The sequence below is a fragment of the Kitasatospora sp. NPDC089797 genome, from assembly GCF_040684795.1.
GTDB lineage: Bacteria > Actinomycetota > Actinomycetes > Streptomycetales > Streptomycetaceae > Kitasatospora.
Genome location: NZ_JBFBGS010000045.1, coordinates 1 through 57,671, shown reverse-complemented (window position 1 = coordinate 57,671; position 57,671 = coordinate 1). Strand labels below are relative to the sequence as shown.

The window sequence follows — 57,671 nt, the reverse complement described above, 5'->3', positions numbered from 1 at the left end:
TCATCCGGATTCAGGCCCTCCAGCGCATCGTCCCGGAATCCGGCGCCGCACTCCAGCGCTGGCACAGCGACCACGTCGCCTCCCAAGCGCCGACCGTTGCCGTCGACGTCACCAAGTCGCTGCTGTCCACCGCGACCCTGGCCACCAGCCAGCGGGAGGCGTACCTGGCCATCACGATGGCCGCCGCCCGAGCCGCGGGCCCCATCAAGGCCGCAGGCGGCGGCGACGCCGGGGCCGCCGCCGTCCTGGTCCGCACCCTTCGGGCCATGACATCTTCGATCGCCTCCGCGGACCTCCAGGTCGAGAGCTGGCTCAACCCCCGGGAGCTGGCCGAGGTCATGCGGACCGCGTTCGACCCCGACTCCACCCGGGTACTCGCCGAGCGCCGGGCAGCGGCCACCGCTGCCGTCCTGCGCGGTGACGAGGCTCCCTTCGAGGCAGGAGTGGCCCCGGCGGCTGCCGGGCCGTCCGCCGCCGACAGCTGGCGCGGCAGGTACGAGCACGACGGCGCGGTGTCGGTCACCTACTCCGTCCACAGCTGGCCGAAGAACAAGGTGTACTCCACCGCCCTCGCGCCGCTGTTGGGCGAAGGCAAGTACCGCCGGTCGCTGAACATCCACTACGAGCCCCGCAGTCCGCGCGCCGCCGAACGCGAGATCATGCAGGAGCGCACCGCCCGCGAGGTCGCCGTCAGCATGCGGCACAAGACCGGCCAGATCATCCCGGAGCACGAGAAGCAGGCACTGCGCCGCGCCGAGGCCCAGGACCAGGAGCGCGCCGCCGGCCACGGCATGGTCCGCTACACCGCCTACTGCACCGTCACCGTCACCAACCCCGCAGACCTCGAAGACGCGTGCAGCGAGCTGCTGGCCGACGCCAACAGCGGCAGCATCGAGCTCCAGCGCATGTGGCTCACCCAGGACATCGGATTCGCCGTCGGCGCGCTCCCGGTCGGCATGGGCCTGCCCAAGAAGCGGGCGGTGTGATGTTTCGTCGCCGACCCACCACCGACCTGCCCACCCTCGACCTCACCGACGTGCTCGGCCGCCCGGCGCCCGTGGCGCCGAAGCCCGCAGTACGGAAGGCACCGAAGCAGCGCCGCGAACCCGTCGCGCCCCGTCGCGGCTACGCCCGGCCCTTCGCCGGGCGAGCACCGAGGATGCCCGAGGTCCCGGTCTTCCGCGGCAGCACCGGCCAGGTCCAGGGGCTGTACCCCTGGCTCTACGGCGCTTCCATGCCGGCGGCCGGCGCCTACATCGGCGTCGACTGCCTGTCCGGCGGCGCCTTCGCCTGCCACCCCATCGAGTGGCTCCACCGGGGGCTGATCACCAACCCGAACCTGCTGATCACCGGCGTTCCCGGTACCGGCAAGAGCGCGACGATCAAGGCCCTGGTGACCCGCCTGGCCGCCTACGGCGTGCGGTCGTTCGTGCTGGGCGACATCAAGAACGAGTACGCCGGGCTGGCCCGAGCCTTCGGCGTCGAGCCGGTCGAACTCGGCCCCGGGCTTCGCCACAGGTTGAACCCGCTGGACGCCGGCCCGCTCGGCAGCAACCTGCCCACCGACCCGGAGGAACTGCGCGAGCGCTTGGAGGAGGTCCACCGCCGCCGGATCACCCTGCTCTCCTCCCTGCTGGTCATGCGGCTGGGCCGAAACCTCACGCCGACCGAGGAAGCCGCGCTCTCCCTCGCCATCCAGCACGCTTCCGGCCAGGCCACTGGCGCCAGCCACCTGGCCGACCCGACGATCCCGCAGGTCTGGGCCCTGCTGCGTGACCCGCTGCCCGAGATGGCCCAGGACTTGCGCGTCCGCGGCACCGACGTGACCGAACTGCGGGAGATGATCCGCCCGGCCGCCGACGCCCTCGGCAACATGGTCAGGGGCTCCCTCAGCGGCCTGTTCGACGGGCCCACCACGGTCCGGCCCGACTTCGCTGCGCCGATCCAGACCGTCGACCTGTCCCGGATCGACGGCCGCGGCGACGAGACCGTGGCCATGACCCTCGCCTGCGTCAGTTCATGGGGCCAAGCCGCAATCGACGAGCCGGGTGGGCCCGTGCGCCTGGTCGTGCGCGACGAGCTGTGGCGCGCGATGCGCGTGCCGGCCATGATCCGCAAGCTCGATTCAGACCTCCGGCTCTCCCGGGCCCAGGGCACCATCCAGGTCTTGAGTACGCATAGGTTGAGCGATTTCGAGGCGGTCGGGGCCCAGGGCAGCGAAGAGGTCAGCATCGCCCGGAACCTGATCTCCAGCTGCGACGTGCGGATCTGCCTGCGCCAGGACACCGCACCCTTGGCCATGACGCGCGACGTGATCGGCCTGACCGACACCGAGTGCGCGCACATCGCGTCTTGGAGCGGTGAACAGATCGGTCGCGCGATCTGGAAGATCGGCAGGAACTCCAGCCACGTGGTGCAGACGATCTTGAGTCCGGTCGAACGCCAGTTGTACTACACCAACGAGAAGATGGCTGTGTGAGATGGCCTCCGCCTCGAACGCCACGGTCGCGCGGCGGCCGGTGCTGGACGGCCCCGCGGACTACCTGATCGTCCTGCTGATCATCGTGGCGGTCACCGTCGCCGTGGGGACCTGGGCCACCGGCCAGGTCGCCGGGCTGATCACCCACGCCGCCTGGCCAGCGGTCCCGTTCGGCGACGCGTTCAGCGTCGCCAAGCAGATCCCGCACCACCTGGACGACCCCAAGACGGCCTGGCCCGAGCCGGTCCGCCGCGACCTGCCCGGCCCGGCCGGCTTCGCCGTCGCCGCCGCGATCGTCGCCAGCACGATGGTCGCCGCAGGCGCCTTCGCCCTGCGCCGTCTCCGGCGGAGCCGTTCGGTGCGCGGCTTCGCCTCCGTCTCCCAGCTGTCGAAGACCCTGTCCGCCGCCGCGGTGGTCAAGCGCGGGCCCATCGTCCGGCCCTCGCTCAAGGGCCACCGGATCACCGCCGCCGACGCCGCCGTGCAGCTCGGCCGCACCCTGGCGGGCATGCTGCTCTGGGTCTGCATCGAGAACTCCGTGCTGATGCTGGCCGCCCCGCGCCAGGGCAAGACCAGCCAGGTGATCATCCCCTGGATTCGTGCGTGGCGCGGACCCATGCTCATCACCAGTGTCCGAGCCGACGTTCTCGACGCGACTGCGCTGATCCGACGCGGCCTTGGCCCGACCCTGGCGATGCTGCCGACCGGCATGGTCGAGTGGCCCGACCAGGTGCAGTGGTCGCCCACCAGCGGCTGCGAGGACTTCGGCAAGGCCATGCAGAGAGCCGACCTCATGGTCAAGATCGGCAAGAGCGAGACCACCGACTCCAGCGGCGCGGGCTTCTTCGGCGCCACCGCGACCTCCCTGCTCGCCGGTTGGCTGCACGCCGCAGCGATCACCGGCCGCAGCATGGAGGACGTCCTGCGCTGGGGCTTCAACGCCCATCTCGAAGAACCGATCAAGCTGCTCGCCGAGTCCCGCCGCGCGGAACCCGGCGTCGCCGAGATGCTCGACGGCCTCTACCGCAACCCCGGTGACACCCGGGCGAACCTCTTCGCCACCGTGCAGACCGCGCTGACGCCCCTCTTCTCGCCGCTGGCCCGAGCCACCTTCGTCCCCAAGGCCGGCAAGGGCATCGACATCGAGGACTGGCTGCGCAGCAACGGCACCATCTACCTCCTGGTCGACAAGGAAGACGCCACCGCGCTCGCCCCCCTGATCTCCGCCTTCGTCTCCGAGGTCTTCGGCACCGCCAAGCGCCTCGCCGACCGCTCGCCCGGCGGCCGACTCGACCCGCCGATGGGCGCGCTTCTGGACGAGGTCGCCAACGTCACCCCGCTGCCGAACCTGCCCGACCTGATGTCCTTCGCCGGCGGCTCGGGCATCTTCACCGTCGCCGTCTTCCAGAACATGGCACAGGCCCGCAAGGTCTGGGGCCGCGAAGGGGCCGAGATGCTCTGGGGAAGCTCCACCGTCAAGATCGCCCTCGGCGGCCTCGGCGGCGACGAACTCGAAGAGTTCTCGAAGCTCGCGGGCATCTTCCGAGAGTCCCTGACGACCTACCAGAGCGGCGCGCAGGGCACCACGATGCAGACCACCCTCCAGGACCGCAAGACCGTCACCCCGGACGAGATCCGAACCCTCGACGAGGAGAAGCGCGAAGCCCTGGTCATCCACGCCACCACCCCCATCACCAAGGTCCGCATGCAGCGCCACTACGAGGGCCCCGACCGCAAGCTCTACGAAGAGAGCAACGACTGGTCGAAGCGGTACCGGGCGGGCGACGTCGACGTCATCAAGGAGGCTGCATGACCGCTCGACCAGTGTGGAGCGGGTACCAGGCCGTGGCACAGACCGATGCCGACCGGCGGTGGGAGTCCCGGTTCGACCAGCGGCACCGCCGCAGCCTGCTCCGCCGCCCAGAGACCCCGACCAACTGCAGCCTGCGGTGGAGCGGACCGGTACGCGGAATCGACGGTGCTCTCTACCACGCGGGCGAGGACCACACGGGCGCCCCGGTGATCTCCGTGTTCAGTCCCGGCTACCAGGAGGTCGTTCCCGCCTCGTGGGCGACGGACGACTGGGCCGAGCACCGGGCGCTCACCGATGGGAAGTTCGTGGCCCTCAGCGACTGGCGCCGGGCACGCGCGGACTACGAGGACCTGGTGCTCGCCTACCTCATCCAGCGACCGCGCGAGCTGAACGACCTCGGCAAGTGGGTACCGGTGGACACCTTCACCACCCACGTCCGCTACGGCATCTTCGAGGCCATGCTCGCGCTGCACACCGACGCGGAACCAGTCACCCCCGCCGCCGTCGAGCAGCGCGTACGCCGGAGCACCGAAGACCTGTCGCCCCGTCTTGCGCAACTGATCGCCGACACCATGGACACCCCCGCCTACCTCCGGCGGCTCATGCTCACCCCGAGCACGTCGATCGAAGCGCTCGACGCAGCCGTGTATCTCGTGATGGCCGACTGGAAGGCCGAATCGACCTCCAGCCGTACGGACACGAGGCACCAGTACATCGGGCTCCCAAGCGATCCCGCCGAGGCCAGCCCGCACCAACCAACCCAGTTCCAGGACCAGCCATGACCGAGCCCGCGATCACGCCGATCGGAAGGGTCAAGCACCGCCCGCACGCCCGCATCCGCCGCTCTCGCGGGCACGGCGCCACCCCCGGACCCGTCACCGGCACCAAGCCGGCCGCCACCGCGGCGAGCCCCCGCACCCGGTTGGTCGAGTGGCACACGATGACCGGACCCGAGCGCATCGCGGCCTGGGGCGGCCTCTGTGACTGGGTGACCTGGCTCCACGACCGCTACGAGCTGGCCGTCGAATCCAGGCTGCCGCGCTGCTGGGCCGAACACCCCGGCCTAATCGAAGAGTTGTGGGCCCTCAAGGTCTGGCGGGAGGAAATATACGGTGCCGCCCCAGACCAGCAGGTTGGCCAGGCTGCTCGCTACTGGCACACCGAACTGCGCACCGTGGTGGCCAACGCGACCGCCGTCTACGCCACCGCATGCCGAACAGGCCACCGTGGCCAGGAGTTCCCGGCCGCCGAGGACCGGGAGCTCCAGAAGCGCTGGACCGACGCGGACCCCTGGGCCGGCATCCCCAGCCGACTGCTGGCCGCCCACGCCGACACCGCCGAAGCCGGTAGCCCGGACCGTCTCACCGCAGCCCAGATGGACGACGCCCGGGCCCGCGGCCTCGCCAAGCCGATTAGCCCCGGCATCCCCGAGTACGTGAAGTTCACCGACGCCTGGTGGGCCGTCGACATCGACGGCGACTGGCTGCGCGTCGTCAACCCGGAGCTGCTGGAGCGGCTCGATGACGCCGCCGCCCGGATGGCCGCGGCCGACAACGCCGCCCGCCGCTACCGGGAAGCCACCACTGGACCGAAGTCGAGGACCACCCGATGACCCACCCCGACCTCGTCCTTCGTGCCGAACAAGCCGTCATCGGTGCCGCACTTCGCGACCGCCAGCGCCTGGACGACATCGCCTACCTCACCCCCGACCGCATGGCCCACCCCACCCACCGCGCCGTCCTGACCGCGCTGATCGACTCGCGGACCAGCAGCCCGACCACCCCGACCGCCCAGCTGCCGGAGCTGGTCGCCCAGCGAACCGCCATCCCCGGGGTCACCGCCGACTACCTGCGCCGTCTGGCCGACGCCGCGCCGCTGCCCCGAGCCATCGCGAGTTACGCCCGCATGGTCCAGGAGGCGGCCGTCCGCCGCGACCTCGCACAGCACGTCGACCGACTGCGGACAGCCACCCCGGGCCTACGTGGACCGGACCCGGTGCTCGACCGCCTCGCCCAGGCGATGCGGCACACCGAACACGCCGCCCCCGTGGCCAAGTACAACGAGCCCACCCCGGCGCCGTACGAGCCCCGGGCGAGGCCGGCGGGGGAGGGGGAGGTCCGAGTCGAGACCCGCCTTGAGCGCCAGGATGCCGTACTGGCGGACCTGCTCCAACACCCAGAGCAGGTCCGGGAGGTGAGTACCTGGCTTTATCCCGAGGTGTTCGAGGAAGGCCCACGCCGCGAGGTCTACGAGGCGATCGTGGTCGTGGCGGAGCGCGGCGAACCGGTCGACCAGCTGACCGTCGAGTGGGAGGTCTACCAGCAGGACCCCCAGGCGTACGAGGTGACCGTGGAGGTTCGCGTCGAGCAGCGTGAGGAGCGCCCCGACTACCTCGCCCGCCTGGCCGCCACCGCGGTCGTCGTCGGTGCCGCCATCGAGCTGTCGGGGGAGATGATGGCGGAGGACATCCGGACGAAGCTCGCCACGGACTTCGCCGCCATCGACCTCACTCCCCAGGCCGCCGGAGCGGAGCCGAAGGTGGACCTCGACGTCAGGACCATCACGTCGGCAGCCCAAGTGGAACCAGCGTTCCTACTCCAACCGCCACCGATCCAGCAGGCCCCCAACATTCAGCCGAACATCCGGCCGTGAGGGGGAACAAGATGACCAACTCCGACGCGGGCATGATGGCCGACCTCAGCCACGCCGTCATGGACGCCGCCCTCTCGGACGGCGACGCCCAGTTCCTCAGCGAGACGATCAGGGACTTCGCTCGCTACCGGGAGTCCTGGTGGATCTTCGACCGGGCAGGCTGGTGGGAGGTCACCAGAGCGGACGTCGCCGCCGGACTAGACCTCATGCAGGCAAACATGAGACTTGCCGACCAGGCCGTTCGCCGAAGTGGTGACAGCATGTGAGGGCCTTCGCCCCACTCTGGTCAACGTCTACGGCCAGGCGGGACCGTCCGTGATCCGTGGCCGCAGCACAGCCTGCATACCGAGCAGGAGCGGTTCACCCCGACCGCCTTGATGCGCCGCGCCGCAGAGCTCTACCGCCAGCACCAGGCGGACTGCGTCGTCATCGAGGCGAACAACGGCGGCGACTACCTGCCGGCACTGCTGATGGAGGTTGACCCGACCGTCAACTGGCGGATCGTGCACGCAACTCGCGGCAAGCGCGCCCGGTCCGCGCCGGTGGCCCAGGTGTATGAGCAAGCACGGGCGCACCACGTCGGACCGGTCCGGCTCTTCGCGGAGTTGGAGGAGCAGCAGACCACCTTCGTGGGCCTCGGTGAGACGGAGGACTCGCCCGACCTGTTGGACTCGTCGGTCTGGGCGGTGTGGGACCTCCTCCTCGACCCGGCCATGCCGCCGCCACGGAAGGCCGACGACCAGCGGCTGAGCTGGCGCCGGTGAATCACGATGCGCCCCGGTCCGGTCGGCGGATACCCTGCCGTCCAGCAGGGACGAGCGACAGGTGGGGAACATGCGCATCACGGCTCCGGAGGGGATGCCGCGCCCGGAGGGCGACGACGGATTCGAGCTGCTGGAAACGGTATGGGCCTGGTTCTCCCACGACGGGCGGTGGCCTACTTACGACGACCTCGACCGCTCCCTATATCAGAGGGGTATAGATACGGCGAAGGCGATCCAACAGCTGCCTCCTGACCTGGTATGGGGTATTGACGCAAGGGTGCGAGTCACGCCGCAGGACGAGCAGCTGGTGCAGCTCACCGCCGCCGGGCTGGCGAACTGTGCTGAGGCCGCTTCCGTGCTCAGGATCATGCTCCTGCTTCTCCAACAGGCCATCGAGGTTGAGCGGGACTGGTGGCCAACAGGGGAGTGGGGGAAACAGCGGCCCAGCATCGACTTCGAGACCTTTGCGGCTGGACGGGATCCAAATCACCTCGACCGGCGCACACTCGGGCTTGCCGCGCAGGTCGCGTTCTCCGAGCCGTGGGCGACCAGTATCTCTAGCGGTGCCCAACCGGGCCGTTGGGGCGACCCAGACTCGTCCTCGTCCGAGCGGGCGCGGGAAGACTACTGGGAGCTGTCATTCGACAAGCGGGTCAGGAAGTTCGCGGGGATTGCCCGCAACGACCTGTCCGGGTACTGGAAGCTGCGTCAGCAGCTCATCGGCCGCCCGGAGGCCCTGACGGTCGAGGAAGCCGTCGGTACCGCAGCAGTTGAGCCCGAACCCGAGCCGCTGCCCGTACTCGCCCTCAACTGCGCCCTGCACTCGGAGATCGCGGCGGTCTCTGCGGGCCTGATGGAGAAGGGCGAGTACGCCTTCGCGGTGCTGGCTGCTTATAAGGCGGTCGAGCACCGGGTCCAACAGCTGACCGGCCTGACGAGCAACGGCCACAACCTGATGGGTGCGGCGCTGAGTCCCCCGAACGTGAGGATCACCGTCACGCGGTCAACGGACGCAAACCTGGAGAGCGAGCAGCGCGGCATGGCCGCGATATTCAGCGGCGTGATGCAGGCACTCCGGAACCCCCGCGCCCACGGCCCAAACAAGGCCGACGAGCTTGCCGAGGCGGCAGAGACCCTGGTGCTCGCCAGCTGGCTGATGCGACGCCTTGACATCGCCGAGGCGGCCCAAGCGGCGGCCGGCACCCCTGCTGCGCCGTAACACCGGGCCGGGTGGCCGCCCGCTGGTAGCTTCGGGTCCATGAAGCTGAGGGGACGGTTCGTAGCCGCAGCCGTGGCAGGGGTGCTGGCTGCTGGCGGGGGCGCGGCGTGGCTGCTCTGGCCGGAGAGCGAACCGGCGGCGGCCACGCCGGAGCCGGGCGCACCGGTGTGGGGCCTCCTCCTCGACTCGACCATGCCGACACCGCAGAAGGCCGACGACCAGCGGCTGCCCAAACACCTAGGTCGAGTGGCCAGCAGGGCTACAGAGACGCCTTCCGAACCTCGACAGCCTGGCCTTGGCGCAGGATGAAGGCAGGGTCGGTATCGGCGGGGTAGCCCCTCAAAGGGCGCAGCCGGAGTCCGGCGTCCGTGATCGTCTTGACTACCTGGATCGTTAGCGCGTCTCCGAGGCGGTGGTCTGCGTTGACGACTCCCGGGATGGCGACGGTTACGAGCCGGTCTGAGTTCTCAAGCTCGATGTACCTGGCCAGATCACCGAACGGCGTGACGGCGCTGTTCAACGCCTCCGCGGCTTCCTGGAAGGCCAGTTCGGCTTTGAGTATCTCCAGGACGATCGGTCGGCTGAACGCGCGCCGAGCCCGCCGTGCGATCTCGTTGGCACTGGTGCCGTCGAGGAAGTCCTTCACCATGGCTCGGGCGACGCCTCGGTTGGCCTGCGCCAGCCTCTTCAGCGCGGCGGAGGTCCTGTCTGGCATGTTGAGTCCCCCTTCATAGTTCTCCAAAGGAGCTTGCTGATAAGGATTTTGATCGACTGCCTGATCAATAGATTGATCGGCGAAGTGCTGGTGGCCTGCGAGGATGCTTTAGTGCATTGGGCCGCGTCATCGCCAGCGCATGCACGAAAACTTGAGAGTATTGGTCATGTCCCCGGACTTGTCGCTAACGTAGTCCGTATCGTCCACTGCGGTCGTTTGATCGGGAGTGGATCGGGGCGACCCGCGAGGGGCCGCCCCGTGCCCGCTGGGTAGGCGGAGGCCGAGGTCACCAGTGGTAGTGGGCCGTGATGGTTGCCAGGGCAGCTGCGAACTGCGCCAGGCGGACCAGGTACACGAACCCCTGGTTGCCTCGGTCGGACCACGGTGGCGTTCGTAGCTTCCTGATCACGGCAGTCGTGATCGCCTTGAACTTGGCCATGTGCTTCTCACCCCCTCTCGTTTTCGTGACTGTGCAAACGGAGAGGTGAGGTGACTGACCGTCACCGCAGTCGCGAGGCTAGGTCGATCCACGGTCAAGTGTTGCCGTTTTGACGATTCCTGTGGAAAGCCGATATCCGGTGTGGGAGCATGCGTTGCCCTGAGCATCCGTCAACTTCGCCGGTGATTGGAAGCCGCCTCGCTGGTAGCGTCGGGATCGTGAAGCTAAGGGGGCGGTTCGTGGCCGCAGCAGTAGCAGGGGTGCTGGCCGTGGGCGGCGGCGCAGCGTGGCTGCTCTGGCCGGAGAGCGAACCGGCGGCGGCCACGCCAGCACCGGGCACACCGGCGTGGGACCGTTGGCAGCAGGAGTCCACGGCGGCCGGCCGCCTCGCCCAACTGGCCATCGTCCAGCGGGGCGAGGTTCGGTCCCGTGCGCTGTGCGCGGCCGAGTGGTCGAAGCTCCGCGGCAACCAGCAGCGCGCGTTGGACCAGAACGCCTTCGAAGTCGGCTGCGTCTTCTCCGCGCCGCAGCCGCAGCCGTAGCCGTCGACCGGACGGCGGCCGGTAGTCTGGCAGCGGCGTGGGGCCGACTGCCTGGAGAGCACTGTGGGCCTGCGCTCGATCTTGATCGATGGCTGGAGCTGGCTGAACTTCAAGGCCGTAATGAACGAGCCCCACCGGCCGGGGCGAGCGGTGTTCCCCGAACTGGCGGCGACGTGGCTGCCGGAGGACGATCTGCGGCGCCTGACCGCGTACAAGGCCTTGGCTGCTTACGACTCGAACCAGGCCGGGCAGATGGCCGCCGCGACCGGCGACGATGACGCTCTGGAGCGCCGGGAGTTGGGCGACCCGTCGAAGTTGGTGGAAACGGCGCTCGGGTACCTGCTGGGCTCGGAGCAGCACGTGGTGGTGGCTGGCGCCGAGCGCGCGGACGACGACGATCCGCCCGCGGGTGCCGTCGAAGCAGCGGCGGTTCAGGCGCGTCTGCGGCAATGGGCGGAGGACGAGTTGTTCGCTCTGCGGATGCAGCAGGCGGAGCGTACGGCGGTGCTCAGCGGCGACGCGGTGTACGTGCTGGCGTGGGAGGGGGACAAGTTCCTTCCTACGCTGCGCACTTACGACCCGGGGTTCTACTTCCCGCAGTGGGATGACGATCAGGACAACGAGTTCCCGACGCGTGTCCATCTCGCGTGGGAGTTGCCCGAGGACCCCGTGTTCGGTCTGAAGGCGCGGCTTCGGAGGATCACGTGGGAGCTCGGGTCGATCGAGGCCGGCACGTCGCGCACCGGCGCGCTGGAGCCCGCTGCCGGTGACCGGCTGGACACTGTGGGGCGGCCGGTGCGCACCTACCCATGGGATCCCCAGCGCGCGTCTGGGGTGACGTGCTACCTGTCCGACGGCGAGTGGCTGCTGGAAGACCTCCGGCGCGGGAACACGGTGGACCGGCTCGACTGCTCGAAGGCGCGGTGGCGTACCCGGTCCGACGGCCAGATTCTCGACCGGCTGGATCTCCGCATCGACTTCATCCCGCTGGTGCACCTGACCAACACGATCCCGCACGGCGGCGACAGGTGGGGCCAGTCGATCCTGGCGAAGGTGTTGCAGGGCCTCGACGAACTGGCGGCCACGGATTCCGACTCGGCATCCGCGAGCGCCACGACCGGCACTCCGATCATCGGGCTCGCTGGGGCGCAGCTGCCCTGGGACCGCGCCACCGGCCAGCCGGTTCCGGTCCAGGTCAGGGCAGGAGCAGTGTGGCAGCTCGGCGAGAGCGGTCGGATGGACGCCCTCGACACGTCCCCGCAGTTGGCCGAGCTGCGGGCCCGTAGCGAGCACCTGATGGACCGGATCGCCTCGGCGTCGCGGATCACGGCCGCCGGCCTCGGCACGCTCGACCCTTCGAGTGTCCCGTCGGGCTACAACCTCCAGTTGGCGCTCGGGCCGCTCGACTCGCTCGTCTCCTCTATGCGCCTGGCCCGCGCGCACAAGTACCGGTTGTTGCTGAAGTTCGTGCAGCGCCTGTTCCAGGCAGGTCAGGCCGATGGCTGGCCGGCGGGGGAGACGTCGTCCGCTCGGATCGCCTGGGGGCCGCACACCCCGACCGACCGCGTGGGCGTCCTGGACGAGGTGGTCAAGGGGTACACCAACGGGGTGCTCTCCCTGGAGACGGCGGTCCGGATGCTGATGGACGCTGGGTACCCCGTTGAGGATGCGGCCGAAGAGGTCAAGCGAATCCAGACCCGGGCGTTCGACGCGGCTGCCCGACTCGCTGACGCGACCGGCGACAACTCGGAGGTCAGGAATTACCTGGGGCTACTGGAGGCCGGGCGGGAGATCCCGGTGGTGCCGCTGCCTGTGGTGGAGCCCGAAGCACCAGCCTCAGGTGGAGCGGACAGTGGCGTCGCACCGAGGGCAGATCAGCCGTGACCAACGAGGCGGGAACCAGCGTGACCCGGGCCCCGGTGGCTGCCACGGCTCGATGGTCATCCCGGAGGTGTCCAGGCCGCACGCAGTGACGGGGCCGGGGTCGCGGGGGGTGTCGGGGTCGCTCGGGGCCGCGTGGACGGCCCGGACGGTCTGCTGGTCGTCCGGCTGTTCTCCTGCGCCGATGACGCGGACGGTCAGTGGTTCGTCGAATTCGAGGAGGACGATCACGCTCATAGCCTCAGCGTGGGTGTGGGCTCGTTGCTTGGCACGCCAGAGCTGCCGGTCGCTGCCGAAGCTTGCCGCTCCTTGCCGAAGCCTGCCGCATCGCGCTATGGTCCTGCCAGTGGTCGGTACGGTCTGCGAAAGGGGGGACATGTCGGACAACCTGGAAGTGCCCAGTTGGCGTGATCCGACGCTTGGGACGATGAAGCGAGTCGCCCTGTGGCTGTTCTCGGAGATCGGCGAAGGCAACAGCTTCACGATGGAAAGCCTCCTCAGCGCCTTTCCGAATCAGCAAGGCTCGCGCCGTATGCGTGATCTTCGGACCTTCGACTGGGAGATCGAACCGCTCGACCGCCTGGACAGAAGCTCCTACCTCCTTAGGCGTGTCGGCCGTCGCGTCTGGGAGCCCGGAGTCACCCGCCCGGCGCGTGGGGCGCTGACGAGCAGCCAGAGGATCGCCATCCTCAGCCGTGACGGCTACAAGTGCACCACATGCGGCATCGGCCCAGGGGAGTCGTACCCATCGTCGGACGACCGTGGGCCTGCGATTCTGCACGTCGCGCGAATGAAAACGCGGACCGCGAAGGGCCTCATCGAGGAGGTCCTGCGGACTCAGTGCGCCGCCTGCAACGTCGCAGAACGCACGGGTCAGCTGATTCCTCAAGACTCGCAGGGCGCACGTGAGGCGGTGGCAGCACTGTCTGCTGGCCAGCGTGTGCAGTTGCTGGTCTGGATCATGAACGATTCGCGCACGCGGTCGGAAGTCGAGAAGGTTTGGGACCTTTACCGCGTACTTCCTGCGGACGCGAAGCAAGAACTTGCAGCGCATGTCGGCCAGCTCGTGGAGGCCGAAGTCGCCACTGAATGAACACCCTAGGCTCCGCCAGCCCCTCACCATGCTTCCCGGCAACAGTTCCGGGGCTGGCGGCCGTCACATCCCTCATCGAGAAAGGTGACAGGTCCATCATGACCTACCTTCCCCGCAGGCTGTCCATGCCGGCTCCGCAGCTCCCGCCGCAGATGCTGGTCGTCGTTGTGCTTGCGGCTGGAGTCAGCCCGCAGCGTCTTACCGAGCTCGTAGTGGCTGCGACGACTCTGATGGGCGCGTTTGCCTGGCAGTCCCGGGGCCGCCGGGCCTAGCTGGCGGGTGACGTAGTTACGTTCCGTGAAGGCGGCCGCGCTGATCTCAGCGCGGCCGCTTGCTGAACAGGGCAGGCTGCGGATGTGGCTTCTCGCTCGTGTTCACGCTGATCACTAGTCCGTGCCCTCGGCTCCATGGCCGCCCCGACGCTTGGGGAGACCGTGGAGCCGAGGCTTCGGTCTTACCAGGGCTAGGCCGTGTATCGGAAGTGCCTGCCGCTCGCGGGTACGGGTGGCAGTTGTCGCCCGTACCCGCCGGTCCTGAGGTCGGCTACTGGAGCGGATCGCTGCCCCAACCCCCGCTGTCCCAGGTGCTGATGTAGTGCTCCTTGGATGCCTCGAAGTTGGCGATCACGTCAAGGATCGCAGCGTTTGCAGTCAGCCGGTACATGACGAAACGGTCCACCGAGAGCTCCTTCTTGAGGTCCGTTTCACTGACCAACCTCTCACCGGGGCGAACCTTGTCGACATTCAGCACGGTCAGCCCGAAACTCTTGAGTGTCTCCGTGTATGCGGTGCCTGCCTCGTCGATCGTCTTCTTCACCGTTTTGGCGAATTCCTTCAGGCGCTCCTCTTTGGAAGAAATGGGCCCTGTGCTCGTCACAGCATGCGAGGAAGACACGACCAGCTTTTCCTTGGCGTAGACAGCGCATGTTGTGTAGGAGGGGCCGATAATGCCCAGGAAGGCCCCCCGCGAGCCGGTGAAGGGCGCATCCGAGCGGAAGATGGTCAGCTGGCTCTCGGACCGGACCATCACCTTCACATCGGCGCCCCACGGTTCCTTGACCAGGTCCCTCCATGCCGCACGGTCGCGGTCGTAGCCCCTGTCGGGCAACACCACGACGACCAGGGCCACCGTTGCCTGCTGAGCTGCGGTCAGCTTGCCGACGTGGGCGAGGAGCAGCTTCAGGGCCTGAAGATCGGCGATCACCCCGGCCTGGACGCAGTGCCGTGCCGGCTCTTTCACGCGGTTGAACTCATGGAAGAGAGACCCCTCAGGTACAGGGTGCGCCTCTAGCCCTGTGACCAACTCGCCGTCGGGACCATGGTTGATCACGGCCTCCTGCCTGAAAAGCGTCTGCCCATTCAGCCTGACGAGCAGATCATCGCCGGTCAGCATCAAGGCCACCATGTCATTCGTACTCATGCGTCTCATCTCCCGCAGTGCGCAAGGGCCACCTGACGAGGGGACCTTACCTGAAGTTGCGCATCAGTTACTGTGGGCTATCGGGATTGGCTGGGGTGGACCGGCAGTGTGACCGGATCGCGGCCGTCTCGTGGATCGGCGAACAACGATCATCCAGCCGCCCACATCCATCCCCGCACGCCACCCTGGGGATCCGTCGATCCCGGCTGTGGCCGTCAAGGAGGGTGCCTGATCGTCGCTGGCGCGACAGGTCACAGCCACTCATCGACGGTCGCCACGAGGACGGTCGCTTCGTAGCGAACTGCCAGCTTGTCGAATCGCATAGCGACGGCGCGGTGCCTCTTGAGGCGGTTGATCCCGCACTCGACCGCGTGACGCTCGCGGTAGTCGGCTCTGTCGAAGCGCGGGGGCCGGCCTCCGCGCGAGCCGAGCTTCTGCCGGTTGCGCATCTGGTCGGCTCTCTCTGGGATGGTGCAACGGATCCCCCGACGGCGCAGGTAGGCGCGGTTCTTCCGGGAGGCGTAAGCCTTGTCCGCCCGCACGCGATTGGGGCGAACTCGTGGCCGGCCCGGTCCGATGCGGGGCACGCGGACCTTCTCCAGCACGGGCTCGAACTGCGGCGAGTCACCGCACTGCCCCGCTGTCACCAGGATCGACATGGGCTTCTGGCCCTGCTCGACGGCTAGGTGCAGCTTGGTGGTGAAGCCGCCACGCGAGCGTCCCAGTCCGTGATCATCAGGCTCGATGAAGACCCCGCCCGGTGGTTCCTTCTGCAGGTCACCCCGCTTGCGGGCCCCGGCCGCATGCTGATGGGCGCGACACACCGTGGAGTCAACGCTCAGGTCCCAAACGATCATGCCCTTCGCGTCGGCCAGCGACTGGAGCCGGGTGAAGATGTGGTGCCAGGTGCCATCCCGTTGCCACCGACGGAACAGGTCGTAGATCCGGCCCCATGGCCCGTACTCGACGGGCACGTCCCGCCACGGCACCCCGGTTCGCACACGGAACCGTATGCCGTCGATCAACTGCCGCCGAGGCCAGACGGGGGGCCGCCCCGCTCTCGTGCCCTTCGGCAACAACGACTCCAGTACCGCCCACTGCTCGTCTGTGAGATCTCCCCGCCCCATGGACTGAGATCATCCACAGCCCAAGATCTATTTTCGACACACGGCCTAGCCCCGTCTGCCCCGACTACGGCAGCCGGTCAGCTCCAGGTGAGTTGAGCGTGCCCCGCTTGACCGGCACCGTCGAACAGCGAGGCCGCGCTCCCGACGCTGCCAGAGGTTCCGTTCTGAGCACTATTGATCCCGTCCGCGCCGTCTCCGCCGTACCCACGCGTCAGAATGTCGGTTGGGAACACCCGGACTGAAGCACCGGCTCCCCCACTGCCGACGCCATCAGCTCCAGCGCCTGAGCTACCTCCGGGGGTGAGGTAGTCCACGGCGCCGCCCATGCCGCCAACGGTTCCACGGCCGTCATGGCCGCGTACTCCCGCCCCGGTGCTCCCACCGGGTTCGCCAGATTCGCTGGTTCCCTGGGCGATCCCGCTACACGCTCCTGTGCCCCCGGCACCGCCCGCAGCGCCAGTTCCGCTGGCACCACCCGTGCCCGCCGCCCCAACGTCGCCACCAGTACCTCCCGCCCCGCCGTGACCGCCAGCGCCGCCCAGACCCCCACCGGCCCGGATGACTGTGTCTCCTCCCGATGCTGTCAGCGTGCTGTCCCCGCCGTTCCCGCCGGCAGCGCCGTTGGCTCCCATGGCCCCATTGCCACCGTGAACACCCGAGCCGGTAGCCCCAAGGCCTCCCGTGCCGCCATCGGCGCCAAGCCCGCGGGCTCCTGGGGAGCCGACGGTGAGCGTCAGCGTGCTGCCGGGGGTAACAGCCATCGTGCACCGTGTGTGGGCGCCGCCGCCGCCCCCTCCGCCGCTGCTCCCGCTTCCCCCACCCCCGCCGCCGCCTCCCGTCCTACTGCCTACAGCTCCGCCACCGCCGCCACCACCTTGGCCTCCGGCGCCCGCGCCGCCGCCGCCGGCGCCCCACAGGTCGGCAACAAGCCTCGTGGTACCGGCCGGAACGGTGATGGTGTAGGTGCCAGTCGAGTAGCTATCGACTGTTGCGGCGGCTGCGCTGTGAGCTGTGAACAGCGAAGCACTGACGGTGGAGGCCAGTACGGCCAGGGCCGCTGCCAATCGTCCAAGTCGTTCAGGGGCCTGGGCTGCCGGGCTGGCACAGTTATGCCGTGAGCGGTCAGCGTTCATGGTTTTCACCTCTGTGAGATAGGTCGAGGGTTCATGCAATCCGAGCGGGAGTCATGGAGTCCGTAGGCCGGAGGCTGAAACAGGGTGGTTGAGTCGATCGCAGTGCGCGTCCAACATCACATGGGCGTCACACAAGGGCTACGGCGGCTGCTGCATTCGGAGTGGCACCCTGCCACTGCGCCAAACAGCAATGCTCCTGGAACAGTTGGGCGTGGGAACGCCCACGAGTGATCGACTTGAGCTCTAACGCTGGATGGTGGCCTACACTGATCATCAGCGCGGGGGCGCTGCTCCGGAGGTTCACCGTGACCGCCCCCCCTGCCCTCTCAGCCCGAGGGCGACCCGACCAGCCAGCCGCCGGCCCCGGCCGCGCCGGACTCCGGCAGCACGCTGATCACCCAGGACACCCTGACCCGTCTCCTCGCCCGCGAGAAGAGTCAAGGCGAGCGCGGCGCCGTCAAGCGGCTCGTGGCCGACCTGGGCTTCGCGGACAGCGCGGCCCTCTCCGCGTGGGTCGAGGCGCAGCGCGCCGCCGAGCAGGCCTCGCTGTCCGAGGTCGAGCGCCGCGAGCAGGCCGCCGAGCAGCGCGAGCGAGCAGCGGCCGAGCGTGAGGCGGAGGCGTTCACCCGCCTGCGGGCCGCAGCCCGGCAGACCGCGCTCGCCCGGCTGGGCGCCCACGGCGACGACCTCGCCGACGCCGAGCGGCTCCTCGACGCTCCCGACGACGCCGACGAGCAGGCCGTCGCGGCGGCCGCCGCCTCCCTCAAGGAACGCCGCCCCGAGCTGTTCGGCACCACCGCGCCCGCCACGCCGCCGCCCGCGCCGGGCGGCTCCCCGGCCGGCGGCCCGCCGCCGCGCGGCCAGGCCCCCGCCGCACCCGGCTCGGCCGGCCTGGACATGGCCCGCCGCCGCGGCTTCCTGCCCACCAGCTGACAGCCACCTGACCCTGCAGCAACCCGGGACCCGCGGGGACCACGCCCCCTCTTGCCCGTGGACAGCGCCACCGCGCGGTGAGTGCCCGAAGCCCGCCGCCCGCCCGACCCCCGAGGAGGGGCCGCCTTGACCGTTCAGCCGATCTCCACGTCGGCGTCGTACACCGCCGACCGCAGCTGGCTCGGCTCGCTGCACGGCATCGACTCCACCGAGACCGTCACCCTCGACATCACCCGGTTCACCGCCGGCACGCACTACCTGGCGTCCACCGACCCCATCCAGCCGTACAGCCGCGTCCTGTCCGGCGTCCCCGTCGCCCGGATCACCGCCTCCGGCCTCTACGGCCCCTACGACCCGGCCGCCACCGACGGCCGCCAGCAGCTGGCCGGCCTGGTCTTCGCCGACGCCGTGTTCGCGCCTGGGCAGACCAAGGTCGCCGCCGCGATGCTGTGGCACGGCGTCGTGCGCGCCGCGAAGGTCCCCGGCGGCATCGACCCTACCAAGATCCTTCCGAGCAGCACCGGCCCGCTGATCCGCTTCGTCTGAAAGGAGGTTGACCTGTGACCATCCAGGACCTGCTGACCGGTGTCAGCACCACCGACCTGACCGCGTTCGCCCGATCGATCCCCACCCCGGCCGACTTCCTGCTCACCCAGAACATCCTGCCCACCGTCGTCGCCCACGACGTGAAGTGGCGCATCCGCCAGACCGGCCGCTACGTCAACACCGCCAAGTTCCGCGCCTACGACAGCTCGGTGCCGTTCGCCGAGCGTCAGGCCTGGCAGAACACCCGCGAGGGCATGCTCCCCGCCCTGGGCCAGAAGCTGATCGTTGGAGAACAGGAGCAGCTGCTCCTGGAGCAGTCCCGCGGCGCCAACCAGGACCGCCTGATCGAGCTGCTCTACGACGACGTCGAGCGACACGTCGAGGCCATCCGTAGCCGACTGGAACTCGCCGCCGGCGACGTCCTCCTCGACGGCCGCTTCACCCTCGCCAACGAGAACGGCCTCACCACCGAGATCGACTTCGGCGTGCCCAGCGCCAACATGCCCACCGCGCCCAAGCCCTGGTCCGACCCGGCCTCCGACCCGATCACCGACGAGCTCGGCTGGATCCAGTACCTCGACGACTTGGGCCTGCCCGAGCCGGAGATGGTCCTCACCTCCCGCCGCGCCCTGTCCTACCTCGGCAAGAACGCGGCGTACCGGGCCGCCTACTACGGCTCCGTCAACCCCTCGACCACGCCGACCGCCACGCTCACCCCGCAGCAGGTCAACGTCGTACGCGGCAACTACAACCTGCCGCCCGTCACCATCTACAAGGCCCAGGTGCGCGTCGACGGCACCCCGACCCGGGTCCTGCCGGACGACCGGTGGATCCTCCTGCCCCCGGACCGCCAGAAGTGGGCCGAGACCATGTACGGGACGACCGCCGAATCCCTGATCCTGTCCCGCGGCACCAACCCCGAGATCGACAAGACCGACGCCCCCGGCATCATCATCACCCGAGGCGCCCAGGACGACCCGCCCCAGCTCTGGACCAAGGGCGCCGCCGTCGGCATGCCGATCATCCACACCCCGGACGCCCACATCGTCGCGAAGGTCCTGTGATGCCGATGCCGCGCCGGCTCGCCACCGCCATCCACATCGACCACCCCACCACCGGGGAACGGCTCCTCCTCCAGCCCGGCGACGAACCCGACCTCGAGGTCGCCGAACTCATCACCCACCCCGACGCCTGGGAACCCGACGACGCCGAGCAGTACGACGACGAAGACGACGGCCCCGAGGACGAGCCCGCTCCCCGTCGCCGAACCAAGGCCACCATCACCGAGTAACCCCGGCCGGCACGGCCAAGGCCCGGCACCAACACCCAGGTGCCGGGCCTCACCACACCCCGAAGGACAAACCGATGGACGAAGCAGCCAAGGCCTGGCTCCTCGCACAGCTCGGCCCCGCCACCGACCCCGCCGACCTCCACGCCCGCTACCAGCGCCTCCACACCGCCCGCGCCGTCGCCCTGGAAGTCCTCGCCGAACGCCGCGCCCGCCTCCTCACCGACCCGCTACGCCTCGTGGTCGACGGCGTGGTGACCATGGACAACACCGCCAACCTGACCGGCATCGAACGGCAACTCGCCCAGCTCCAGGACATCCTGGGGCCGGACGAAGTCGGACCCGGCGACGACGGACTTCCCCACCTCGTCACCGGCTACCTGCGCCCTGCCCGCCGCATCCGGTAGCCGAACCACCACGTGCCGGCATGTGTAGGTGGCCACCTCCTGGAGTTCAGCCCGGGAGGTGGCCACAGTGAGCGAGTGCTTGCATCGTCAGAGCCGTGTGACTGGCGCCACGGGGCCCGCCTGATGAGGGAGTTGGCCGACGCTTGCTACCCCGGCCGCAGACTCGTCCTCGCTCGTGTTCAGCTGCGCACCAAGGAGGTCCACTTCTGGGCGGGGCTGTTGTTGCAGTCGTACAGCTCGAGTCGGGCGCTGTTGGTCACGGTGCCGCCGGGGAGGTCGATGCAGCGGCCGGATGCGGGGTTGTAGAGGCTGCCGTCGGGCCGGGGGGTGAAGGTCTGCTGCGGTGCGCCGTTGCCGCAGTCCCAGATCTGCAGGAGGGTGCCGTTGGCGGTGCCGCGGTCGGTGGCGTCGAGGCAGTGGCCGAGGACGCGGAGGCTGCCGTCGGGTGCGAAGGTCCACTTCTGGGCGTTGCTGCCGTTGCAGTCGTACAGCTGAGCGGCGGTGCCGTTGGCGTTGGCACCGCCGGCGATGTCCATGCACTTGCCGGTCTGGGCGGTGTAGGTGACGGGGCTGTTCTCGGCGTAGACGCTCAGGGCGTTGACCCAGCCGTTGGTCCAGGTGAAGTAGGGGTCGGTGGTGGTGGAGTGGCCCGTGAAGGTCTGGATGACGCCGCCCGGAGTCAGGGCCCAGAGGGTGGGCGAGCCGATGCCGGTGAGGTCTCCGTCGGAGCCGATGACGGGCCAGTTGGTGCTGGTGACGCCGTAGCCGATCTTGGTGTCGGTGGCGATGGCGGTGAGGGTGGGGTAGTTGGTGTGGCGCCCGAAGGGGCCGTTGACGGTGATGGTGCCGGTGGTGAAGGTGTAGCCGCGTAGGTCTCCGTTGCTCTGGTTGCGGGCCCAGAGGCCGGGGTGGCCCTGGCCTGCCCAGTCGCCGGGGGAGATGAGGTCCCAGCCCTTCCAGCCGGTGGCGGCGAGCCTGGTGGGTGAGCCGAAGAGGGCGTCGCCGATGGTGGGGTAGAACCAGAGGGCTCCGGTGCCGTCGGGGCTGGTCTCGATGGTGAACAGGCCGGTGCGGTTGAGGAACTTCTTGCCGGTGTCGAGCTTGGTGGTGCTGGGGTCGCCGCTGGCGGCGATCTGCAGGGTGGTGGACCAGTCGGTGGCGTTGTAGCCGGTGCAGTCGGTCAGCTTCGGATCGCAGGCGGGCTTGGTCAGAAGGCTGTTGGCGTCGAAGACACCGGTGACGCCGGTATTGCCGGGGTTCTGGTAGTACCAGAGGTTCTGGTCGCCGTCCTTGTGGACGATGAGGTCGTCGACGTTGTTGCCACCGCGCAGGCTGCCGCGGTGGGTGGTGCGGTAGTTGGCCCAGGAGTCGCCGCCCGGGGACTTGGCCTTCGGTGCAGCCAGAGGGGCCCTCCCACCGGTGGCGGGGATGCTGTAGGCGCGCAGGTCGCCGCCCGGGTCGGCGGTGACGATGTCGGGCAGGGCGTCGCCGGTGACGTCGCCGAAGGTCGGCGCGGGGCTGTTGGGGTTCCACGGGGCGTAGAAGGCGTACTGGGCGACCGGGGAGAGGTTGCCGGCGTTGTCCTCGGCCTGGAGGTAGAGGACGTTGGTGCCCCAGCGTCCGGGGGTCACCTGGATCTGGCCGGTGGGCATGGCGCTGCCGCACTGCCAGGTGGAGTCGACGAGTTGCGGGTCGAAGCTCCAGCGCAGGCAGGCGACACCGGAGGTGTAGCCACCGCTGGGGTTGGGGTCGGTGGCGGTGAAGGGGATGCCGCCGCTCTGGCCGGCGTAGAGCTGGGGGGTCTGGCCGTTGCCGCTGGGCGGGAACTGCTTGCCGGTGTCGGTGACCGTGGTGGGGAAGGTGACGGTCGGCGGGGTGAGGTCGACCTTGAAGTAGCAGGCCGGGGTGGACCCTGACGACGGCATGTTCCGCACGGTGTCGTTGGCCACCATGCCGAAGCCGTAGGCGTGGCCGTCCTGGATGACGTTGGCCGGGACCTGGAAGCTGGTGACACCGCCGTTGCCGACAGGAGCGGTCATGCCCGACGCGACGTCGGGGACACCGGGGACGTTGTAGTCCCAGATGTGGTCCCAGGTCGCGACCTGCGCCTGGACGGGACTGGAGACGGTGGCGTTGAGCCAGACGGCGTTGTTCTGGGCGGATCCGGCACCGAGCCAGGCCCAGTGGTCTCCGTTGCTGTCACCGCAGGCCTGGTTGGTCGCCGCGGGGCTGACCGTCGTCGGGGCGGGCCACACCGAGGGGTTGGTGGGGACGTTGGGGACGCGGTCGTACATCACGGACAGCGTCGGCTGGTAGGTGAACCGCTTGAAGGCGTACTGGTTGCTCTCGTCGCCGTAGAGGCCGAAGGTCAGCTGCCCGTAGTTGACGTACTGCCTCATCGCGCCGCCGATGTCGAAGCTGAACGACACGTTGTCGTGGCACGATTGCTGTCCGGAGCCACCCACCATGGCCGTGTCGCCGAGCTGACCACCCTGCTGCCCGGGCTGGTTGGACCAGGTGGTGCCGTTGCCGATCGGCCCGTTGGTGACGTAGAGGTTGAGCGGGTACTTGGTGGTGCAGGAGAAGTCGGCGGAGACGTACTCCTGCATGGTCATCGTCGCGGAGTCGATGACCGCACCGCCGAGCGCGCTGATGTCGAACTGGTAGAAGCTGCGCTCGATGTCGGCGGGGATGCAGCTGCCGCCGTTGGGGTAGGTGCCGCACTTGCCGACGCCCGGGTGGTCGGCGTCCTTGGGGCCCTGGCGCATCCAGTTGTTGGAACCGTCGTGGGCGGACTGGACCCAGGTCCAGGAGTTGCCCGTCAGGGTCCAGGGCAGGTAGTCGGGGTCGATGTAGTACGGGGCGGTGCCGTGGGCCAGGAGGTCCTGGTCGGGGGTGAGGTCGATTCCGTTGTTGTCGGCCTTGACCGGCATGGTGGCGACCTTGGAGGCCGTTCCGGGGCCGGTGTCGGAGCCGGCGGTCGGGGCCTGGCCCGCATCGGTCGGTGCGGGAGCGGGCGCGTCTGCCGCGGCTGCTCGGAAGGTCAGGGCGGTCTTCGTCACGGGCGGAGGATTGTTCGCGGCAGGTGCGGCGGGTGCGGTGCTGCTGTCCCACATCTGTGGGGTGCGGGAGACCCAGCGGGGCTTGCCGTCGTCGCCGACGACGGTGACGTTGCCGTGATCGTCGTTCTTGACGGTGACGCCGTCGAGGGTGGTCCCGAAGTGCAGGTTCTTCAGGAGCGGGTTGGCCGCCGCGGCCTGGGTCCTGACGACCAGGACGGTGGTCAGGCCGCCGAGTTTGGTGGCGGTGACCTTGAGGTCGATGTCGGGTGCGACGGACGGGTAGACCGCGCTGTCGCCGGTGACGGTGGGCGCGGGCAGGGCGAACGGCGCGGACAGTGCGAGCTTCTTCCCGTCCGCACTGGTCATGGTCGCCAGCGGTCCGTCCCCGCCCTTGGACAGCGCCACCTGCCCGGCCGCGGACCTCGGCGAGAACGTGCCGTCCGGGTTGGCCGCGAGCGTGGCGTCCAGCCCCTGCCAGAGGCCGCCTCGGCGCGCCCGCTGCTGCTCCAGGTGGCTGGTGAGCGCGAGGTGGCCATCGGGGGTGGCGACGGTCTCGCTGAACTCGGTTGTGAGCGAGTCGATCGGAACGTTCTTTTGCGTGGACTTGGCCTGGGCGATGGCCTGGTCAACCACGTTCGCGGGCGGACGTTCCTGCAGCTTCTGCGCGGTAGCCGCGTTGATGGCGGCCTGCGTGGGTACTGACGGCGTGTCGGCGGCATGGGCTTCGAGCCCTGAAAGACCGGCCGTGAGCGCCAGAAGGGCAGTGGCGGTCAATGCGCTGAGCGGCGCGCCGACGTGGTGGCGCTTTCTGTTCAAAACGGGAAACTCCCCCCAAGGAACACAGATGACCTGCATGGACACAGGCCAGAGGCACCGTAGGGGGAGGTGCTGACATCGGCCAACTCAAATTCGGTGACGAAGTCCCAGGTTGGGTTGAAATGGTCGCTTCGTGGACCTCCGTGAGAAGCCTCACGCGGGGGTGAGGCTTGACTATCCAATGTCAAGTCTCGCTAGCATTCGGCGGTTCGAATGCAGGATGTGCCGCCCGCATTCGCAGGGGGCGTTAATGCTTGGGGGATGTGAAAGCGTGTCATTTATACAACGATCAGGCTCCGAGGGAGTAAAGGACAGGAGGGGGAGACTGCGCGGACGGCTCGCGGCCGTCACGACGGCCGCCGTCATCGGTTCGCTGCTGGCACCCCTGCCGCTTGCCGCGGCGGCGGATGGGCCGGACTACTCGCGGAAGTGGTCGCCGCCCAACACCGCCCTGCCGAAGACGCCTTCGATCGCTGGGCAGAACGCCGCCCCGGTGCCGGTCCCGAAGCCGGAGCACCCGGTGCCGCCGGTCTGGACCCCTCCGAAGGATCCGAAGCCGGTCGCGGGCGGCCACGCCTCGGTGACGCTCGGCACTGCACCCGAGGCCCACCCGCTGAGTGAGGGGGAGAAGCCGCAGGCCGGTTCCGAGGCCAAGGCCACAGGCCTGCCGGTGACGGTCGCACCGCTGGCCGGTTCGTCCGCGGCGGGTCAGACGATCCAGATCGAGGTGGCCGATACCAACACCTCGGCGGCCGCCGGAATCCCCGGCGTTGCGGTCACCCTCACCCGCCCCGGCTCGGGAGACGACGCACCGGTTCGTCTGGGCGTGGACGCCTCGAGCCTGGACGCCGCATTCGGTGCGAACTGGGCGGCCCGGGCGCACCTGGTGGTCCTGCCGGAATGCGCAACGACCACGCCGAAGACCGCCGACTGCCACAAGCAGACTCCGATCGAGTCGCACTACGACCCGGCGACGAAGAAGCTCGTCGCCGACGTCCCGCTGACCGGAACAGGCACCGCGAAGTCTTCGACCGCCCCGGCGACCAAGACCGCCACCGATGCCTCCGGCACGGCTCGGGCGGTGTACGCGGACTCCACCAGCACCTCGACCACGGTCGGTGTGGTGTCCGGGGCGTCGAGCGGGGCCGGAACCTACTCGGCGACCCCGCTCAGTCCCTCCCAGTCCTGGACCGCAGGCGGCTCCTCCGGCGCGTTCACCTACGGGTACCCGGTGCAGATGCCACCGGCGCTGGCCGGATCGGCTCCGAAGGTGGCGCTGTCCTACGACTCCGCGTCCGTGGACGGCCGAACCTCGTCGACAAACGCCCAGGCCTCCTGGATCGGCGACGGCTGGGACCTCGGCGCCGGCTTCATCGAGCGTTCGTACAAGCCCTGCTCGCTGGACGGAATCACCAACTCCGGTGACCAGTGCTGGGGCGGTGCGAACCTGACCATGTCCCTGGGAGGCCACTCCGGGCAGTTGGTCCCTGACGATTCCTCCTGCCAGTCCAATGCACCTGCGGCGATGGAGCAGTCGGCCTGCTCCTGGCGGCTCAAGCACGACGACGGTACCAAGATCCAGTTCCTGACTGGTGCCACCAACGGCACGTGGAACGGCTCCTACATCAAGGTCACCGACACCGGTGGAACGGTGTCCTACTTCGGTCTGAACCACGTGCCGGACGCGAACGGGAACCCGACCGCGCTCGGTGCTGACAGCGGCTCGGCGTGGACCGTCCCGGTCTACTCCCCCAACAGCGGTGACCCCTGCTACGACCCGGCCAAGGGCCAGGGCTCGTGGTGCCAGAGCGCCTGGCGCTGGAACCTCGACTTCGTCGTGGACCCGCACGGCAACCTGACCACCTACACCTACGCGCCCGAGACGAACTACTACTCCCGCGGCGGCGCCCAGAACAACGGCAACGGCACCCCCGCTGCCTACACCCGCGCCGGCGTGCCCGCCACGATCGGCTACGGCCAGCTCCTCTCGGACCAGCTGAACAACAACGGCGCCTACAACCCCGCCGCCAAGATCGTGTTCAACACCTCCGAGCGGTGCCTCACCTCCACCGCGGCCTGCGACCCCTCCCAGCGCACCACTGCCAACGCCGGGAACTGGCCGGACGTCCCGCTGGACCAGCAGTGCGACGCCACCAACCCCTGCTCCGTCTACGGCCCGACGTTCTGGACCACCAAGTGGCTGGCCTCCATCACCACCCAGGTGAAGGTCAACGGCACCTACCAGAGCGTGGACTCCTACGCGCTCAACCACACGTTCATCAACGTGCAGAACGCCACCGAGAACACCCAGGTCCCCTGGCTCGCCTCCATCCAGCGCACCGGCCAGGACACCCAGGCCACCGGCGGCTCCATCACCCTGCCCCCGGTCTCCTTCACCTCACAGCTACTGCCCAACCGCGTGGACGGCACCAACCTGGTCCCCGCCCCGCCGAACTACAACCGGCCCCGCATCCAGCTGATCACCACCGAGACCGGCAGCACCATCGGCGTCAACTACGCCCCCGCCGACTGCTCGCGGCTGAACAACGTCATGCCGGCCACGGCCGACAGCGACACCCGTTCCTGCTACAACGTCAAGTGGAACCCGCCCGGCTCCGTCGCCGGCGCAGCCCCGGTGGACGACTGGTTCCAGAAGTACCCGGTCACCAGCGTCACCGTGAACCCGGGCACCCCGCACTCGATTCCGATGGTGACCAACTACACCTACGGAAAGGCCGCCTGGCACCGCAACGACTCGCCTACGACCCAGGACAAGAACCGCACCTGGGACCAGTTCCGCGGCTATGCCTCCGTCACCGCGGTCTCCGGAAGCGGCAGCGACGGACCACAGTCGAAGAAGTCGACCAGCTTCTACCAGGGCATGGACAGAGATGTTCTCGCGAACGGCACCAGCCGAAGTGTCCAGGCCGCCGGCCCGATGGGTGGCGGGGCCACCGACTCCGACTGGCTCTCGGGTCAGATCCGCGAGAGCGACACCTACACCAGCGCCGACCCGTCCGGAACCGTCACCAGCTACACGGTGAAGTCCTTCAGCGGTGGCCCGATCACTACCGCCACCCACAATCAGGGCACGAACTTCCCCGCGCTCCTCGCCCAGTACGCGACCACCACGACGGCCAGTACGACCAAGTCGCTCAAGACAGACGGGACCTGGCAGGCCAGCACCACCACCACCACGACCGACCCCTCGCACGCCAACCGCGTCACCACCTCACTCAACAGCGCCGACGGTCTCCCGGACATCTGCACCCGCACCGCATACGCGGCCACCAGTGCGAACCCGCAGGTCCAGGAGGTGTCCTCCGAAACGGTGGCGGTCTCCGGCGCCAACGCGTGCACCGCGACCGCTGCGGCGTCCAACACCGTCTCCTGGACCCGGACCCTGTACGACGGACAGGCCTTCGGCCAGCTCGGCGCAGCGCACGATGCGACGAGCACGCTGACCCTCGACCACTTCGACTCGTCCGGGACACCGCAGTTCAGCGCCACCAACGCGACGTACGACAGCTACGGACGCACGACGAGCGCGACCGACCCCAATGCGACCGACAGCGCGCACCCGAACGGTGCGACCGTCACCACCGCCTACACGGCGGCCGCCCCGGGAGAACTGCCCAACAGCGTCACCGTCACCACCCCGGCGCCCGCCGGTGCGAGTGACGCGGCCAACGGCCGGGCTACCACCACCACGTACGACACCGCCCGCGCACTGCCGCTGACCGCCACCGACACCAACGGCCTCACGACCACCGGGGCCTACGACCAACTCGGCCGCGCGACCGCCGTGTGGCTGCCCGGCCGGGACACCAAGGCCAGCGCCAACAGGACCTTCACCTACTCCCTCCCGGGCGTGGTCAACGGCGCCGCTGTGGCTCCGACCGTGACCACCTCGGACCTGCAGGCTAGCGCCGCCTACGCCGTCAAGATCGACATCATGGACGGTAAGGGACGGGCCGTTCAGTCCCAGTCGACACCGGCACTGTCCGCCTACAAGGGCCGGCTGATCACCGACACGGTGTACGACTCCCAGGGCCGCGTCACCAGGTCCAACAACCCCTGGTATAACGACCTTGGGGCGCCGAGCACCACACTGTTCGAGACCGACACCAAGAAGGTCCCGGGCCAGACCTACAACGTCTACGACGGCCTCGGGCGCCCGGTGACCCAGCAGTTCGTGGCCTACGGGGTCACCCAGACCACGACGACCACCGCCTACCCCGGCGTCGACCGGACCGACGTCACACCGCCCGCGGGCGCCACACCTGCCTCGACGGTCACCGACGCGCGCGGCCACAAGACCCAGCTGTGGCAGTACAAGACCGCCACCGCCACCGGCAACCCGGCCGACGCCGACATCACCTCCTACACCTACACGGCCGACGGCCACCTCGCAGCGCAGAAGGACGCGGCGGGCAACACCTGGACCCACGGCTACGACCAGCGCGGCCGGGAGATCACCGGTACTGACCCGGACACCGGGACCAGCACCAAGAGCTACGACACCGCAGGCCAGCTCGCAACCGCCACAGATGCGCGTGGGCAGACCATCGCCTACACCTACGACCTGCTCGGCCGCGTGACGGGCACCTTCTCCGGTACGGTCGCGCCGGCCAACCAGCTGACCGGCTTCACCTACGACACCGTCGTCAAGGGCAAGCCCGCAACCTCGACCCGCTACGTCAACGGCGCCACCGGCATCACCTACACCAGGTCCGTGCTGGCCTACGACACCGCCTACCACCCGACCAACATCACCACCACCATCCCCGGCACCGAAATCGGCCAGGGAACCACCCCCTTCACCTACACCTACCAGGCACAGTACGACCCGGTCACCGGCGCGCTGACCGACGACGACCGCTCGGCCGTCGGCGACATCGCCGAGGAATCGCTCCACTACGCCTACGACTCCTACGGCCCGCTACGTTCCTACGGTGCCGTCGGCGGCGCCACCTACGACCTGTCCTCGGACTGGGACGCCTACGGACGCAACATCCGCTCCACGGTGAACCCCTGGGGCACCCAGATCGTCGTCACCAATACCTACGACGAGTCCACCGGCCGACCGCTGCAGCAGTTCGTCGACAAGCAGACCGCCGCCACCGGCGCCGTCCAGCAGCTCACCTACGCCTACAACCAGGCCGGACAGCTCACCGGGATACGCAACATCCCGGACAACACCCCGTCATCCACCGACCTCCAGTGCTTCGGCTACGACTACCTCGGCCGGCTCACCACCGCCTGGACCGACACCGGCACACTCACCCAAGCCGCCCAGCCCACGGTCGGCGGAATCGGCGCGTGCGCCAACTCCACCCCGACCAGCGGCGCCCAGGCACCGCTGAGGACCACGGTCGGCGGACCTGCCGCGTACTGGCAGAGCTACGGCTACGACCTCACCGGCAACCGCACCCAGCTCGTCCAGCACGACCCGTCCGGTAACACCACCAAGGACACCACCACCAACCAGACCTACCCAGCCGCCGGGACGGTCAACACCCCGACCACCGCTGCCAACACCGGCGGCGGAACCGGCGGACCGCACGCCCTGACCGGCTCCACCACCACGGCGCCGACCGGTACCACCGGCAGCAGCGCCCAGTACGACGCAATGGGCAACACCACCGCCGTCACCGACACCTCCGGCACCGCCACCCTGGCCTGGAACAGCGAGAACAAGCTCGCCTCCTACACCAAGACCGGCACCGCCGGACCCACCACCTACCTCTACGACGCAGGCGGCAACCAGCTCATCCGCCGCGACCCTGGCAAGACCACCATCAACCTCGGCGGCGACGAACTCGTCTACGACACCAACGCCAACACTGTCACCGGCATCCGCTCCTACCAAATCCCCGGCGGCATCACCCTCGTCCGCCAGGGCGGCAACTCCACCTACCAGATCGCCGACCACCACGGCACCGGCACCTTCGCCATCGACGGCACCACCCTCACCGAGACCCGACGCCCCTCCGACCCCTTCGGCAACCCCCGCGGCACCCAGCCCACCACCTGGGCAGGCGACAAGGGCTTCGTCGGCGGCACCAAGGACGACGCCACCGGTCTCACCAACCTCGGCGCCCGCCAATACCAACCCACCACCGGCCGCTTCCTCAGCGTAGACCCCCTTATCGACCTGGCTGATCCCCAGCAGTGGAACCCGTACGCCTACAGCAACAACAACCCCGTCAACCTCAGCGACCCCACCGGACTTGCACCTTGCAGTACCGGAATGGCGACTCAGTGCGGAGGATGCCAAGGGCCCTTCTGTCAGCCTCAGCCCGAATCCGACAACGTCCAGGTCTGCACCCCCGGAGGCTGCTCTGCCGACCTTCCAACTCCCAAACAGGAACAGGGCACGATCTCAGACTCCCTCTGGGGCTTTGGAGAAGGGGTCGCAGAGAATGTGATCTCGGTGCTGGACGTTGGGGCTATGGGGTTTGCCGACCCGATCGTCAAGCCGGTAACCAAAAAGATCCATTCGACAGTAAATAGGCACGCAAACACCAACTCGAAGAGCTTCAAAAATGGCAAGAAGAGTGGTATTGGGTTTGCGGCCGTAGCGACCGGGGGGCTCGGTGGGCCCGGCGAAGCCGCCGAGCTGTCTGAGATCTCTACCGCTTCTCGTGCAGAAATGCTGGAAGCGGAGACCGCTGGCCGTTTTGGGGTCTGCAGTTTTGCCGCCTCGACGCCAGTCCTCATGTCGGACGGGAGCTCTCGCGAGATCAGCGAGATCAAGGCCGGGGAGAAAGTAGAAGCAGCGAATCCACAAACAGGTGAAAGTGGGGGCCAAACTGTTACTGCCACCTGGAGACACAACGACAATGACCTCGTTGATGTCACCATTCAGTCAGGCACCACCAAGTCGATCATCCACACTACCTCCAAGCACCCGTTCTGGGATGTAACCGCTCAAGGCTGGGTGCCCGCAGCTGCCCTCCTGCAGGGTCACTCCCTCAAGACCGATGACGGCCGTGAGGCCACTGTTGCGGCAGTTTTCGAGGTTGTTGGCCAGCAGGCCATGTACAACCTCACCGTAGCCAACCGTCACACGTACTATGTGCTGGCGGGGACCACGCCGGTGCTTGTGCATAATGAGTGCGGACCCGGCGAACTAGATGCAATTGGCGCACGGGGCAGGGCTGAGGAACTCCAGGGTATGCGGAATGACTATCCGAACGCGGATCAGCATGGCACTACCGCAGTGATCGGTGTCTTTAATACCGAGACGAAGACCTGGGTGAACCGGATTGCCATCAACGGTCCGGGAGAGATGCCATCTACCTGGACCCTGCGTCCAGGGGAAGAGTTCGTTCAGGGTCGCGGGCATGCGGAGGAAACTATCCTGAATGGTCTCGGGCCAAATGAGATTGTTGGCTTCGGGGGCACTTCCCGAAATATCTGCTGGGATATCTGCTATGGCCGCCTGGATTCAAAGGGTCTGATGTTCGGTGGCGCCGGATATCGTGGTGGGAATGCGGATAAATCGCCGTTCTCGCTGTTCTGGTCTGAAGGGTGGTAACAATGAGGCGAGTTAGACATGAGAGCGCCGAAGGGTTTGCCTGCGGCGATCGCCTGATCCTCTCGGCTGAGCCGGTTGACGTGCATGTATCTTCCGTGACCGCCACTCGGGTCTTCATTGAGTGGCCGTGGCGCGAGATCGACGACGAGTCGAAGAGTCGTTGGGATGGAACGGTTGGATTCTCGCGCGATCCTGACCACTGGGATTGGCGCAATACCCCGTGGAGGCTGGAGCCCGACCCGTCCGAGCTTTCGACTGGGGGAACCTGCATGCTGGGAATCCCGCCAACCGAGGTTCAAGTGGTCGCCATTGACCAGTACGATCCGCCCGCTGATTTCGGATGGACGCCTCGGCCGACATGGGCACTCGGGGTTTGTCCTGTTTCCGATCTCTCGGACGAGGAAGCCGGATATGTCCTCTACTTGAACTCGGGAGAGCCAATCGTCATTGACCTGGCTTAGCCACTGCCGGACTGAGTTGTGATCTTCGAGAATTAGAGACTCTTATGGAGTGGTTCAAGCGACTCCATGGACATCCTCGAAAGCGGCTCGAAGATGAAACTCAGGGGCCCCATCGGAAGCGTCTCCGATGGGGCCCCTGAGCGTTTGACGGCAGTAGTTGACGGCAACGTCAGCGGACGGGTACTGCACAAAGCGGCGGGCCGTCGCTGTCGTCGGGGTTGGTGACGGCCTCGGAGGACTTGCTGAGGGTACGGCCGAGGAGGTCGATGGCGTCGCGCTGGAGGCGGAGGCGGACGTGGGCATACACGGTCGCGGTGACGCCTATGTGGGCGTGGCCGAGAAGTTCCTTGATGACGACGAGTTCGACGCCCTGTTCCAGCAGCAAGGTCGCGGTTGAGTGCCGCAGGTCGTGGAATCGGATCGCCCGCAGGCGGGAGCGTCGGAGGAGCGCGTTGAACTGGCGGGTGAGGGTGGCGGGTTCGATGGGGTGGCCGTCCAGGTGAGTGAAGACGAGGCCGTTGTCCATACACTCGGCGCCGGCTTGCTGCTTCTCGCGGGCCTGCCGGTCACGGTGTGCGCGGAGCGAGGTGATGCAAGGGGCTGGGAGGGCGATGCGGCGTTCCGAGCTGATGGTCTTGGTGGGCAGAGTGGTGAGGCCGCCGGTGGGGGTGCGTTGGAGGGTACGGCGGATGCTGCCGGTGCCGGTGCTCGGCCGCGTCGGCGTGCACCGTGCGTAGGTGGGGCGCGAGGTGGCCGTAGAGGGCGCTGGCCATGGCGTGTTGGGCGGGGGAGGCGTCGACGGCGTCGACCTGGGCCGGCTCGTGGTGCGCGGTGACGTATGCGGCGTGTCGGGCGGTGCCCGCCCCGAGGTCGGCCGCGACGAGGCCGGTCAGGTCACCCAGTACCTCGGCCCCCGGGCCGCCGTCCTGGGCCCAGATCCAGGAGAACTCCTCGGGGACCGATCGGTCGGTGTCGCTGCGGGTGCGGCCGTAGTGGTGCCACAGGTCTGGCGCGGCGTGTTGAGCGTTCACCCTGGTCATCCGTGCGCCCGGCCCGCCTGGGCAAAGGAGTTCGGGTGTGATCCACCGGCCCACATGGCGCTCTCGCGGATGGTCTCCCCGACGAGGCGCGGTCCGTGGAGCAGCATGGCGTGCACCGCGCTCAGCGACCGGGCACCTGCCCACACTCCTGTGGCCGGCACGGTGAACTGCCGCACCCCGATCCCGACGTTGGTGAACCGGTCCGGCTCGATGTACTGGCTGCCGCCCGTGCCGCAAAGGTAGGCGCTCGCGCCGACCGACCGGCACAGGTCCACCAGCCGCTGGGTGCGCCCGGCCCCGGCCGCCAGGTAGCTGCTGCGCACCACCCGACCGGTCCAGCCCAGCGTGCCGAGAAGCAGCAGCGTGGACGCCTCGGTGATCTCGGCAGTCCGGTCGGTGGCATCGAATAGGTCGAGCAGCGAGCTCAGTTGCTCGGCGAAGGCAGGCCAGATCGGCGACGGCCGGTACTGCTCCCGCAGAACGCCCTCCAGCTGGCGGCGGGCTCGCGCCGGATCGGCGAGGCGGGCGTCCCGGATCAGGGTGGCCCTGCCGTCCGGCAGGTGCGTGGGCAGGGAAACCCACCGTGTGGAGTCGCTGCTCAACGAGCCGAGACGGGCGCGGTGCTGGTAGTCGCGGCGGGCGAACTGGACGTCGTCCAGCACCACCCACACGTCCGCCGCGAAGAGCTTCGCCACCGTGGACAGCCGCGGCAGCAGGTTCGGCTGGTGGATGGCACACACCGGCCCTGCGCCCGTGATGGGCAGTCGGTCAGCTGAGAAGGCGGCTGGTGAACCCATCGTTGATGAGCCGCTGGTACGCATCGAGCACACTCCCGGGTACGTCCTGGGCGACGGCGAAGCCCAGTCGGGGGTACTCGATGACCCGCTGGAGGTCACCTACCAGGGAGTCGATGACCAGGCTCTCGTCGCCGATCGTCTTCACGTAGTCGTGCAGGTCCATCGGGGTGGAGGCGCACACCGCCTCGACCTCGGGCCACACCTGGCGGCACGTCGCGAAGGCTCGCCGCTCCATGTACGGCATGGACACCAGCAGCACCGACGACACGGGTACCTCGGCGGCTGCCAGCACCGCCCGGCTGAACTCGATGTTCTGACCGGTGTTGCGGGCCGTCGGTTCGATCAGCACCGCGCTCTGGGGCACGCCGAGGGCGATGGCGTGCTCGGTGAAGTGCACCGCCTCCCCGTGGGGGAAGTGGTCCGGCCGACTGGGGTTCGGGCCGCCGGTGAACACGATTCGCTTCACCAGGCCGCGCAGGTACAGGTCGGCCGTCTCCGCTGCAACCCCGAGGTCGTGTGAGCCCAGCCCGATCGCTACGTCGCACGGCCGAAGGTCGTGCCCCATCTGCTGGTAGTCCCACAGCAGTGTGGTGTCCGCCCACTGCTGGTCGGTGATCTCGCGCTTCGTCGTGCCGGTCACGTATCTCTCCTGATTACCTGAACTTGACGGCTCCACCTCCCAGTTCGAAGCCCTTGCGGATGCCCTCGATGCTGCGGAGCTGGTGGCTCATACCGTACGTGGCAGCCGTGGCCGCCGCCTTGTCGAGCACCGCGAGTCCTTCGTCGGCGGTCGCCCGGTCGGACAGCAGGACGTGACCGTGCGCGGTGGCCAGTCGCACCTGGTGTAACGGGCTGGGGCCAGTGCCGGCTGACTGTGCTACCGAGATCAGCCTCGTGGCTTCCCCGAGATCACCGGCGCCGCGGTGCGCGAGCGCCAGCTTCTGGTGCGCGGTCGCCCAGTCCTCCTGCTCGTCTGCCGCCTCGAATCCCCGGATCGCGGCAGCCATCAGTGGCATCGCGGCATTGTGGAGACCCTGCTTGTCCAGCGCGGTGCCGACCCACAGGCGCGCCCTCAGCTGGTCGCGGCTGCTCAGCCGCACATCGTTGGACAGTTCGTCGTAGCGGGAGGCGGCGCCCTGTAGGTCCCCGGACATCTCCGCGACGACGGCGAGCGACAGGTCGAGCTGCGCGACCCGACGCGGGATGCCGAGCTGCGTGAACACCGACCGGGCGTCCGCGTACGAGCGCGAGGCCGACCACGGGCCGAGCAGCACACCGCGGTCCCGCTGGAGGTCACCGGCCAGCGTGGTCGTCCGTGCGAACAGGTACAAGCCCCGTTCATCAAGCTCGCGTGCCGGCCACCGGGTCCGCCACCGCTCCAGCAGGTTCGATGCGACGACGAAGTCCTGTCGAGACGCTGCTGCAATGGCCCGCTCGATGTCCTCGGACCACGTCTCGTACTCCCACAACCGGGGACCTTCCGGCGCCGGTGCCGCCGGCGCCCGGCCCTGTTGGGCCAACAGTGCCTCGAACCGCAGCATCGCAACGGCGTCGAGGCGGGCCAACGCCGTATCCAGGATGGCCTGAGTGTCCGGACGCGGTCGCGTCTTGATGCCCAGGCGCTCCCAGTTCGTCACCGTCCGTACGGCGAGACCTAGCAGTGCTGCGAAGTCCCGAACGCTGAGGCGGCTCGCACGCCGCAGCGCCCGAGCCTCCTCCCCGGTCCACTCAAGCACCGATGCCATGACCACCTCCTCGCTCGGCGACCATCGAAGCACCCCGCGACCAGCCGGTGTATCGGAACTGCCACGCAACTGCCACAGCAAGGCATTTCACTCCGGTCGCCCGGGCGTCACGCTGGAACAGCTGAGTCGCCCGGCCAGCAGAGCGGAGGCCCGAGAGTGGAACTCACCGAGCAGCGGTCCGTACCGCCGCCGCACGTGGTTGGCCTGTTGCGGCTGTCTCGCGGGAAGCCTGTGCGGTATGCGGTCCTTGCCGCGGTCCTCGCCGACTTCTGCGTCCAACGGGAGCTCAACCTCACGAGGGTGGTCACCGGGAGCGACCTCGACGAGATCACGGGCCACCCTGGTTTGTACGGAGTCGTTCTGCCGTCGATGGCACACCTGGGCTCCGTCAGCGAGCGGACCGTCCGCCGCCAGCAACTCGCCGATGCTGGCCTGCAACTACTCGTCGTTCGCGGCCTGCAGGCAGGGCTAGCAGCCCGCAGCCGGCCGTCAGGCCGACACTCTCGTGCCCCGACCGAGACAAAGGCCATCCACCGCGACGGCCACACGCGACCACTACGGCCGCTTCCCCGGCAATACCTGATGCCGCCTTGCGGCCCGGAGGAACCGTCATGCTGCACCGCGTACTACAACTCCATGTCCGGCTCGGAACGGCGTCGATCGGCGCCACCCGCAAGCTGATTGCCGACCGGGTTGTCCAGGCTGGCATCGTCCTCGACGGCGATCGGGCGTACGCGCTTCGAGTCGCCTCGTCGGAACTCCTCGACAACGCGATCAAGTACGGCTGTGTCGAACTTTCCAGCACCGAGGTTGAGTTGACGATTGACGCCGAGCTTGACCAGGTCCGCCGCCGACTCCGGATCACCATCACCGACCCTGGTGTGACCGTGCCGGCGATGATCGGCAGCGACGACCCGGACGCGACTGGTGGCCGCGGTCTCGTGGTCGTGGACGGCTACGCCGACGAGATCGGCTGGGGCCAGCGCCTCGACGACGAGGGCCGGGCGGCCGGCTGGTCCGTGTGGTTTGAGCTTGCCGTACAGGAGATGCCGCCGACCTTCGGTCAAGCCACCGCGAACGCGGAAGTGCAGCCGGAGGAGCCGGTCTTGGTGCAGCCGAGGCTGCACGCATTGAAGATGTCCGCCCTCACGCGCCGAAGGCTGACTACGGTGGGGCGGTTGAACCGCCGTGCGAGGGAATTCCGCGCCGCGTAGGCGCCACAGTCCGCCCCGAAGCGGGTGGCGCGGTTCCGATCGTCGAACCGCGCGTGGAGGCCGAGCAAGGGTGCTCGGCCTCCACACCCGCCCCGCCGCCTTCCCCAACCCGCAGCACGGGAAGGCGGCGGGCCGCCCGGCCGCCCCACTGCGCCCCCGGCCCGGGGCGGCCGGGCCGCGCCCTCGAACCCAGAGAAGAAGGACAGGAGATGCGCACTCTCGCCCGGGTCCCGCCCCACGTGCTCGGCGGCCGATGGCTCGCCGGAGTCAGCAGCAGACCCGGCCATATCCAAGCGGGCTGGCGACGCGGCGGCCCCGCTCTGCTGCCGGTGAGCTGCCGCTTCGACGTTGTGATCGTCGTCGGCACGGCCCTGACCCGGGCGGTCGTGGACGAGCTGCACGGCAGCGGCCAGGTGATCGGCCCGGTCCTGTACGACCACGGCGCCGAGACCAGCTCCTGGCTGGTGCCGGTGAGGCCCGGAGCCGCCTGGCAGATGCGGTCCACCGTGCTGCTGACCGCCCTGGCGGACGGCCGAGACCCGCCGCTGGTCGCATTGCCGGCGCCGGGAGTTGGGCGGGTCGCCTCCCTGGAGTGGCTGGTCCAGCCGGACGGCAGCGGGACGCTGACCCGCCACTCGGACCTCGCTGTCGCGCTGCGTCGGGCGCGCCCCGCCCTGAACCGCTCGGTCCCGGCGGCCAGCCCGGGCCTTGTATCGAACTCGCATGCATGGAGGACAAGTTGACCGCGATCGTTCCGACTGTGCTGCTCGCGCGGCAGGTGGTCGAGGGCATGCGCTGGATCGGTGCGCAGACCAGCGACCCGGACGCGACCCGCAGGGCGTGGGCGAGGGGACGGGCGGTGCCCGTCCCGGCCGGTCGGGCCTTCGCCGTGGTGAGGCTTCCGGAGCCGCTGGGCCGCGCGGCCGTGCGCGCGCTGCTCGACAGCGACCACAGCCTCGTCGGCCCGGCGCTCATCGATCACACGGAGGACGTCGTCGAGATCTTCGTGCCCATCGCCCCGGCCGTGTGGCAGGGCCCGCACGCCAAGCTGATCGACGGGAGTCGGGTCTCGTCCCGGATGATCAAAATTCCGCCGCCCAGCCGCCGCGCGGACGGACGGAAATGGCTGTGCCCGCCCCGGGCCCTTCCCGGCTGCTCGGCCGTCCTCACCGACCCGTACCGCCTCGCCGAGGAGGTGGCCGTCGCCCGCAACGCGCTCCTGGCCGGCGGCTACCGGCTCGGCCCCTGATCCCCTCCCGCCGCCAACCGCCGCCCCTGAGTGCGGTCGGCAGCGGGGAACCACCATGCCCGACCCAGCCGATCGGCGGCACGGCTTGCCGCCCGGTCCCGGCCTACGACTTCCCATTCATCCCGCACGATGACGAACCCCAGGAGCCAGTGATGGCCAACGGCACCGCCTACGAGGCCTTCCAGAGGCTGGCCGCGCCGAAGTTGAGGCCGCAGACGCGGTTCGAGGACGGCGTGCCGCTGCTGTCCGTGGACGAGGCGGCCGAGGCGATCGCGGCCGAGCTTCCCCCGCTGGGCGGGCCCACCTTGACCAGTCCGGCGCTGGACCGGCTGGCCGCGTCCGTTACGCGCACGGCCGCGCGCCTGCGGCGCGCCGACCCCATGGACCCCCGGGCCGCGCTGATGGACCTGCTGGCGGACGAACTGCGCGACGCCGAGGCCGAGTTGGAGGAGGGTGACCATGCGGCGGCGGTGGGCCGCGTGCGCCGGGTATGCCTGATGGCGCTGTGCCTGGACGAGATCGCCAGCCACGCGCCGGTGGACGGTGGGCGATCCGCCGACGCGATCGGCCCGCCAGCGTCCGTGTGCCCGGGACCGCCTCGGTTACGAGCCCTGGAACCCGCCGTGCCGCGACTGGCCATGAGCTGCGCGCTGGAGCCCGGGCGGCCGGTTCCCGACGTGCCGTGGGTGGGCCCGCGCCTGGGCGACACCGTCCTAGGCGCGCACTTACGGCACCTGCGGGAATGCCAGGACCTGTCCTGGGCTCAGATCGCCGCCCGCCTTCCCGCCGCCTTCCGTGCGGACGGCGGCACCATCGCCGACCTGGAGACCGGTACCGGTACGACTCTGCGCGAGGCCGCGCACCGTGGCCGGCTCGGCGCCTACCTGCACGCCTACGGCGCGGGCGCGGCCGCCGCCGCCGATGTCCACCAGCTCCTGACGGACGCCGAACTGGCCCGGCCGGGCTACGCCATCGACCGTGGTCCCGGCCGCCCGCACCGCTACCAGCTCCTGGAACAGAGCGCCGACTCCGTGCTCCTCCTCGGGGCCGTCCTGGTCCCCGCGGCACTGCGCACCCCCGCCTACGCGATCGCCGCGTCCCTCGACGCCCCCGCACTGCGTGTGCCGGGCGACGTTCCACTTCCCCAGGTCGCGCCCGTGCTGGAGGCCGGGTGCCCCCTGTGCCGGATCTACCGAGCCGACCTGCTGCTCGACCCGGATGCCGCCAGTGCCTGGCAGCTGGGGGTGGGCGCCGAGCAGGCCGCCGCGTTCGAGGAACGCCTGCGCCGCCCAGGGGCACCGGAGGCGACGGTGGTCCTGTCCTGGAGCGCGCTCGCCAGCCGCTTCGCAGGGGCCGCCGTCCACGCCGAGCAGATGCTCCACCTCGCCGACCTCGCCCGCACCACCGCACTCAGAGTGGCCGTTCTGCCCGACGACGACGGCTACCTCGCCACCCACGACGTCGCCGTGCTGCGTACCGGCGGCCGCGCCGTGACCGCGTCCTCGGGCCTGTGCGACATCACCTACCAGGACGGCGCGCTCCGCCGGGCGGGGATGGCGCTGGAGCGGGCGCTGGCGCCGGACACCAGCATCGAGATGCTGGAACGGGCCGCGGCCGCAGACCTCCCGGGGCGGAGGCTGTGGTGATCAACAACGTCATCTCCAGCGGCACCGCCGCGGGGGCCGGCCTGCTCCGCCGCGCCCGCGGCCTGTGCGCGGGCGCCCCGGCAGACCTGGCCGACATCACCACCATCGCGGAGCGTCTGGGGGTCGAGCTGTGACGCCTGAGGAGAGCCGCGAGATCGTCCTCACGACCGCGCGACGCCAGGGCCTCGACCCGCGCGGAGCCACCCTGCTCCAAGGTGGCCCCCACCACACCTGGCGCCTGCCCAAGTCCGGAGCCGTCGCCAAGGTCTGGGCCCCCGGCACCCGTTTCCAGGACGCCCTGCTCCCGACCCGGATCGCCCTGTGGCTGCTGCGCAACGGCATCCCCGCCGCACGGCCGGTGGGCCGCGACGCCTACCCGGTGCCGCACATGGGCCGCTACGTGTCGCAGGTGACCTTCGCCGAAGACCTCGGAGACGAGCGTCCGACCTGGAGCCAACTCGGCGCGGTGCTGCGCCGGTTGCATGACCTGGAGGTCCCGAAGCACATCGGCGTGCCGGTGTTCAACCCGTTCCCCGGCTTGGCCCGGCGTATCGCCGCCCTCCCGGCCGGCACCCTGTCCCCTGAGCAGCTGTCCCGGGTCCGCGCGCTGCTGGCCCAGGCCAGGGAGGCCTGGAGGACGGTGCGGTGGCCCGAGCGGTGCGTCACCCACGGCGACGTCGGAGTGGGGAACAGCATTCTCACCGGCGAGGGTCCGGCGCTGATCGACTTCGAGCGCACCTCGATCGGGCACCGCTGGCGGGACCAGGCGGCGGGGGCTTGGCGGCGCGATGTCTTCGGCCAAGCGGCGGGGGAGTACGACGAGTTCGTGACAGCGTACGGCGCCGACGTGACGGCCCTGGACGGCGGCCGCATCTACCGGGAGGTGCTGACCCCCGAGTTCGCGCTCAACGCGTGGCTCAACTGGGCCGAGTTCGCGCTCGCGGAACCCGAGCTGCAGCCCGAGGCCGACCGCCGCCTGGCCACCATCACGGGCCACTCCTGCCTCCCGCCGTTCCCCTGGGCCTGGGCGCCGAACGCCGCCCAGGCGGTACAGACACAGCCGGAGGCCACGACGTGAGCGGCGACCCGCGCACCGCACCCGGCGACCACGCGGCCGCCCTCGTCGCCCGCACCGGCATCCCCGTCCTGCTGCTCGTCGACCAGCCCGCCTCGCCGACCCTGACCGCCGGCACCGGAGGCGACCCACGCCGCTACACCTCCACCACCGCGCTGTACGACAACGGCGTGCGCACCGAGGTCCACGCCCCCGGCGGGCCCACCCCGGCCCGGCTCGTCCGCCAAGCTCTGCCCGGCGCCCCCAGGACCGGCCCCTCCTACCTCGCCACTCCGGGCGCACTGGCCCGCGCCGTGGAGGCACGCCACGACGGCCTGACCGCCCGCGCCGCGACCTGGAACGGCTGGACCCTGCTCCAGCTCACCCACTCCGGCAGCGGCTTCCCGGCGCTGCGGCTGATCGGCGCCGACTCCCTCCCCACCGGGCGCCCCGGTCACCGGCCCCGCCTGTCCAACCCCGCCTGAAACGCCTGTTCAGAGTTCTGGAGCCACGATGACCACCTTCTCGTTCCGCAACGACGCCGAGGCCGCCGCCGTCGACTACGCCCGCTACTGCGGCCTGATAGAGGCCGCCGCACCACTGGTTGCGGACCTGTCCGGCCTCCCCCTGCCCGCGCGCGTCGTCGCCTGCCCGGTCACCCCGGAGCAGTTCGTCCAGCGGCAGGTCGAGCACGCCGGGCTGATGTTCGCCCTCGCCGTCGGCGACCTGCCGACCGGCACGTTCACCGACGCCGCGATCACCGCCATGAACGCGCAGACGCGCGCCTACACCGAGGCGATGGTCTCCCGCCTCTACCCGACCTCCCCGGCGGCGATCATGTGGAACGAGAACGGAGGCGCCGAACTCACCTTCATGCCGCAGGTCTACGACGAGCACCTCCACCCCACGGGCCGCCAGCTGACCACGATCTTCGCGCACCAGCTCACCCACCTCTCCCAGTACGCCCTGCGCCCCGAGCTGGCCTACGCCCCGCTGACGTGCAAGCTCCGCGACGCGGCCGCGGGCCTGCCGCCCGAGCAGCACCTCGTCCCCGCCGCCCTCACCTTCGGGCACGCCCAGTACGTCGAACGCCTCGCCTCCAAGCAGCTGTGCGGGCAGGGCGTCATCGGCGCCCTGCCCCACGAGCCGCAGCCCAGCGCCCTCCACACCGAGCTGCGGCAGGACCCGCAAGCGCCGACGAACAGCCCGAACTTCAACCTCGGCGAGCAACTCGTCACCGCGGCGGTCGCCGCCGGCGGGCTCCCCCTGCTGCGCTCCGCCCTGAACCGGGAGGACCTGTACCCGACCGAGACCGAGCTCATCGCCCCGGCGCCCTGGATCGCCCGCCTGGCGAAGGCCTGACCCCGCCCCCTCTCCCGCGCCCCGAGCCCGGCACGTTCCGGCCCAAGGCCCCCGCCCCTCTCCCTCACCCCCGGAAGGTGACCCCACCGTGTCCGCGCCCCGCTACACGCCCACCGCCCAGGCCGTCCAGGACCGCATCACCAGCTACGCCGACACCTTCGGCCCGCTCTTGCGCAGCTACCTCATCCAGCTCGGCGAAGCCTTCGACCACCCCGCCGAATCCGCGTTCACCCCCAACGCCCTCTCCCTCGTCTCGGACCTGGCCCTCGCCGGAGGCAAACGCCAGCGCGCCGCGTTCGTGTACGAGGCCGCACGGCTTCCCGGCACCGAGGCGGTGGCGGGCGCCGCCGACATCGGCGCGCTGGCCATCGAACTGCTCCAGACGGCGCTGCTGATCCACGACGACCTGGTCGACAACTCCTCCACCCGCCGCGGCATCCGCTCGACGTTCGGCTCCTACACCGCCCAGATGCCCGCCCACCCCCAGTACGCGATGGGCATGACCGTCATGGCCGGCGACCTCGCCTCCTACCTGGCCGCCGACGTGATCGCCGCCTCCGACCTGCCCGCCGATCTCGCGCTGGCCATGACCAGGGTGATCCTGCGCGCCGGAAAGGAGACGTACTGCGGCCAGATGATCGACCTGGAAAGGGACTTCACCGCCCTGCCCGACCTCGCCTTCCTGGACACCGTGTCCGACTACAAGTCCGGCCGCTACAGCATCATCGCGCCGATCCAGCTGGGACTGCTCGCCGCAGGACACGACCCCGCGCCGCACCACGACACGCTGCACCGCTACTCCCGGGCCGTCGGCATCCTCGGCCAGATCCGCGACGACTACATCTCGTTCTTCGGCGACCCCAAAGTCACCGGCAAGCCCGACTCCGTCGACGCGCGCGCCGGCCGCCTCTCCTACCCGCTGCGCGAGGCCCTCGCCGCCGCCACCATCCGGGAGAAGCACCACATGCGCACCGTGCTCGGACGCACCGACGCCACCGACGCCGACATCGACATGGTGCGCGACATCGCCTACACCCACGGCGTGGACGAGACGCTGCGCACCATGATGGGCCAGCGCGCCCAGCAGGCCCGGGACGAAGCCGCGACCTGGCACCTCCTGGGCTGGGACCCGGACGCGGTCGGCTTCTTCGCCGAGTCGACCCTGTGGGGAGCGGAGCGGGCGTCGTGAGACTGCGCCGCCGACGGCCGGCACCCCGGCACGTCGCACTGGTCCTGGACGGCAACCGCCGCTGGGCACGCCGCAAGCACCTGCCCAAGGTCACCGAGGGCCACTGGGTCGGCTTCCGCCGCATCCCCGACGTGCTGCGGTGGTGCGACCAGGCCGGGATCGAGGTCGTGACCCTGTGGATGCTCTCCACCGACAACCTGCGCCGCGACCCCGAGGAGGTCGCGATCGTCATGAACGTGATCTGCGCGGTCGTACGCAGCCTCGCTTTCCAGGACCGGTGGACGATCCGCCATCTCGGCACCACCACCGGACTGACCAGCGAAGTGCGGGCCGTGCTGGAGTGCGCCGAGCGGGAGACCTGCGGCCCGGGCCGGGTGATGACGGTGAACCTGGCGATCTGCTACGGCGGCCGCCAGGAGATCGTCAGCGCCGTACGGGCCGTGCTCGCCCGGACCGTGGCCGAGCGCGGGATCAGCGCGCACGAAGCCGTCGAGCACCTGACGCCGGAGCAGATCACGGCCGAGATCACCGCCGGGCAGCCGCCCCCCGACCTCGTCGTCCGCACCAGCGGCGAACACCGCTCCTCCGGCTTCCTCCTGTGGACGGGCACCCATGCCCGCTGGTGGTTCACCTCCACCCTGTGGCCGGAGTTCACCCGCCGCCACCTCCACCGCGCCATCAGCGACTACCGGAAGGCACCCTTATGACCTCCACCGACACTGTCCAGCTGGCCACGGACACCGGCATCCGGCCGGGCCGGATCGTCACCCTGCTGGGCATCGACGCCTCCGGCAAGGACGTCCTCGCCGAAGGCCTCGTCCGCCACCTGACCGCCCGCGGCACCAGCGCGCAGTTCCTGCCCCGGCGCCACTACCTCCTCGGCGAGCCCACCGGCCCCACCGCCGACCTGAACCGCACCCTGTACGACGGCGCCCTGCGCGCCTTCTACACCGGCGCCCGCACCCCCGACGGCACCGAGGTCTGCGACCTGATCGCCCCCGACGCCGACCTGCGGGGCAAGCACATCACCCGAGCCCTCACCGGCGTCGACATCGCCTACAACAACCCGCGCACGGTTCTGGCCTCCTCGATCACCGAGATCGCGGGATCGCTGGCCTACTGGGAGAGCGTCCTGCTGCCGAAGGCCCGCGAGGGCCAGGTCGTCATCGACACCCCTCACCTGATCCGCGCCGTCGTCAAAGGCTGCACCATGGTCCAGCACCACGCCGACGAGGGCACCGCGCTCGACCGCCAAGCCGCCCAGGTCATGGCCTGCGCCCGCGAGGTACTGCGCCCCGACCCCGCGCTGACCGTCCCGGTGCTGCTGCGTGTGACCCCCGAACTCGCCTACGAACGGCGCGTGGCACAGCACGGCGGCCTCGGCCCGCTGGAGCACTACGGGCAGGTCGGCGGCCACGCCACCCGGGACGCCTACCTTGACCTCCAGCGGAGGGTGCAGGCCGAGCTGGAGGTCATCGCCGCGCACTGGCGCGCGGTCGTGGTGGACATGGACCCCGACTGGCACGATGCCTGGCCGGCCGCCCTGGAGGCGATCCTCGGCGACGAGCGGATGCGCCTGTGAGCCGCACCGGCCAGGCCGGGCGGCTACTTGCCGTACCGGCGGTCGCGCTGAGCGAACGCCCGCAGCGCCCGCAGGAAGTCGACCTTGCGGAACGCAGGCCAGTTCACGTCGACGAAGTGGAACTCGCTGTACGCCGACTGCCACAGCAGGAACCCCGACAGGCGCTGCTCGCCGCTGGTACGGATGACCAGGTCGGTCGCGTCGGCGCCCGCTGGCGAGTACAGGTTGGCGCTGATGTCCTCGGTGTCGAGGACGTCGGCGAAGTCGGCCGGGTCACCGCCGGCGTCGACGTGGCGGCGGAACGAGCTCTTCACCGCGTCGACGATCTCGCGGCGTCCTCCGTAGCCGACCGCGACGTCGACCAGCAGGCCGCCGCGGTCGCAGGTGGCGGACGCCGCCTCCTTGAGCGCGCGTGCGTGGTCGCCGGGCAGCAGGTCCAGCGAGCCGATCACCTGCACCCGCCACGGCTTCCCGGGTTCCGCGAGGCCGGTCACGGTGTCCTGGATGATGCCCAGCAGCGGGACGAGTTCGTTCTCCGGGCGGCCGAGGTTGTCGTCGGACAGCATGAACAGGCTGACGTGGCCGACGCCCGCCTCGGCACACCAGCGGAGGAACTCCTCGACCAGGGCGCCGCCGACGCGGTAGCCCTCGGCGACGTCGTGGCCGTGGCCGTTCGCCCGCGCCCACCGCCGGTTGCCGTCCAGCATGATGCCGATGTGCTGGGGCCGGGGCAGACCCTCCAGGCCTTTCAGAACGCGCCGCTCGTAGACCGGCATCGCGGCGTTGCGCGCCCACATGGGCAGAAGCGCCATGACTCCTCCTAGGACAAACCAGGATCAACTGGTCGAAGACGGTACCAGTCCGATCCCCAACTTCCCCACCCGAAGCCAGAATTCAAGGAGAGTGCCGGTGCACACCGTTGAAGACGTCCACCGCGAACTGGACGACATCGACTGGCAGCTGTCCCGCGACAGCGCCACCCGGGCCCGCGGCATCCTGCGCAGGCTCGCCGACGACCGGCCGCTGCTGACCGACATGGTCGAAGCGGTCCCGAACACGCCGGAGCTGATGGGCCGCTGCGAGCACCACCCGCTCATGTCGCGCATGGTCCTCGCCGACCGCCCCGGCGGCTGGTGCCTGCGCCTGCACCGCTTCGAGCACGACGAGCGCGACCTGATCCCGCACACCCACCGCCGCGCGATCTACTCGCACATCCTCCTCGGCGGCTACCTCCAGGCGTGGCACCGGCGCACCGACGGCAAGGACGGCGGGCCCTTCACCACCGCCGACCTCGTGCCGGCCGTCATCTCGATCGAAGAGCCCGGCGCGGACTACATGCTCGGCGACCCGCTCATCCACCAGACGATCATGCGGCCCGGCACCGTGAGCCTCTTCCTGTCCGGCCCCGCCCGCCAGGACCAGTGGTGGCCCGCCTGCGACCTCAACGGCATGGTCACCGAGATGAAGAAGGACGACATGGAGCAGGTCAAGGACTTCTCCATGACCCCCGCCCACCACGCCGCCTTCGCCGCCATGCTCCGCTCCCACGGGATCATCACCGGAAGGACCGAACTGTGACCCGAACCCCCGTCCCGCTGCCGCCGGCCGTCGCCAACCTCCTCAGCCTCTCCGGCCGAGCCCGCGAGATCCCGATGGACGACGCGGGCCTCCCCGACAACTGGGCCCCGGCCGTCACCGCCTCCGTCCTCGACCTGCTCACCACGGCCGAGACCGGGACCCGCAAGCTCTCGCACACCGGCTCCGGCCGCACTGACCTGTACATCGGCCGCGACGGCGACAACGCGTACTACGTGCGGATCGCCGCCGGCAACCACACCGTGCCCCGCCCGGCCACCGACAAGACCGCCGTGTTCACCCTCGCCGGCACCGCGCTCCTGGAGGCCTACACCGACACCGCGCACATCGAAGCCGACGACCCCCAGTACGTCCGCGAATTCCGCCCCGGCTCCATCCACTTCGTCTTCCCCGGCACGCCGCTCACCGTCGAGCTGTCTCCCGACGCCTGCCAGCTCGTCGTCTCCCGGGGACCGATGACACCGTTTGGCACCGAACTGGACGAAGGCGCCCACGCGAACGCCTCGAAGACCGCAGCCAGCCTCCTCGCGGCCCTCGACACCCACCGCGCCACCCAGGCGCCGCACGACCAGAGTCAGAGCTGATCCCGCGTAGGTCGCGTCAATAGCTGGTCACCCGATTGCTACTTGAAGGGAGCAACCAGTCGACAACCACGCACCCTGCGGGCAGTACCCACGTGGAGGCTGCTCGCCGGCGCTCCACCCTGTGGTGCGCGTTGCCTCTGCTGCTGTCCGGGGTGCCAGTGACTTAACGCAACCAGGTAGTTCTGACCTGGGGTGTTGCCAAGGGGTAATCGCATGGACACGTACGACGAGGAACTGGGCAGGAGCATAGACGCTTGGGTGGAGGCTGAACTGGCTGCCTCGCCGGAGTGGGGGACCGACAGGTACGACAGCATCCGCCAGCAAGTGGAAGGCAGTGAACTCGCTGCCGCCGCTGAGGAGTAGGGGCGAGAAGCGCCGTACGTGGTGCGGGGCGGTAGCCGCTAGCGGCTACCGCCCCGCACCCAGCTCACCGCGACGCAGGTCCTGCGCCACCCCCGTAGGACGGACCCGCGGACGAGACCGAGGGGGCAGGCGCTCGATGTTGACGGCGATGGCGTGAGTTCGCCGACCAGCGGGCAAGTAGTCGGGCACCCCGGGGCTTTCGAAGTCACCGGCTCGGGTCCGTGGATTCTCTACCTTCCGCGCTGCTCTCTATTTCGTTGATCTGTTCACCGGGGTGCGGCGCTTCCGTTGGGACGGCGGCGCCGCACCCCGGTGATGTCTATTCGTCGTCTTCGTCGTCCTCGGACTCGGCGGTCCACCACAGGTCGACCCGATAGGATTCCAGGGTCTCGTGGTGGGCTGCGAAGACGGCGTCCGAGTTGAGCTGTCCTTCCGACGTGGCCAGTTGGGCGCGCAGGCTACTCTGCTGGTCTTCGGCTGCCTGGCGTCCCTTCCAGGAGACGCGTCCTTCGTAGACTCCGGGGCGTGGCACCTGGAAGTCGCCGGCGATCTCGGGTGAGAACGCGCGGATGACTACGTATCCGGTGGGCGTTTCGAGTTCGACCTCGCGTTCACCTTCGGCTTCCCAGGCGCTGTCGGCTGGTGCCGGGCCGTCCCACACGCGAAGGAGGATCTCGGCGGGAGAAGTGCCTTGAAGGCTGTGGATGTAGATCTGGGTGCCTGTCCCGGCGACCACATCTCGTCGGCTCCTGTCGAGGGCTTCGTTGCTCGGGATGGTGGCGTCGGCGTCGTACACCACGATCTTGCCGTTGTCGGGCCACGCTTCGGTGCGGAACTCGAAGAGGACGGTCACCGCTTTTCCTTTCCGAACTGACCGGTGTCGGCTACGGGATGATCTTCACGTAGAAGGGGTCGCCGTTCAAGAGCCGGTTGACGGAGTAGACCTCCCCGAGCATGTTGCCGCCCTTGCCGTTGTCGTCGCCGTCTATGAGGCGTGCGGAGTAGCGCCTGTCTCCCTTGTTCGCACCTTCCTTGGTGGAAGCGAAGGGGTACTCGTCGCACTCCAGGCCGGACTTCGTGTAGTCGCCCCAGATGTCGTCGCAGGTTTTGATGGCGGCGGCGCGATTCTTCCTCTGCTCCTCTCGGTCGACGAGGCGGTGAAGGGGTTCCTTTGCTCCGGGGATGGTTTTGGCCGTGAAGGAGGGGAAGGTCCGTTCGGGGTTGTTCTGCGCGTCGGAGATGTGTCGTGCGCTTTCCCTCACTGCGGGGTCGGAGAGACTCATGACGAGTTCGACCCGGGCGGCGGTGAAGACGGTTCCCTTGTACTTGCCGGCTGTGGGGCCGGCGTAGTCGAAGCGGACGTCGGAGTGTGCGGCGTCATCGTCCTTGAACGCCCGTGCGGGTGCGGTGGGCGACTTGACGTTGATCGACATGGTCACTGTGGTGTTGACGATCTGGTTGTCGCCCTGGTCGTACAGGGGGCCGTTGTCGGGCGAGGTGTAGGTGAGTGTCCAGAGCGGGTTTGAGTTCCACGCGCCGAGGAGGTCGCTGCGGCGCTTCGTGTCAGGGTCGGTCACGCGGCCGCCGAGGTGGGTGAACTCCTGGTCGATGGACCACAGTTTCGCGTCCTCGCTGCCGACGGGCGCGACAATGATGTCTTCCACGCTGGCGACGTAGTCGACCCTGCGCTGCCCGTCGTAGGCGAAGCCGAGGAGCCAGACCTCGAACCAGAGGCGTCCGATCGTCTCGCTGCCGTCCGTCCTGCGCAGCACCACGTCGTAGTGGTGGTGTACGCAGCTTTCGAAGCGGTTCTTGACCCAGCCCGCGGGCGAGGTCTTGTCGGCCCGTTCGGCGCATTCCTTCTTGAGATCGGGGTCGTCGGCGGATGCGGCATCGGCCTCGTACTGAGGCGGGGAACCAACGCCGGTTTCCGGCTGCGCGGCGGTGTACTCGGACAGGGGGACCGGCCGGCCGAGGCGTGCGAGTTCCTCAGCGGGCACGGTCGAGGCGGGAACGAGCACGAAGGGCGCGGGTTCGCGGGGGGCGGGCGGGCCGGCGGCGATTGTGCCGGCGGCGAGCAGGACGGCACAGACTCCGGTTCCCGCGGTTCGCAGGAGTCGGCGTACGGGTCGGGTGTTCACGGAGCGGGCTCCTAAGTCAGGGGCGACTGGTCAGGACTGTGGGCGGTATGAACCGGGCCGGGACGAGGGCCTCCGCGTGTCACTGCGGGCAGGCCGAACCCCAGCAGGCGTCGACGAACTCGCCTGTGCTCTGGGTGTAGGCCGCGGCGAGGCCTGCGCTTCGGGGGCCTGCCTGGCTCCGGCCGTGGGTGGGCATATCGGAAGTGACCACCCACAGCGGGGTGTCGGCGTCCCACTGTGCGGCCGTGCGCCGCCCGCTGGAGTCGTCGGCAACGATTCCCGCGTGCACCCGCAGCGACTCCAGCGGGACGCCGAACTCGGCTGCGGTGCGCAGCTTGAGGTCATCGAGGTTCACGTCGGCGGTCTGTGCCGGGGGGATGCGGTCGCCTTTGCGACGCGGTGTTGTGGCGGGCTGGTCGGTGTTGCACTGTTTGGCGGTGCGCAGGCAGTCGGCGAGGCCTGGCACGGTGCTCAGGCAGGCGTCGGGGGTGTTCTGCAGGCAGGTGTGGAGCGTTTCCTGGTCGACGCCGTTGAACACGGTCGGGCGTTCGAGCACGGGGGATGCCAGCGTGGGTGCTGTGACCGGGGCGAGGGGAGCGGGTGCGGCCAGCGGTTTGCCGACGTTCCAGGAGGTCGTGACGGGAAAGGACGGCGGAGGCGGTGTGCTCGTCGTCTGCTGGGCGGTGAAGCAGTACGGTGCGGTGTTGGGGCTGGTGCTGCCGGGACGGAGGTCGCCGCACCTGCCGAGGCCGAGCTGGGTGGCGGTGTTGGCGGGAGCGAAGCGGCCCCAGACCTTGTTCTCGTCCATCCACTGGGGCCGGTCCTCGAAGACCGGTACGTCCACGTGCTCGGGGTGGTTGACCTCCAGGCCGACGTCGACACGGTTGCCGTCGGAGGCCCGGGAGACGGGTTTCTGCCCGGTGGTGGTGCCGACCGAGTTGAAGTCGTAGAAGACCTCCCACTGGGCGCTGTTGTCCTGGCGCTGGAGGAGGTAGCTGTGGTTTCTGCCGTCTGCCTTGTCTGGGCCGACGCCGACGTTGATGGCGGTCTCCCGGCCGCTACCCTGGTCAGGTAGCTCCTCCCAGTGTGGTGCGTAACTGGCGGTCTGCGCACCGGTCTTCTGTGCGTACAGGCCTATTCGTACGGTGGCGGGCGAGGCGATGTCCGGTGTGACGGTCAGGTAGTTCGCGGCTCCGACCATGATGTTGGGGTTGTCGCTGGAGTCAAAGGTGATCGGCAGGTTGCGCCAGGTGGCGAACGCGCCGCGGATCGGCTGGCCTGCGTTGGCGCAGAGCATCGCCCACTGGGTGATCTTTGCGCTGTACATTCCGTTGCAGTCCCGCGTTGGTGCCTGGGCCGACGCGGCGGGCGCTGCCGACAGCACGGCCGCGACGGCACCGGTCCATACTCCAACTAGCGTCAAGGCACGCTTGGTTCGTGTCACGGATCCCCTCCAAAGTCCTGAGACAGTGGAATGGACACTAACGGTCATGGCATCGTCAAGTACGGGTATATCAATGGCTATGACGCCTTTCCGGCCAGCGCCCGACATGCGAGGCACGTGATCGCCCGACGCCCGTACGCGTCAGCTCCACGAGCACGTGCGCGTTCTGAATCCCCAGGCAGAACGATATCTGCGGGCCCATCAACCTCACTGGCGAACGCACTGGAGCCAATGGTGCTCCGATCTTCGCTGGCCGGCTTTCGTTGACCTTCTCGGCCCTTTCGCCGCGATCCGGGCTGGCCTGATTACACGGTAGGAGGCACCGGCCTGGGCGCCGGTGGTGATCCCCGGACCTCGAATGGCCGGTGTGCCTGATGCGCGGAGGGCGGTCACCAGAGGCTCAGGGGGCGGCGCGATCGCTTCCCGGACTCGTTCAGACTCTCCATCGGTCAGACCGGCGCGGATGACGGCGATCTCCTTGGCCACGATGAATTCCAGTGCGCCCAAGTAAGAGAGTTGTTGCCGGGTCAGGCCACGCAGGGGGTGGGTGAGGGCGAGTGCCTCGATCGTCTTGATCGCGGGAAAGCGGCCGCCCGGACGCGGGCTTCGCCGCCGTGCGATTCGCGGGCGGAGACCTCGCGCTGGAGGCAGGCGACGAGGAACTCGGTGTGGGTCCAGGACTCGGTGCGGGCGCGTTCGGCGAGTCGGTCGGCGGCGTCCAGCAGGGTCGGGGCCTTCATCGCTCGGCAGAGGAAGGCCAGGCCGACGGTGGTCTGGCGGCTGGTGTGGCGCCGGCCGTGGCGCCGGCCGTGGCGGGCACTTCGGTGGCGGTGAGCATCATCTGGCCTCCTTGTCGATCGTGCCGCCGTCGATGACGGTGAACGGCCGGTCGTAGCTGTCCAGCGGGTGTTGCTCGACCTCGATGTCGGCTGCGGTGCCGCCGGTGGCGGCGTCGGGTGCCCGCCGCAGATGGCGTACGGTCTGGTGGCGCATGCGCTAGCCGGCTTCGGCGTGCTCGGGGTCGGCGATGGTCTGATGGCGGGCCCAGCAGCGGGGATGTTCGGCGACGAGCTCGCCGTCGGTGGTGACGACCTGGACCTGGTCGGTGTCGGTCAAAAGAACCCAATACCGCGTATTCAAGGGGTGGTTGGGCCAGTCAAGACCACGTCCGGGTGGTGTTCCAGCCGGTTCCTGGCCGCCCGGACGCTGGAGCACGGTGACGGCTACGCGGCCCGCGACGTCCTCGCCCACCTGACCGTCGCCGCCGCCCTCGGCTCCGCCGAGCGCCAGCAGCTCGCCGAGACCGTGACCGCCTGCGGCCTAGGCCGAGGCGAGCTGCCCGCCGACCTGCACGACACCTTCGCTGCGGCCCTCGACCGCGCCGCCATGGCGCTTACCCGCAGCCTGGCCGCCAGCCGAAAAGGAACGCATGGACTACAGGGTTTGGTATCTGATCCCGGACGTGGAGGTCGATGGCGAGGCCCTGGGGGCGGTGCCAGGAGGTGGCCGGGTCCCGTCCCCCTTCCGCGGCCCAGTATCCGGGGCCGGCCGCCCGCCTCAAGGGCGCTTCGCGTGGCTTCGCCACCGGCCTGCGGCCGGCCCTTGACCCGGACGGCCTCTTTGCCCCGGACCCCAGGCAGCTATCAGGGGGACGGGGGAGGTGTGTATGGGCTGTTCAGCTGCACCGCCGTGCCTGCGGACGGCGCAAAACGATCATGAATCCGCCTCGGTCGAAGCGACCTGGAGCCGTCGAGTTAGATTGACTAAAAACCCTCTTTGAGGTAATATTGTTCTTGTTGGGAGGGGATGGCACCCCCACTCAACAAGTAGAGATCAGGCACCTGTTGGAGGATTTGTGACCACTGTACTTGCACCCGCTGAGCTGCTGGACGACGAGACCTTCTCGCCGGAGTCGATCGAGCCGATGGGCGCGATCAAAGCTGAGTCCGTTGATGAGGGCGCCGACCTGGGGGAGTCCCCGACGAAGATCCTTCTTGAAGGCGTCGACCCGGCCGAATTGATCTTCACGCGCAACGTCCGCAAGGCCGAGCTGACGCCGGACTTCGTCGACTCGATCGCGGAGCACGGCCTGCTCCAGCCGATCATCGGGACCCCCTACGAGTCGGGGATCGCGATCATCCTGGGGAACCGGCGCACCATGGGTGCGATCGAGGCTGGCCGGACCGTCGACGTCATCGTGCGCAACGACCTGAGCGCCGAGGACGCACGGATCATCGCGCAACTCATCGAGAACATGCACCGCGAGGACATGCGCGAGAGCGAGATCGCGGACGCGTACGCACAGCTCTCCATGGAACTCGGCCTCGACGCTGACCAGATCGCCGCGCGGGTTGCTCAGGACCCGAAGAAGGTCAGGGCCTCGATCGCGCTGTCCGCGATGCCGAAGAGCGCGCGGCAGGCCGTGGACCACGGCGAACTCACCCTGGAGGACGCCGAGGAGCTGGCGGAGTTCGAGAGCGACCCGAAGGCGTACAAGCGGCTGCTCGACACGATCGAGCGGGGCGGCAAGCTGGAATGGGCCCTCAAGAACGAGCGGCGTAAGGCAGTGACGGCTGTGCTGCGGAAGGAGGCCACCCAGGTCCTCAAGGCGGCCGGTGTCCGGATGGTCGGCGAGCCGTACGGGTTTGGGTGGAACGGGTCGAAGGAGGTCGGTCTTGACCGTCTCGCCGATTCGGACGGAGTGGTCCTGACTCCGGAGAGCCACAAGAGCTGTCCCGGTAACGCGGCGTTCTTCCACGAGAACACGCCCGGTGAGGTGAAGGCGACGTTCCTGTGCCGTGACCCGCACCAGCACGGCCACCACGTGTCCGGCTCCTACTCGTTCCTCAGCCCGGAGGAGCAGGCCGCCAAGGCAGAGGCCGAGCAGGCAGATCGCGAGCGCCGGGAAGAGCTGGCGATCGCCCGGGAGATCCGGCACGAGTTCATCCAGGAGCTCTGCCGGTCCAAGAAGGTGCCGAAGGGGCTGACCAAGCGGGTGCTCGGGATGCTGTACACGCTGGGGTCGGACGAGACGAGCCCTGACGTGCTGGAGTTCCTCAAGGCGCCGGGCGACGACGACCGGAGCGCGCGGTACGGCCGATTCATCGGGCGGACTGCCGAGGCCCGGCTGCCGCTGGTGCTGCTCGCCAGTGTCGCGGTCCGAGTCGAGCGCCACGTGAGCGACGCGGTTCGCGGCTGGGGGAAGACGTGGGCCGCACTCGCCTGGTTCGAGCTCCTGACCGCCTACGGCTACGACCTGAGCGAGCCTGAGATCGAGTTGGTCGACGCACTTCGGGCGAAGATCGCCGCCGCCGAGGCGCGGGCGGCGGCCGAGGCGGAGGCCGCCGCCGAGGAGGACGAGGACCAGGGGGACGAGGACGGCCAGGAGGTGACGGCGGAGGACGAGGAGGCGCCCGCCGAAGCCGAGGGGGAGGACCAGGACGGCGAGAAGCTGACGGCCGAGGACCAGGAAGACGCGTTGGACAGGTACCTCGCGATTGTGGAGGACGACGAGTCCGATGACCCGGTCAGCGAGGACAAGGGGGAGCAGACCGAGGAGGCCGACGACTGGGAGGCCCGTTACCCGGAGATCAACGAACCGATTGCGGCCTGACCGCCGGGAGGGGTGACCCCCTCCCCATCACGCCGGGGGTGTCCGATGGCACCGGACACCCCCGGCCCCGCAGACCACACCACCCACGCCGGAGGCCCGCATGCACCTGTACCTCGCCACCACCGACGACCCGCCACTCACCGTCCGGACCGATCTCGCCGTTCACCTCGCTGGCCGCCACGAGACGCATGCCGTGTTGCTCGCCCGGACGATCCTGATGACCATGCCCTCCGCCCGCATCCGCCTCGCCCACCCGCAGCCTGCCTACGAGGCGTACGCCGCGTGGTCGGGCGCCGCCGACCAGGCCGCCGAGTTGTTCGCGCGGGCCCGTTCCGGCGTCGTCCCGGAGCCCGAGGGGCAGATATCCGGGCACCTGCGTCTGGACGCTCCGGTTCGCCCGCCGATCGTGGAAACGCTGCCCGCGAAGATCAGCCCCACCCGCGCGCCGCAGCTTCGAGTCAGCATCGGCGGGCTGCTGACCATCGTCACCGACATGGACGCCTTCGCCAGCCAGCTCACCCTCTGGACCACGGCCTACCGGCACGCCGCGCGCCGCTGGGACAACCTGCCCGACATCGAGGAGCTGGCCGCCGGGAAGGTCCCGACGTTCGAGGACGCCGAGGCCCCCGTGCTCACCGGGGCGGCAGCATGAGCAGCCCCCGGCCGACCGGCCCGCAGTACGTCACCCTGGTCACCGAAGGCGGCTACCGGATGCACGCCACCATCACCCTGGACTGGGGGCAGGGAGCCGCCCTGTACCGCATCGCGGAGCTGGGCGGCACCCTCACCGTGGGGTGGCAGTCGGGCCACTACTACCTGAACTGCTGCGACGGCGACGCGATCGAGATCACTTACGGCAAGCCCGACCGCTCCCCGTACACCGAGCACTTCGAGGACGCGCCGACCGTCTACGGAGTGCTGCTCGCCGCCCAGGCGGTGTTCCACCCCGAGACGATGAGTCCGACGAACCATCGGTGGCTGGTCGTCCGGCGGGAGATCGGCAGCCGCTACACCCCCAGCGCCCCGGAGGGCACCCAACGCAGGACCGCCGCCATCGTCCACACGATCACCCAACACATGCTCACCCGTCCCTGGGCGGCTGAACTGCGCCGCGCCCACGACCAGAATCATGCCCCCGCCCGGCACTGCCACCACCAGAAGGCAATCCGTGAACTGGAGGAGGAGGCGGCCCAGCTCCAGGAGGGGTTGAACCGGGAGAGGGAGCGGGCAGCGGCGCAAGCCGCCATGATCGAGACCGACACCGGCGGGGTCCGCGTGACAGCTCTGCCCACGCCGGTGGCGGAGCACCAGCCGCTCGCTTCCTGACCCGGCCGCCGAGCGCGGCGGCCGGCACCGAGGGGGAGGGGGCATCGAGCCCCCTTCCCCTCGCACGCGGCCACCGACCGGGGCCGGCCATCTGCCGCGCCCGCCCCGACCAGTCACCCAGAGCGCCAGCGCGCCCGCCAGCGCCGGGCACGTACGCTGATGAGAACCACCCGCGCCCGCCCGGCGCGAAGACGAGGAGCACCACCGATGCACGACCCCGCCACCCCGGAGAGCCGCCGCCGCGCACTGTCCTCCGCCCTGGGCTCCGTCCAGGCCGAGGGGCTCACCCCCAGCGCGGACTACGCTGCCGACGCGGAGGAGTACGCCGCCGGACAAATCTCCGCCGACGAACTTGTGGCCCGCGCCGAGGCTCGCCACCGCGCTCCGGACGCCGAGCAGGCGACCTCCTGACGATGGTCGACCCCTACCTCGACCCGGACAGCGGCGTCCTGCGCAACAAGCTCGGCATCACCGACCCCCAAGCCCTCGCCGCCGCGGAAGCCGACATCACCGCCGCCCGCCTCACCCGTCTCGCCGAGCGACCGCTCCCCGGCGCCTATGACCTGGCGCACCTCCAGGCGTTCCACCGGGAGATCTTCGGCAGCATCTACCCGTGGGCCGGCCAGATCCGCTCTGTCGAGATCGCCAAGACGGACCGGTTCTGCCTCGTCCGCATGATCCCCGGCTTCGCGGACGACATCTTCGGCCGCCTCGCCCGACGCCAGGACTACCTCCGCGGGCTCGACCGCGACGGCTTCCTCGACGGCTTGGCTGACCTCTACGGCGACGTCAACGCGCTGCACCCCCACCGCGAGGGCAACGGCAGAGCGCAGCGGGCGTACCTCGGCCAGCTAGCTGCCGACGCCGGACACCCGATCGACTGGACCCGGCTCGACCCCGAGCGCAACGTGCTCGCGTCCATCGCCAGCCTCAGCGGCAACAACGGCCCGTTGCGCTCGATGCTCTCGGACCTCACCGTCGACCAGCCGGCACCGAGGGCCCGCGCGGCCACCACGACCAGCGAGACCGTCAGGGCAACCCCGACGCCGACGCCAGCACCAGCGCTCCAGCCCCCGTCGCCGGTCCAGCAGTCCAACCATCCGACCATCCGGCGCTGACCCCGGAAAGCGTGGCGGCCGGTGGACACCCCCGCGGAAGCGGGTTGGCACGGTCCACCGGCCAGAGACCACAGCACCTCCGCGAACGCGGTGGAGCATGCGGACCTCCAGGGTAGAGCACGAGCCGGAGGGCCCAGGGGCTCGACGGCGAACCTGGTGGACAGCCGGCTTCGGCGGCGGTGGTGGTGGTCGCCGCCGGGGGCGGCGGGATTCGGGCGCGCCTTCGGCGCGGCTGCCTTTTCTGGTCCGGGCGCCCCGCTGCGCGGTTCCCCCGGC

At 69.4% G+C, this 57,671-nt stretch carries 51 protein-coding genes and 2 pseudogenes (1 of these 53 running past the window's edge); 37 read left to right on the top strand and 16 right to left on the bottom strand.

Annotation, left to right across the window (positions count from 1 at the left end; all coding sequences use genetic code 11):
- The 9 genes from AB0O91_RS30395 to AB0O91_RS30355 all read left to right on the top strand — a co-directional run.
- Window positions 1-986, top strand: the 3' portion of a protein-coding gene (locus AB0O91_RS30395) for an SCO6880 family protein (protein ID WP_363439747.1). The gene continues 556 nt to the left of window position 1, outside the view; the window shows 986 of its 1,542 coding nt (coding positions 557-1,542); its start codon lies off the left edge, out of view; the stop codon is at window positions 984-986.
- Window positions 986-2,479: a type VI secretion protein gene (locus AB0O91_RS30390; protein ID WP_363439744.1), complete on the top strand. Its 1,494-nt coding sequence runs from the start codon at window positions 986-988 to the stop codon at window positions 2,477-2,479. Before AB0O91_RS30395 ends, AB0O91_RS30390 begins: the two co-directional genes overlap by 1 nt.
- Before the next feature lies 1 nt (window position 2,480).
- Window positions 2,481-4,292, top strand: coding sequence for a TraM recognition domain-containing protein (locus AB0O91_RS30385; protein WP_363439741.1), 1,812 nt, complete (start codon window positions 2,481-2,483; stop codon window positions 4,290-4,292).
- A complete protein-coding gene (locus AB0O91_RS30380; protein WP_363439738.1) occupies window positions 4,289-5,074 on the top strand; it encodes a DnaB-like helicase N-terminal domain-containing protein in 786 nt (261 codons plus the stop codon). Before AB0O91_RS30385 ends, AB0O91_RS30380 begins: the two co-directional genes overlap by 4 nt.
- Window positions 5,071-5,904 (top strand): hypothetical protein, encoded by an 834-nt coding sequence (locus AB0O91_RS30375; protein WP_363439735.1) that lies wholly within the window; start codon window positions 5,071-5,073, stop codon window positions 5,902-5,904. Before AB0O91_RS30380 ends, AB0O91_RS30375 begins: the two co-directional genes overlap by 4 nt.
- Complete coding sequence (locus AB0O91_RS30370; protein WP_363439733.1) at window positions 5,901-6,944, top strand: DnaB-like helicase N-terminal domain-containing protein; 1,044 nt, start codon at window positions 5,901-5,903, stop codon at window positions 6,942-6,944. The genes AB0O91_RS30375 and AB0O91_RS30370 overlap by 4 nt, the downstream gene beginning before the upstream one ends.
- A gap of 11 nt (window positions 6,945-6,955) precedes the next feature.
- Window positions 6,956-7,210, top strand: a complete 255-nt coding sequence (locus AB0O91_RS30365) for a hypothetical protein (RefSeq protein ID WP_363439730.1) — start codon at window positions 6,956-6,958, stop codon at window positions 7,208-7,210.
- Window positions 7,211-7,282: 72 nt separating this feature from the next.
- On the top strand, window positions 7,283-7,708 hold the full coding sequence (locus tag AB0O91_RS30360) for a hypothetical protein (RefSeq protein ID WP_363439815.1): 426 nt from the start codon (window positions 7,283-7,285) through the stop codon (window positions 7,706-7,708).
- Between the two features lie 70 nt (window positions 7,709-7,778).
- On the top strand, window positions 7,779-8,927 hold the full coding sequence (locus AB0O91_RS30355) for a TIGR02391 family protein (protein ID WP_363439727.1): 1,149 nt from the start codon (window positions 7,779-7,781) through the stop codon (window positions 8,925-8,927).
- Between the two features lie 259 nt (window positions 8,928-9,186).
- On the opposite strand, the gene AB0O91_RS30350 is transcribed toward AB0O91_RS30355, so the two are convergent.
- Both AB0O91_RS30350 and AB0O91_RS30345 read right to left on the bottom strand, forming a co-directional pair.
- A complete protein-coding gene (locus AB0O91_RS30350) occupies window positions 9,187-9,642 on the bottom strand; it encodes a hypothetical protein (RefSeq protein ID WP_363439724.1) in 456 nt (151 codons plus the stop codon).
- A 286-nt stretch (window positions 9,643-9,928) separates the two neighbouring features.
- Window positions 9,929-10,081: a hypothetical protein gene (locus tag AB0O91_RS30345; protein WP_363439721.1), complete on the bottom strand. Its 153-nt coding sequence runs from the start codon at window positions 10,079-10,081 to the stop codon at window positions 9,929-9,931.
- 239 nt (window positions 10,082-10,320) lie between these two features.
- Between AB0O91_RS30345 and AB0O91_RS30340 the strand changes: the two genes are divergently transcribed.
- The 3 genes from AB0O91_RS30340 (at window position 10,321) to AB0O91_RS30330 (ending at window position 13,597) form a co-directional block, all read left to right on the top strand.
- Window positions 10,321-10,623: a hypothetical protein gene (locus tag AB0O91_RS30340; RefSeq protein ID WP_363439719.1), complete on the top strand. Its 303-nt coding sequence runs from the start codon at window positions 10,321-10,323 to the stop codon at window positions 10,621-10,623.
- A 63-nt stretch (window positions 10,624-10,686) separates the two neighbouring features.
- Window positions 10,687-12,507 (top strand): hypothetical protein, encoded by a 1,821-nt coding sequence (locus tag AB0O91_RS30335; RefSeq protein ID WP_363439716.1) that lies wholly within the window; start codon window positions 10,687-10,689, stop codon window positions 12,505-12,507.
- A 373-nt stretch (window positions 12,508-12,880) separates the two neighbouring features.
- Window positions 12,881-13,597, top strand: coding sequence for a hypothetical protein (locus tag AB0O91_RS30330; RefSeq protein WP_363439713.1), 717 nt, complete (start codon window positions 12,881-12,883; stop codon window positions 13,595-13,597).
- A gap of 543 nt (window positions 13,598-14,140) precedes the next feature.
- Here the strand turns inward: AB0O91_RS30330 and AB0O91_RS30325 are convergent.
- Window positions 14,141-15,016 (bottom strand): hypothetical protein, encoded by an 876-nt coding sequence (locus tag AB0O91_RS30325; protein ID WP_363439711.1) that lies wholly within the window; start codon window positions 15,014-15,016, stop codon window positions 14,141-14,143.
- 251 nt (window positions 15,017-15,267) lie between these two features.
- Window positions 15,268-16,143 (bottom strand): IS5 family transposase, encoded by an 876-nt coding sequence (locus tag AB0O91_RS30320; protein WP_363439708.1) that lies wholly within the window; start codon window positions 16,141-16,143, stop codon window positions 15,268-15,270.
- Window positions 16,144-17,744: 1,601 nt separating this feature from the next.
- Here AB0O91_RS30320 and AB0O91_RS30315 point away from each other — a divergent pair.
- The 5 genes from AB0O91_RS30315 to AB0O91_RS30295 all read left to right on the top strand — a co-directional run bounded on the left by AB0O91_RS30315 (window position 17,745) and on the right by AB0O91_RS30295 (window position 20,450).
- Window positions 17,745-18,209, top strand: a complete 465-nt coding sequence (locus AB0O91_RS30315; RefSeq protein WP_363439707.1) for a hypothetical protein — start codon at window positions 17,745-17,747, stop codon at window positions 18,207-18,209.
- A 126-nt stretch (window positions 18,210-18,335) separates the two neighbouring features.
- The gene (locus tag AB0O91_RS30310) at window positions 18,336-18,755 is read left to right on the top strand and encodes a head decoration protein (RefSeq protein ID WP_363439704.1); all 420 of its coding nucleotides are present in this window, start codon (window positions 18,336-18,338) and stop codon (window positions 18,753-18,755) included.
- Window positions 18,756-18,769: 14 nt separating this feature from the next.
- A complete protein-coding gene (locus AB0O91_RS30305) occupies window positions 18,770-19,819 on the top strand; it encodes a major capsid protein (protein WP_363439701.1) in 1,050 nt (349 codons plus the stop codon).
- Window positions 19,819-20,046 (top strand): hypothetical protein, encoded by a 228-nt coding sequence (locus tag AB0O91_RS30300; RefSeq protein ID WP_363439698.1) that lies wholly within the window; start codon window positions 19,819-19,821, stop codon window positions 20,044-20,046. The genes AB0O91_RS30305 and AB0O91_RS30300 overlap by 1 nt, the downstream gene beginning before the upstream one ends.
- Window positions 20,047-20,120: 74 nt before the next feature.
- Complete coding sequence (locus tag AB0O91_RS30295; RefSeq protein ID WP_363439695.1) at window positions 20,121-20,450, top strand: hypothetical protein; 330 nt, start codon at window positions 20,121-20,123, stop codon at window positions 20,448-20,450.
- Window positions 20,451-20,629: 179 nt separating this feature from the next.
- Here AB0O91_RS30295 and AB0O91_RS30290 read toward each other — a convergent pair whose 3' ends face one another.
- Window positions 20,630-24,145: a ricin-type beta-trefoil lectin domain protein gene (locus tag AB0O91_RS30290; RefSeq protein ID WP_363439692.1), complete on the bottom strand. Its 3,516-nt coding sequence runs from the start codon at window positions 24,143-24,145 to the stop codon at window positions 20,630-20,632.
- Window positions 24,146-24,599: 454 nt separating this feature from the next.
- Between AB0O91_RS30290 and AB0O91_RS30285 the strand changes: the two genes are divergently transcribed.
- Window positions 24,600-31,871, top strand: a complete 7,272-nt coding sequence (locus tag AB0O91_RS30285; protein ID WP_363439689.1) for a polymorphic toxin-type HINT domain-containing protein — start codon at window positions 24,600-24,602, stop codon at window positions 31,869-31,871.
- A 630-nt stretch (window positions 31,872-32,501) separates the two neighbouring features.
- Here AB0O91_RS30285 and AB0O91_RS30280 read toward each other — a convergent pair.
- The 5 genes and pseudogenes from AB0O91_RS30280 to AB0O91_RS30260 form a co-directional block, all read right to left on the bottom strand.
- A pseudogene (locus AB0O91_RS30280) lies at window positions 32,502-33,035 on the bottom strand (site-specific integrase); the annotation flags it as partial.
- A 1-nt stretch (window position 33,036) separates the two neighbouring features.
- Window positions 33,037-33,372, bottom strand: a pseudogene (locus AB0O91_RS30275) (class I SAM-dependent methyltransferase); the annotation flags it as partial.
- Window positions 33,369-34,193, bottom strand: a complete 825-nt coding sequence (locus tag AB0O91_RS30270) for a WbqC family protein (protein ID WP_363439686.1) — start codon at window positions 34,191-34,193, stop codon at window positions 33,369-33,371. The pseudogene AB0O91_RS30275 and the gene AB0O91_RS30270, both read right to left, overlap by 4 nt.
- Window positions 34,141-34,809 carry a YdcF family protein gene (locus AB0O91_RS30265; protein WP_363439683.1) on the bottom strand — a complete coding sequence of 223 codons (669 nt, stop codon included), beginning with the start codon at window positions 34,807-34,809 and terminating at the stop codon, window positions 34,141-34,143. Before AB0O91_RS30265 ends, AB0O91_RS30270 begins: the two co-directional genes overlap by 53 nt.
- 13 nt (window positions 34,810-34,822) lie before the next feature.
- A complete protein-coding gene (locus AB0O91_RS30260; protein WP_363439680.1) occupies window positions 34,823-35,914 on the bottom strand; it encodes a hypothetical protein in 1,092 nt (363 codons plus the stop codon).
- Between the two features lie 611 nt (window positions 35,915-36,525).
- Here AB0O91_RS30260 and AB0O91_RS30255 point away from each other — a divergent pair.
- The 11 genes from AB0O91_RS30255 to AB0O91_RS30205 all read left to right on the top strand — a co-directional run bounded on the left by AB0O91_RS30255 (window position 36,526) and on the right by AB0O91_RS30205 (window position 45,210).
- Entirely contained in the window at window positions 36,526-37,128 is a 603-nt protein-coding gene (locus AB0O91_RS30255; RefSeq protein WP_363439677.1) for an ATP-binding protein, read from the top strand.
- Between the two features lie 209 nt (window positions 37,129-37,337).
- On the top strand, window positions 37,338-37,871 hold the full coding sequence (locus AB0O91_RS30250; RefSeq protein WP_363439674.1) for a hypothetical protein: 534 nt from the start codon (window positions 37,338-37,340) through the stop codon (window positions 37,869-37,871).
- On the top strand, window positions 37,868-38,377 hold the full coding sequence (locus AB0O91_RS30245) for a hypothetical protein (RefSeq protein WP_363439671.1): 510 nt from the start codon (window positions 37,868-37,870) through the stop codon (window positions 38,375-38,377). Before AB0O91_RS30250 ends, AB0O91_RS30245 begins: the two co-directional genes overlap by 4 nt.
- 152 nt (window positions 38,378-38,529) lie before the next feature.
- Window positions 38,530-40,023, top strand: a complete 1,494-nt coding sequence (locus tag AB0O91_RS30240) for a Scr1 family TA system antitoxin-like transcriptional regulator (RefSeq protein WP_363439668.1) — start codon at window positions 38,530-38,532, stop codon at window positions 40,021-40,023.
- Window positions 40,020-40,157 carry a hypothetical protein gene (locus AB0O91_RS30235; protein ID WP_363439665.1) on the top strand — a complete coding sequence of 46 codons (138 nt, stop codon included), beginning with the start codon at window positions 40,020-40,022 and terminating at the stop codon, window positions 40,155-40,157. The genes AB0O91_RS30240 and AB0O91_RS30235 overlap by 4 nt, the downstream gene beginning before the upstream one ends.
- Window positions 40,154-41,101: an aminoglycoside phosphotransferase family protein gene (locus AB0O91_RS30230; RefSeq protein WP_363439662.1), complete on the top strand. Its 948-nt coding sequence runs from the start codon at window positions 40,154-40,156 to the stop codon at window positions 41,099-41,101. Before AB0O91_RS30235 ends, AB0O91_RS30230 begins: the two co-directional genes overlap by 4 nt.
- On the top strand, window positions 41,098-41,562 hold the full coding sequence (locus AB0O91_RS30225; RefSeq protein ID WP_363439659.1) for a hypothetical protein: 465 nt from the start codon (window positions 41,098-41,100) through the stop codon (window positions 41,560-41,562). The genes AB0O91_RS30230 and AB0O91_RS30225 overlap by 4 nt, the downstream gene beginning before the upstream one ends.
- Before the next feature lie 28 nt (window positions 41,563-41,590).
- Window positions 41,591-42,439, top strand: coding sequence for a hypothetical protein (locus AB0O91_RS30220; RefSeq protein WP_363439657.1), 849 nt, complete (start codon window positions 41,591-41,593; stop codon window positions 42,437-42,439).
- An 88-nt stretch (window positions 42,440-42,527) separates the two neighbouring features.
- Window positions 42,528-43,628 carry a polyprenyl synthetase family protein gene (locus AB0O91_RS30215; protein WP_363439654.1) on the top strand — a complete coding sequence of 367 codons (1,101 nt, stop codon included), beginning with the start codon at window positions 42,528-42,530 and terminating at the stop codon, window positions 43,626-43,628.
- A complete protein-coding gene (gene uppS, locus AB0O91_RS30210; protein WP_363439651.1) occupies window positions 43,625-44,335 on the top strand; it encodes a polyprenyl diphosphate synthase in 711 nt (236 codons plus the stop codon). The genes AB0O91_RS30215 and uppS overlap by 4 nt, the downstream gene beginning before the upstream one ends.
- Window positions 44,332-45,210, top strand: coding sequence for a hypothetical protein (locus AB0O91_RS30205; RefSeq protein WP_363439649.1), 879 nt, complete (start codon window positions 44,332-44,334; stop codon window positions 45,208-45,210). The genes uppS and AB0O91_RS30205 overlap by 4 nt, the downstream gene beginning before the upstream one ends.
- A 23-nt stretch (window positions 45,211-45,233) precedes the next feature.
- Here the strand turns inward: AB0O91_RS30205 and AB0O91_RS30200 are convergent, their stop codons facing one another.
- Window positions 45,234-46,022 (bottom strand): isoprenyl transferase, encoded by a 789-nt coding sequence (locus tag AB0O91_RS30200; protein WP_363439646.1) that lies wholly within the window; start codon window positions 46,020-46,022, stop codon window positions 45,234-45,236.
- Window positions 46,023-46,119: 97 nt separating this feature from the next.
- On the opposite strand from AB0O91_RS30200, the gene AB0O91_RS30195 reads away from it, so the two are divergent.
- From AB0O91_RS30195 to AB0O91_RS30185, 3 genes are all read left to right on the top strand, one after another.
- A complete protein-coding gene (locus tag AB0O91_RS30195; RefSeq protein ID WP_363439643.1) occupies window positions 46,120-46,788 on the top strand; it encodes a hypothetical protein in 669 nt (222 codons plus the stop codon).
- Window positions 46,785-47,390 carry a hypothetical protein gene (locus AB0O91_RS30190; RefSeq protein WP_363439640.1) on the top strand — a complete coding sequence of 202 codons (606 nt, stop codon included), beginning with the start codon at window positions 46,785-46,787 and terminating at the stop codon, window positions 47,388-47,390. The genes AB0O91_RS30195 and AB0O91_RS30190 overlap by 4 nt, the downstream gene beginning before the upstream one ends.
- Window positions 47,391-47,603: 213 nt before the next feature.
- On the top strand, window positions 47,604-47,753 hold the full coding sequence (locus AB0O91_RS30185; RefSeq protein WP_363439637.1) for a hypothetical protein: 150 nt from the start codon (window positions 47,604-47,606) through the stop codon (window positions 47,751-47,753).
- A gap of 319 nt (window positions 47,754-48,072) precedes the next feature.
- On the opposite strand, the gene AB0O91_RS30180 is transcribed toward AB0O91_RS30185, so the two are convergent.
- The 5 genes from AB0O91_RS30180 to AB0O91_RS30160 all read right to left on the bottom strand — a co-directional run bounded on the left by AB0O91_RS30180 (window position 48,073) and on the right by AB0O91_RS30160 (window position 52,331).
- A complete protein-coding gene (locus tag AB0O91_RS30180) occupies window positions 48,073-48,606 on the bottom strand; it encodes a hypothetical protein (protein WP_363439634.1) in 534 nt (177 codons plus the stop codon).
- A 31-nt stretch (window positions 48,607-48,637) separates the two neighbouring features.
- Window positions 48,638-49,894 carry a NucA/NucB deoxyribonuclease domain-containing protein gene (locus AB0O91_RS30175; protein ID WP_363439632.1) on the bottom strand — a complete coding sequence of 419 codons (1,257 nt, stop codon included), beginning with the start codon at window positions 49,892-49,894 and terminating at the stop codon, window positions 48,638-48,640.
- A 79-nt stretch (window positions 49,895-49,973) separates the two neighbouring features.
- Window positions 49,974-51,338 (bottom strand): hypothetical protein, encoded by a 1,365-nt coding sequence (locus tag AB0O91_RS30170; protein WP_363439629.1) that lies wholly within the window; start codon window positions 51,336-51,338, stop codon window positions 49,974-49,976.
- Between the two features lie 527 nt (window positions 51,339-51,865).
- Window positions 51,866-52,078, bottom strand: coding sequence for a hypothetical protein (locus tag AB0O91_RS30165; RefSeq protein WP_363439626.1), 213 nt, complete (start codon window positions 52,076-52,078; stop codon window positions 51,866-51,868).
- Window positions 52,079-52,175: 97 nt separating this feature from the next.
- Window positions 52,176-52,331, bottom strand: coding sequence for a hypothetical protein (locus AB0O91_RS30160; protein ID WP_363439623.1), 156 nt, complete (start codon window positions 52,329-52,331; stop codon window positions 52,176-52,178).
- Between the two features lie 931 nt (window positions 52,332-53,262).
- Between AB0O91_RS30160 and AB0O91_RS30155 the strand changes: the two genes are divergently transcribed.
- The 5 genes from AB0O91_RS30155 (at window position 53,263) to AB0O91_RS30135 (ending at window position 57,395) form a co-directional block, all read left to right on the top strand.
- Window positions 53,263-54,951: a ParB/RepB/Spo0J family partition protein gene (locus tag AB0O91_RS30155; RefSeq protein ID WP_363439621.1), complete on the top strand. Its 1,689-nt coding sequence runs from the start codon at window positions 53,263-53,265 to the stop codon at window positions 54,949-54,951.
- Between the two features lie 100 nt (window positions 54,952-55,051).
- The gene (locus tag AB0O91_RS30150; protein WP_363439618.1) at window positions 55,052-55,603 is read left to right on the top strand and encodes a hypothetical protein; all 552 of its coding nucleotides are present in this window, start codon (window positions 55,052-55,054) and stop codon (window positions 55,601-55,603) included.
- On the top strand, window positions 55,600-56,277 hold the full coding sequence (locus AB0O91_RS30145; RefSeq protein WP_363439615.1) for a hypothetical protein: 678 nt from the start codon (window positions 55,600-55,602) through the stop codon (window positions 56,275-56,277). Before AB0O91_RS30150 ends, AB0O91_RS30145 begins: the two co-directional genes overlap by 4 nt.
- 207 nt (window positions 56,278-56,484) lie before the next feature.
- A complete protein-coding gene (locus AB0O91_RS30140) occupies window positions 56,485-56,688 on the top strand; it encodes a hypothetical protein (protein ID WP_363439612.1) in 204 nt (67 codons plus the stop codon).
- Between the two features lie 2 nt (window positions 56,689-56,690).
- Window positions 56,691-57,395, top strand: a complete 705-nt coding sequence (locus tag AB0O91_RS30135; protein WP_363439610.1) for a Fic family protein — start codon at window positions 56,691-56,693, stop codon at window positions 57,393-57,395.
- Window positions 57,396-57,671: the final 276 nt, after the last annotated feature.

Coding starts and splice junctions, on each gene's coding strand:
- AB0O91_RS30390 (WP_363439744.1), top strand. CDS start 986: ATGTTTCGTCGCCGACCCACCACCGACCTGCCCACCCTCGACCTCACC.
- AB0O91_RS30385 (WP_363439741.1), top strand. CDS start 2,481: ATGGCCTCCGCCTCGAACGCCACGGTCGCGCGGCGGCCGGTGCTGGAC.
- AB0O91_RS30380 (WP_363439738.1), top strand. CDS start 4,289: ATGACCGCTCGACCAGTGTGGAGCGGGTACCAGGCCGTGGCACAGACC.
- AB0O91_RS30375 (WP_363439735.1), top strand. CDS start 5,071: ATGACCGAGCCCGCGATCACGCCGATCGGAAGGGTCAAGCACCGCCCG.
- AB0O91_RS30370 (WP_363439733.1), top strand. CDS start 5,901: ATGACCCACCCCGACCTCGTCCTTCGTGCCGAACAAGCCGTCATCGGT.
- AB0O91_RS30365 (WP_363439730.1), top strand. CDS start 6,956: ATGACCAACTCCGACGCGGGCATGATGGCCGACCTCAGCCACGCCGTC.
- AB0O91_RS30355 (WP_363439727.1), top strand. CDS start 7,779: ATGCGCATCACGGCTCCGGAGGGGATGCCGCGCCCGGAGGGCGACGAC.
- AB0O91_RS30350 (WP_363439724.1), bottom strand. CDS start 9,642: ATGCCAGACAGGACCTCCGCCGCGCTGAAGAGGCTGGCGCAGGCCAAC.
- AB0O91_RS30345 (WP_363439721.1), bottom strand. CDS start 10,081: ATGGCCAAGTTCAAGGCGATCACGACTGCCGTGATCAGGAAGCTACGA.
- AB0O91_RS30330 (WP_363439713.1), top strand. CDS start 12,881: ATGTCGGACAACCTGGAAGTGCCCAGTTGGCGTGATCCGACGCTTGGG.
- AB0O91_RS30325 (WP_363439711.1), bottom strand. CDS start 15,016: ATGAGTACGAATGACATGGTGGCCTTGATGCTGACCGGCGATGATCTG.
- AB0O91_RS30320 (WP_363439708.1), bottom strand. CDS start 16,143: ATGGGGCGGGGAGATCTCACAGACGAGCAGTGGGCGGTACTGGAGTCG.
- AB0O91_RS30300 (WP_363439698.1), top strand. CDS start 19,819: ATGCCGATGCCGCGCCGGCTCGCCACCGCCATCCACATCGACCACCCC.
- AB0O91_RS30295 (WP_363439695.1), top strand. CDS start 20,121: ATGGACGAAGCAGCCAAGGCCTGGCTCCTCGCACAGCTCGGCCCCGCC.
- AB0O91_RS30270 (WP_363439686.1), bottom strand. CDS start 34,193: ATGCGTACCAGCGGCTCATCAACGATGGGTTCACCAGCCGCCTTCTCA.
- AB0O91_RS30260 (WP_363439680.1), bottom strand. CDS start 35,914: ATGGCATCGGTGCTTGAGTGGACCGGGGAGGAGGCTCGGGCGCTGCGG.
- AB0O91_RS30255 (WP_363439677.1), top strand. CDS start 36,526: ATGCTGCACCGCGTACTACAACTCCATGTCCGGCTCGGAACGGCGTCG.
- AB0O91_RS30250 (WP_363439674.1), top strand. CDS start 37,338: ATGCGCACTCTCGCCCGGGTCCCGCCCCACGTGCTCGGCGGCCGATGG.
- AB0O91_RS30240 (WP_363439668.1), top strand. CDS start 38,530: ATGGCCAACGGCACCGCCTACGAGGCCTTCCAGAGGCTGGCCGCGCCG.
- AB0O91_RS30220 (WP_363439657.1), top strand. CDS start 41,591: ATGACCACCTTCTCGTTCCGCAACGACGCCGAGGCCGCCGCCGTCGAC.
- AB0O91_RS30205 (WP_363439649.1), top strand. CDS start 44,332: ATGACCTCCACCGACACTGTCCAGCTGGCCACGGACACCGGCATCCGG.
- AB0O91_RS30200 (WP_363439646.1), bottom strand. CDS start 46,022: ATGGCGCTTCTGCCCATGTGGGCGCGCAACGCCGCGATGCCGGTCTAC.
- AB0O91_RS30185 (WP_363439637.1), top strand. CDS start 47,604: ATGGACACGTACGACGAGGAACTGGGCAGGAGCATAGACGCTTGGGTG.
- AB0O91_RS30165 (WP_363439626.1), bottom strand. CDS start 52,078: ATGAAGGCCCCGACCCTGCTGGACGCCGCCGACCGACTCGCCGAACGC.
- AB0O91_RS30160 (WP_363439623.1), bottom strand. CDS start 52,331: ATGCGCCACCAGACCGTACGCCATCTGCGGCGGGCACCCGACGCCGCC.
- AB0O91_RS30155 (WP_363439621.1), top strand. CDS start 53,263: ATGGGCGCGATCAAAGCTGAGTCCGTTGATGAGGGCGCCGACCTGGGG.
- AB0O91_RS30150 (WP_363439618.1), top strand. CDS start 55,052: ATGCACCTGTACCTCGCCACCACCGACGACCCGCCACTCACCGTCCGG.
- AB0O91_RS30145 (WP_363439615.1), top strand. CDS start 55,600: ATGAGCAGCCCCCGGCCGACCGGCCCGCAGTACGTCACCCTGGTCACC.
- AB0O91_RS30140 (WP_363439612.1), top strand. CDS start 56,485: ATGCACGACCCCGCCACCCCGGAGAGCCGCCGCCGCGCACTGTCCTCC.
- AB0O91_RS30135 (WP_363439610.1), top strand. CDS start 56,691: ATGGTCGACCCCTACCTCGACCCGGACAGCGGCGTCCTGCGCAACAAG.